At 68.2% G+C, this 54,904-nt stretch carries 60 protein-coding genes, 2 tRNA genes and 1 pseudogene (1 of these 63 cut by a window edge); 34 read left to right on the forward strand and 29 right to left on the reverse strand.

The features are described 5' to 3' along the window. Positions 1 to 30 precede the first annotated feature (30 nt). Positions 31 to 372, reverse strand: coding sequence for a winged helix-turn-helix domain-containing protein (locus AB0I38_RS38000; RefSeq protein WP_358494113.1), 342 nt, complete (start codon positions 370 to 372; stop codon positions 31 to 33). Positions 373 to 558: 186 nt separating this feature from the next. Then, positions 559 to 1,086 carry an SMI1/KNR4 family protein gene (locus tag AB0I38_RS38005; RefSeq protein WP_358494119.1) on the reverse strand — a complete coding sequence of 176 codons (528 nt, stop codon included), beginning with the start codon at positions 1,084 to 1,086 and terminating at the stop codon, positions 559 to 561. 102 nt (positions 1,087 to 1,188) lie between these two features. On the opposite strand from AB0I38_RS38005, the gene AB0I38_RS38010 reads away from it, so the two are divergent. The 3 genes from AB0I38_RS38010 to AB0I38_RS38020 are packed head-to-tail and all read left to right on the forward strand — an operon-like array spanning position 1,189 to position 2,149. Further along, complete coding sequence (locus AB0I38_RS38010; protein ID WP_358494122.1) at positions 1,189 to 1,533, forward strand: hypothetical protein; 345 nt, start codon at positions 1,189 to 1,191, stop codon at positions 1,531 to 1,533. Beyond that, a complete protein-coding gene (locus tag AB0I38_RS38015; protein ID WP_358494126.1) occupies positions 1,511 to 1,966 on the forward strand; it encodes an acyl-CoA thioesterase in 456 nt (151 codons plus the stop codon). The genes AB0I38_RS38010 and AB0I38_RS38015 overlap by 23 nt, the downstream gene beginning before the upstream one ends. Before the next feature lie 60 nt (positions 1,967 to 2,026). Continuing rightward, a complete protein-coding gene (locus AB0I38_RS38020; RefSeq protein WP_358494130.1) occupies positions 2,027 to 2,149 on the forward strand; it encodes a hypothetical protein in 123 nt (40 codons plus the stop codon). A gap of 7 nt (positions 2,150 to 2,156) precedes the next feature. Here AB0I38_RS38020 and AB0I38_RS38025 read toward each other — a convergent pair whose 3' ends face one another. Beyond that, positions 2,157 to 2,729, reverse strand: coding sequence for a dihydrofolate reductase family protein (locus AB0I38_RS38025; protein ID WP_358494135.1), 573 nt, complete (start codon positions 2,727 to 2,729; stop codon positions 2,157 to 2,159). Between the two features lie 318 nt (positions 2,730 to 3,047). Between AB0I38_RS38025 and AB0I38_RS38030 the strand changes: the two genes are divergently transcribed. Further along, positions 3,048 to 4,073, forward strand: coding sequence for an ATP-binding cassette domain-containing protein (locus AB0I38_RS38030; RefSeq protein ID WP_358494143.1), 1,026 nt, complete (start codon positions 3,048 to 3,050; stop codon positions 4,071 to 4,073). Then, a complete protein-coding gene (locus tag AB0I38_RS38035; RefSeq protein ID WP_358494152.1) occupies positions 4,070 to 4,906 on the forward strand; it encodes an ABC transporter permease in 837 nt (278 codons plus the stop codon). Before AB0I38_RS38030 ends, AB0I38_RS38035 begins: the two co-directional genes overlap by 4 nt. Before the next feature lie 1,689 nt (positions 4,907 to 6,595). On the opposite strand, the pseudogene AB0I38_RS38040 reads toward AB0I38_RS38035, so the two are convergent. After that, positions 6,596 to 7,966: pseudogene (locus AB0I38_RS38040) on the reverse strand (ATP-binding protein); the annotation flags it as partial. 485 nt (positions 7,967 to 8,451) lie between these two features. Between AB0I38_RS38040 and AB0I38_RS38045 the strand changes: the two are divergent. Then, positions 8,452 to 9,852 carry a S1 family peptidase gene (locus AB0I38_RS38045; RefSeq protein WP_358494156.1) on the forward strand — a complete coding sequence of 467 codons (1,401 nt, stop codon included), beginning with the start codon at positions 8,452 to 8,454 and terminating at the stop codon, positions 9,850 to 9,852. Between the two features lie 5 nt (positions 9,853 to 9,857). Here the strand turns inward: AB0I38_RS38045 and AB0I38_RS38050 are convergent, their stop codons facing one another. After that, the gene (locus AB0I38_RS38050; protein WP_358494397.1) at positions 9,858 to 10,205 is read right to left on the reverse strand and encodes a group II intron maturase-specific domain-containing protein; all 348 of its coding nucleotides are present in this window, start codon (positions 10,203 to 10,205) and stop codon (positions 9,858 to 9,860) included. Between the two features lie 196 nt (positions 10,206 to 10,401). Here AB0I38_RS38050 and AB0I38_RS38055 point away from each other — a divergent pair, with 196 nt between their 5' ends. Then, a complete protein-coding gene (locus tag AB0I38_RS38055; protein WP_358494160.1) occupies positions 10,402 to 10,740 on the forward strand; it encodes a hypothetical protein in 339 nt (112 codons plus the stop codon). 50 nt (positions 10,741 to 10,790) lie between these two features. Here AB0I38_RS38055 and AB0I38_RS38060 read toward each other — a convergent pair whose 3' ends face one another. Both AB0I38_RS38060 and AB0I38_RS38065 read right to left on the reverse strand, forming a co-directional pair. Beyond that, positions 10,791 to 11,420: a maleylpyruvate isomerase family mycothiol-dependent enzyme gene (locus AB0I38_RS38060; RefSeq protein ID WP_358494164.1), complete on the reverse strand. Its 630-nt coding sequence runs from the start codon at positions 11,418 to 11,420 to the stop codon at positions 10,791 to 10,793. Positions 11,421 to 11,576: 156 nt separating this feature from the next. Beyond that, entirely contained in the window at positions 11,577 to 12,230 is a 654-nt protein-coding gene (locus AB0I38_RS38065; RefSeq protein WP_358494170.1) for a class I SAM-dependent DNA methyltransferase, read from the reverse strand. 113 nt (positions 12,231 to 12,343) lie between these two features. On the opposite strand from AB0I38_RS38065, the gene AB0I38_RS38070 reads away from it, so the two are divergent. After that, positions 12,344 to 13,111: a hypothetical protein gene (locus AB0I38_RS38070; protein WP_358494175.1), complete on the forward strand. Its 768-nt coding sequence runs from the start codon at positions 12,344 to 12,346 to the stop codon at positions 13,109 to 13,111. A 75-nt stretch (positions 13,112 to 13,186) separates the two neighbouring features. Here the strand turns inward: AB0I38_RS38070 and AB0I38_RS38075 are convergent, their stop codons facing one another. The 3 genes from AB0I38_RS38075 to AB0I38_RS38085 all read right to left on the reverse strand — a co-directional run bounded on the left by AB0I38_RS38075 (position 13,187) and on the right by AB0I38_RS38085 (position 15,465). Then, positions 13,187 to 13,588 (reverse strand): hypothetical protein, encoded by a 402-nt coding sequence (locus tag AB0I38_RS38075; RefSeq protein WP_358494180.1) that lies wholly within the window; start codon positions 13,586 to 13,588, stop codon positions 13,187 to 13,189. Between the two features lie 64 nt (positions 13,589 to 13,652). Continuing rightward, a complete protein-coding gene (locus AB0I38_RS38080; protein WP_358494186.1) occupies positions 13,653 to 14,402 on the reverse strand; it encodes an SDR family oxidoreductase in 750 nt (249 codons plus the stop codon). A gap of 157 nt (positions 14,403 to 14,559) precedes the next feature. After that, on the reverse strand, positions 14,560 to 15,465 hold the full coding sequence (locus AB0I38_RS38085) for an AraC family transcriptional regulator (RefSeq protein ID WP_358494191.1): 906 nt from the start codon (positions 15,463 to 15,465) through the stop codon (positions 14,560 to 14,562). 143 nt (positions 15,466 to 15,608) lie between these two features. Between AB0I38_RS38085 and AB0I38_RS38090 the strand changes: the two genes are divergently transcribed. From AB0I38_RS38090 to AB0I38_RS38115, 6 genes are all read left to right on the forward strand, one after another. Next, positions 15,609 to 15,926, forward strand: coding sequence for a putative quinol monooxygenase (locus tag AB0I38_RS38090; protein ID WP_358494197.1), 318 nt, complete (start codon positions 15,609 to 15,611; stop codon positions 15,924 to 15,926). Between the two features lie 82 nt (positions 15,927 to 16,008). Beyond that, positions 16,009 to 16,968, forward strand: coding sequence for an alpha/beta hydrolase (locus AB0I38_RS38095; RefSeq protein ID WP_358494202.1), 960 nt, complete (start codon positions 16,009 to 16,011; stop codon positions 16,966 to 16,968). Positions 16,969 to 17,978: 1,010 nt separating this feature from the next. Beyond that, the gene (locus AB0I38_RS38100) at positions 17,979 to 18,434 is read left to right on the forward strand and encodes a hypothetical protein (RefSeq protein WP_358494207.1); all 456 of its coding nucleotides are present in this window, start codon (positions 17,979 to 17,981) and stop codon (positions 18,432 to 18,434) included. A 230-nt stretch (positions 18,435 to 18,664) separates the two neighbouring features. After that, entirely contained in the window at positions 18,665 to 19,708 is a 1,044-nt protein-coding gene (locus AB0I38_RS38105) for a hypothetical protein (protein ID WP_358494209.1), read from the forward strand. 73 nt (positions 19,709 to 19,781) lie between these two features. Then, complete coding sequence (locus AB0I38_RS38110; RefSeq protein WP_358494212.1) at positions 19,782 to 20,210, forward strand: hypothetical protein; 429 nt, start codon at positions 19,782 to 19,784, stop codon at positions 20,208 to 20,210. Positions 20,211 to 20,657: 447 nt separating this feature from the next. Continuing rightward, on the forward strand, positions 20,658 to 21,185 hold the full coding sequence (locus AB0I38_RS38115) for a MauE/DoxX family redox-associated membrane protein (protein WP_358494216.1): 528 nt from the start codon (positions 20,658 to 20,660) through the stop codon (positions 21,183 to 21,185). Here the strand turns inward: AB0I38_RS38115 and AB0I38_RS38120 are convergent. From AB0I38_RS38120 to AB0I38_RS38135, 4 genes are all read right to left on the reverse strand, one after another. After that, the gene (locus AB0I38_RS38120; protein ID WP_358494220.1) at positions 21,175 to 21,633 is read right to left on the reverse strand and encodes a S26 family signal peptidase; all 459 of its coding nucleotides are present in this window, start codon (positions 21,631 to 21,633) and stop codon (positions 21,175 to 21,177) included. The genes AB0I38_RS38115 and AB0I38_RS38120 overlap by 11 nt on opposite strands. Further along, positions 21,630 to 23,489, reverse strand: coding sequence for an ABC transporter ATP-binding protein (locus tag AB0I38_RS38125; RefSeq protein WP_358494224.1), 1,860 nt, complete (start codon positions 23,487 to 23,489; stop codon positions 21,630 to 21,632). Before AB0I38_RS38125 ends, AB0I38_RS38120 begins: the two co-directional genes overlap by 4 nt. Then, complete coding sequence (locus AB0I38_RS38130) at positions 23,486 to 24,022, reverse strand: TlpA family protein disulfide reductase (RefSeq protein ID WP_358494227.1); 537 nt, start codon at positions 24,020 to 24,022, stop codon at positions 23,486 to 23,488. Before AB0I38_RS38130 ends, AB0I38_RS38125 begins: the two co-directional genes overlap by 4 nt. Positions 24,023 to 24,484: 462 nt before the next feature. Further along, the gene (locus tag AB0I38_RS38135; protein ID WP_358494230.1) at positions 24,485 to 27,298 is read right to left on the reverse strand and encodes an AfsR/SARP family transcriptional regulator; all 2,814 of its coding nucleotides are present in this window, start codon (positions 27,296 to 27,298) and stop codon (positions 24,485 to 24,487) included. A gap of 309 nt (positions 27,299 to 27,607) precedes the next feature. On the opposite strand from AB0I38_RS38135, the gene AB0I38_RS38140 reads away from it, so the two are divergent. Further along, positions 27,608 to 27,826, forward strand: coding sequence for a hypothetical protein (locus AB0I38_RS38140; protein WP_358494234.1), 219 nt, complete (start codon positions 27,608 to 27,610; stop codon positions 27,824 to 27,826). 531 nt (positions 27,827 to 28,357) lie between these two features. Here AB0I38_RS38140 and AB0I38_RS38145 read toward each other — a convergent pair. From AB0I38_RS38145 to AB0I38_RS38155, 3 genes are all read right to left on the reverse strand, one after another. After that, the gene (locus AB0I38_RS38145) at positions 28,358 to 28,978 is read right to left on the reverse strand and encodes a DUF6461 domain-containing protein (protein ID WP_358494237.1); all 621 of its coding nucleotides are present in this window, start codon (positions 28,976 to 28,978) and stop codon (positions 28,358 to 28,360) included. A 213-nt stretch (positions 28,979 to 29,191) separates the two neighbouring features. Continuing rightward, positions 29,192 to 29,264, reverse strand: a tRNA-Arg gene (locus AB0I38_RS38150). 56 nt (positions 29,265 to 29,320) lie between these two features. Further along, positions 29,321 to 29,866: a hypothetical protein gene (locus tag AB0I38_RS38155; protein WP_358494240.1), complete on the reverse strand. Its 546-nt coding sequence runs from the start codon at positions 29,864 to 29,866 to the stop codon at positions 29,321 to 29,323. A 134-nt stretch (positions 29,867 to 30,000) separates the two neighbouring features. On the opposite strand from AB0I38_RS38155, the gene AB0I38_RS38160 reads away from it, so the two are divergent. The 6 genes from AB0I38_RS38160 to AB0I38_RS38185 all read left to right on the forward strand — a co-directional run bounded on the left by AB0I38_RS38160 (position 30,001) and on the right by AB0I38_RS38185 (position 34,974). Then, positions 30,001 to 31,146 (forward strand): sensor histidine kinase, encoded by a 1,146-nt coding sequence (locus tag AB0I38_RS38160; RefSeq protein ID WP_358494244.1) that lies wholly within the window; start codon positions 30,001 to 30,003, stop codon positions 31,144 to 31,146. Continuing rightward, positions 31,143 to 31,769, forward strand: a complete 627-nt coding sequence (locus AB0I38_RS38165; protein ID WP_358494249.1) for a response regulator transcription factor — start codon at positions 31,143 to 31,145, stop codon at positions 31,767 to 31,769. The genes AB0I38_RS38160 and AB0I38_RS38165 overlap by 4 nt, the downstream gene beginning before the upstream one ends. A 197-nt stretch (positions 31,770 to 31,966) precedes the next feature. Further along, positions 31,967 to 32,449 carry a hypothetical protein gene (locus tag AB0I38_RS38170; protein ID WP_358494253.1) on the forward strand — a complete coding sequence of 161 codons (483 nt, stop codon included), beginning with the start codon at positions 31,967 to 31,969 and terminating at the stop codon, positions 32,447 to 32,449. 1 nt (position 32,450) lies between these two features. Next, positions 32,451 to 33,182, forward strand: a complete 732-nt coding sequence (locus AB0I38_RS38175; RefSeq protein ID WP_358494258.1) for a prolipoprotein diacylglyceryl transferase — start codon at positions 32,451 to 32,453, stop codon at positions 33,180 to 33,182. Continuing rightward, positions 33,179 to 34,732, forward strand: a complete 1,554-nt coding sequence (locus AB0I38_RS38180) for a radical SAM protein (RefSeq protein WP_358494263.1) — start codon at positions 33,179 to 33,181, stop codon at positions 34,730 to 34,732. Before AB0I38_RS38175 ends, AB0I38_RS38180 begins: the two co-directional genes overlap by 4 nt. Then, positions 34,729 to 34,974 (forward strand): hypothetical protein, encoded by a 246-nt coding sequence (locus tag AB0I38_RS38185; protein ID WP_189127431.1) that lies wholly within the window; start codon positions 34,729 to 34,731, stop codon positions 34,972 to 34,974. Before AB0I38_RS38180 ends, AB0I38_RS38185 begins: the two co-directional genes overlap by 4 nt. On the opposite strand, the gene AB0I38_RS38190 is transcribed toward AB0I38_RS38185, so the two are convergent. From AB0I38_RS38190 to AB0I38_RS38210, 5 genes are read right to left on the reverse strand one after another with little or no spacing between them, the layout of a single operon-like run. After that, the gene (locus tag AB0I38_RS38190; protein WP_358494269.1) at positions 34,955 to 36,319 is read right to left on the reverse strand and encodes a hypothetical protein; all 1,365 of its coding nucleotides are present in this window, start codon (positions 36,317 to 36,319) and stop codon (positions 34,955 to 34,957) included. The two genes, AB0I38_RS38185 and AB0I38_RS38190, sit on opposite strands and share 20 nt — an antisense overlap. Next, positions 36,316 to 36,792, reverse strand: coding sequence for a SigE family RNA polymerase sigma factor (locus AB0I38_RS38195; protein ID WP_189127429.1), 477 nt, complete (start codon positions 36,790 to 36,792; stop codon positions 36,316 to 36,318). Before AB0I38_RS38195 ends, AB0I38_RS38190 begins: the two co-directional genes overlap by 4 nt. Positions 36,793 to 36,846: 54 nt before the next feature. After that, a complete protein-coding gene (locus AB0I38_RS38200; protein ID WP_358494275.1) occupies positions 36,847 to 37,305 on the reverse strand; it encodes a MaoC family dehydratase in 459 nt (152 codons plus the stop codon). An 11-nt stretch (positions 37,306 to 37,316) separates the two neighbouring features. Next, on the reverse strand, positions 37,317 to 38,579 hold the full coding sequence (locus AB0I38_RS38205) for a hypothetical protein (protein WP_358494278.1): 1,263 nt from the start codon (positions 38,577 to 38,579) through the stop codon (positions 37,317 to 37,319). After that, positions 38,576 to 39,046, reverse strand: a complete 471-nt coding sequence (locus AB0I38_RS38210) for a SigE family RNA polymerase sigma factor (protein WP_358494283.1) — start codon at positions 39,044 to 39,046, stop codon at positions 38,576 to 38,578. The genes AB0I38_RS38205 and AB0I38_RS38210 overlap by 4 nt, the downstream gene beginning before the upstream one ends. Positions 39,047 to 39,279: 233 nt before the next feature. On the opposite strand from AB0I38_RS38210, the gene AB0I38_RS38215 reads away from it, so the two are divergent. Next, positions 39,280 to 40,461 carry an ATP-binding protein gene (locus tag AB0I38_RS38215; RefSeq protein ID WP_189127427.1) on the forward strand — a complete coding sequence of 394 codons (1,182 nt, stop codon included), beginning with the start codon at positions 39,280 to 39,282 and terminating at the stop codon, positions 40,459 to 40,461. Between the two features lie 103 nt (positions 40,462 to 40,564). On the opposite strand, the gene AB0I38_RS38220 is transcribed toward AB0I38_RS38215, so the two are convergent. Next, positions 40,565 to 41,359: a MauE/DoxX family redox-associated membrane protein gene (locus AB0I38_RS38220; protein WP_358494292.1), complete on the reverse strand. Its 795-nt coding sequence runs from the start codon at positions 41,357 to 41,359 to the stop codon at positions 40,565 to 40,567. 5 nt (positions 41,360 to 41,364) lie between these two features. Then, a complete protein-coding gene (locus AB0I38_RS38225; RefSeq protein ID WP_358494295.1) occupies positions 41,365 to 42,312 on the reverse strand; it encodes a hypothetical protein in 948 nt (315 codons plus the stop codon). A 214-nt stretch (positions 42,313 to 42,526) separates the two neighbouring features. Here AB0I38_RS38225 and AB0I38_RS38230 point away from each other — a divergent pair, with 214 nt between their 5' ends. Then, a complete protein-coding gene (locus AB0I38_RS38230) occupies positions 42,527 to 43,075 on the forward strand; it encodes a SigE family RNA polymerase sigma factor (protein WP_358494299.1) in 549 nt (182 codons plus the stop codon). On the opposite strand, the gene AB0I38_RS38235 is transcribed toward AB0I38_RS38230, so the two are convergent. Further along, positions 42,990 to 43,445, reverse strand: coding sequence for a MarR family winged helix-turn-helix transcriptional regulator (locus tag AB0I38_RS38235; protein ID WP_358494304.1), 456 nt, complete (start codon positions 43,443 to 43,445; stop codon positions 42,990 to 42,992). The genes AB0I38_RS38230 and AB0I38_RS38235 overlap by 86 nt on opposite strands. Before the next feature lie 175 nt (positions 43,446 to 43,620). Here AB0I38_RS38235 and AB0I38_RS38240 point away from each other — a divergent pair, with 175 nt between their 5' ends. Together AB0I38_RS38240 and AB0I38_RS38245 are read left to right on the forward strand one after the other, a co-directional pair. After that, the gene (locus tag AB0I38_RS38240; RefSeq protein ID WP_358494311.1) at positions 43,621 to 44,184 is read left to right on the forward strand and encodes a YceI family protein; all 564 of its coding nucleotides are present in this window, start codon (positions 43,621 to 43,623) and stop codon (positions 44,182 to 44,184) included. 147 nt (positions 44,185 to 44,331) lie between these two features. Continuing rightward, a tRNA-Ser gene (locus AB0I38_RS38245) sits at positions 44,332 to 44,420 on the forward strand. Between the two features lie 22 nt (positions 44,421 to 44,442). On the opposite strand, the gene AB0I38_RS38250 is transcribed toward AB0I38_RS38245, so the two are convergent. Further along, positions 44,443 to 44,736 carry a hypothetical protein gene (locus tag AB0I38_RS38250; RefSeq protein WP_358494315.1) on the reverse strand — a complete coding sequence of 98 codons (294 nt, stop codon included), beginning with the start codon at positions 44,734 to 44,736 and terminating at the stop codon, positions 44,443 to 44,445. 512 nt (positions 44,737 to 45,248) lie between these two features. Here AB0I38_RS38250 and AB0I38_RS38255 point away from each other — a divergent pair. The 3 genes from AB0I38_RS38255 to AB0I38_RS38265 all read left to right on the forward strand — a co-directional run bounded on the left by AB0I38_RS38255 (position 45,249) and on the right by AB0I38_RS38265 (position 47,191). Continuing rightward, positions 45,249 to 45,887: a DUF6461 domain-containing protein gene (locus tag AB0I38_RS38255; protein WP_358494319.1), complete on the forward strand. Its 639-nt coding sequence runs from the start codon at positions 45,249 to 45,251 to the stop codon at positions 45,885 to 45,887. Between the two features lie 325 nt (positions 45,888 to 46,212). Beyond that, on the forward strand, positions 46,213 to 46,602 hold the full coding sequence (locus AB0I38_RS38260; RefSeq protein ID WP_358494324.1) for a DUF6461 domain-containing protein: 390 nt from the start codon (positions 46,213 to 46,215) through the stop codon (positions 46,600 to 46,602). 274 nt (positions 46,603 to 46,876) lie between these two features. Continuing rightward, complete coding sequence (locus AB0I38_RS38265) at positions 46,877 to 47,191, forward strand: hypothetical protein (RefSeq protein WP_358494327.1); 315 nt, start codon at positions 46,877 to 46,879, stop codon at positions 47,189 to 47,191. A gap of 338 nt (positions 47,192 to 47,529) precedes the next feature. On the opposite strand, the gene AB0I38_RS38270 is transcribed toward AB0I38_RS38265, so the two are convergent. Beyond that, positions 47,530 to 48,213, reverse strand: coding sequence for a DUF4097 family beta strand repeat-containing protein (locus AB0I38_RS38270; RefSeq protein WP_358494332.1), 684 nt, complete (start codon positions 48,211 to 48,213; stop codon positions 47,530 to 47,532). Positions 48,214 to 49,046: 833 nt separating this feature from the next. Here AB0I38_RS38270 and AB0I38_RS38275 point away from each other — a divergent pair. The 6 genes from AB0I38_RS38275 to AB0I38_RS38300 all read left to right on the forward strand — a co-directional run bounded on the left by AB0I38_RS38275 (position 49,047) and on the right by AB0I38_RS38300 (position 53,436). After that, on the forward strand, positions 49,047 to 49,808 hold the full coding sequence (locus AB0I38_RS38275; protein WP_358494335.1) for an AfsR/SARP family transcriptional regulator: 762 nt from the start codon (positions 49,047 to 49,049) through the stop codon (positions 49,806 to 49,808). Continuing rightward, a complete protein-coding gene (locus AB0I38_RS38280; RefSeq protein ID WP_358494340.1) occupies positions 49,805 to 50,323 on the forward strand; it encodes a S26 family signal peptidase in 519 nt (172 codons plus the stop codon). The genes AB0I38_RS38275 and AB0I38_RS38280 overlap by 4 nt, the downstream gene beginning before the upstream one ends. Before the next feature lie 111 nt (positions 50,324 to 50,434). Further along, a complete protein-coding gene (locus AB0I38_RS38285) occupies positions 50,435 to 50,650 on the forward strand; it encodes a hypothetical protein (protein WP_358494342.1) in 216 nt (71 codons plus the stop codon). 102 nt (positions 50,651 to 50,752) lie between these two features. Next, a complete protein-coding gene (locus AB0I38_RS38290; RefSeq protein WP_358494345.1) occupies positions 50,753 to 50,989 on the forward strand; it encodes a hypothetical protein in 237 nt (78 codons plus the stop codon). Between the two features lie 12 nt (positions 50,990 to 51,001). Beyond that, a complete protein-coding gene (locus AB0I38_RS38295) occupies positions 51,002 to 51,541 on the forward strand; it encodes a TlpA family protein disulfide reductase (protein ID WP_358494348.1) in 540 nt (179 codons plus the stop codon). After that, entirely contained in the window at positions 51,538 to 53,436 is a 1,899-nt protein-coding gene (locus tag AB0I38_RS38300; protein WP_358494354.1) for an ABC transporter ATP-binding protein, read from the forward strand. Before AB0I38_RS38295 ends, AB0I38_RS38300 begins: the two co-directional genes overlap by 4 nt. A gap of 25 nt (positions 53,437 to 53,461) precedes the next feature. Here AB0I38_RS38300 and AB0I38_RS38305 read toward each other — a convergent pair whose 3' ends face one another. Together AB0I38_RS38305 and AB0I38_RS38310 are read right to left on the reverse strand one after the other, a co-directional pair. Next, complete coding sequence (locus AB0I38_RS38305; RefSeq protein ID WP_358494357.1) at positions 53,462 to 54,547, reverse strand: serine hydrolase domain-containing protein; 1,086 nt, start codon at positions 54,545 to 54,547, stop codon at positions 53,462 to 53,464. Positions 54,548 to 54,630: 83 nt separating this feature from the next. Continuing rightward, positions 54,631 to 54,904, reverse strand: the 3' portion of a protein-coding gene (locus tag AB0I38_RS38310) for a sensor histidine kinase (RefSeq protein WP_358494360.1). Its footprint extends 1,133 nt past the window's final position; the window shows 274 of its 1,407 coding nt (coding positions 1,134-1,407); its start codon lies beyond the right edge, outside the window — the gene reads right to left on this strand; the stop codon is at positions 54,631 to 54,633.

The raw sequence follows: 54,904 nt of genomic DNA on the forward strand, positions 1-54,904 counted from the left end.
CGTGTCACTCGCCGGAGATGAACCGGACGATCAGGCGGAAATCTCCATCAGTCGAAACTGATCAGGAGGGACGACCACCTCGTGAGTCATCGAGGCCAGGCGACCCGCGACCCGGACTCCGTGCAGCCCGACCGAAACTCCGAGTGCGACGCCGGTGGTCTGTTCGAGCTCGATCGGCCGGTTGGTGTTCTTGACGATGCGGTCGGCTCGCATTTCCTGCACCGCTGAGGAAATGGTGGCGGGTGAGAGCCCGGTCCGTCGTACCAGCTCGCTCTGCGAACCCGGGCGACACATGATGGCCCTGATGATTTTGGTGCGATTTTCTTTTCGCGTGCCGTCTGAGTCGCTCAAGAGTTTTCGCGCGTCGAGCACGGCTCCCTCGCAGGCAAAATCAGAATTCTGAGATGCGAGACCTCGATGGTGACACAGTTCGTTCGATTCGAAAAGTTGCCCGCCGTGCCTCATTGGCTTTCGTATGATCCGAGTGTTCGGGCGGGGCCGCGCGGCGATTTCACGGCGCAGGATCGGCCACGACTCGTTCGAGACCCCTGTCGGGGCTCATCGGCAGAGTTTCATGATGGTGTCGTCGAAGCCGGGGAACTCCCGAGTGGCCAGCTCGATCACGCTAGTGGCCGATCGGCGCCGGCCCGGTGCGAATCGTTCCGCGATGGCCGTCAGCTCCTGGTCGGGGCGAGGGACCCGGTCGCGCGCGTAGGGGGTGGCTGCTTCCCAGGGGCCGACGCCGTCGGCCAGCAGCCACAAGAAGTCGCCCAGGTCGCGCGCGACAACGCCGGTCTCCCCCTCGGAGCCGAGGAAGACAACAGGCTGATCGGCCGGTTCCCGGTTCGGGCGGATCAGCCAGAACGCGGCGTAGCCGCCGGTGCCGTCCTGGCCGAATACGCGGAAGTCGTCGCCGCGCAACTCTCCGTCGCCGGTCCAGGCCCGGAGCCAATCGGTGGTCTCCTCAGCGGACAGAAAAGCCGCGAAGGGCTCGAAGTCGATCCCCTCACCGCCGTCATAGTCGAACGAAACCGCCATCGCGGCGGCGAGCGCGACGGGGAACTGTCGATCACCGGTGAGTGTCACGCGAGCAGACTAGCAACCGGTCAAACTTTCAACGGCAAGCGGTGAAGCCACCGGCGCGAAGGTCATTGCTTAGCAATCGATACCGATTGCTATGCTGTGGCCATGGAACCGCGGTCCTCGTCACAGCTGCATCAGGTAGCCGCGGCGCTACGCCAGATCAGTGCGGGATTCGCGGCGCTGGCCGACGCCATCTCCACCGACGATGCCGAACCCCCGGCAGAGACCCGCCATCGCGCCCTCATCTCCGAATGGGGTCGCCGGGGCCTGACGAGAGCCGAGGCCAGTGCCTTGTTCCGCAAGCACGGCTTCTCGCCCCAGGCGGCGGGTGGCTGGGTCCGTGGCGACTGGCTGGAAGTCCGTGACGACGGCCGCCGCTACCTGACTGATCGTTCACTGCGCTGGCCGGCCGAGCAGGGAGACCCCGATGACCCACGACTTCGCGACTGAGCCGTTCAGCGTCCGTCTGGAGGTCCGCAGCTACGAGATCGACCCGCAACTCCATCTCAACGGAGGCTTCTACGTCCAGTACGGCGATCATGCTCGCTTCGCCTGCGTCCAAGCCGCGGGAGTCTCCATCGAGGACCTTCTCGGCAGCGGCATCGGCCCGGTCAACCTGGAGACCGTCATCAAGTATCACCGCGAGCTGCGTGGCGGCGACCAGGTCGACGTCTCCTGCGCCTGGGAGTGGGGTAGCGGCAAAACCTACCGGGTGCACCATCAGTTGCGGCAGCTGAACGGCACCGTGGCGGCCGAAGTCAGCCACGTGAGCGGACTGCTCGACATCAAGACCCGCCGCCTGATCGCCGACCCCGGCCACGAATGGCGAATCCGAGCGGACCGGCCCGAACTTCTCGGCCTGGAGCCCACCAGTCCAACGTAGAAACGGGTGGTTCGGCGCCGCCGTAGGATCAAGGACTTCCTCCCCGATCGTCGGCCGCATGTGGGCACCAAGGAAGTCGGAGAGGTCGGTTCGGCGGCCGCCGCCACCAACGCGGTCTGCCACGCTGCGAAACTGCCGATGCCGGTAGCGAGCTGGACCGGTTACCCGGCCAAGGTGGCGTGACGGGCCACTAGCGGCGGACTCGATAGAGCAGGTGCAGCACCCGGTCGCCCTGGATCACCGTGTGCGGGTCCTCGAGCAGATACTGGGCGTCCACCGACCCGAAGTACCGCTTGCCTGAGCCGAAGACCACGGGCACGACGTCCATGGCCACCTCGTCCACCAGGCCGAGGGCGAATGCCTGACCTCCGACGTCGCCCGCCGCCACGGCGACGGTACGCTCCCCCGCGAGCTCCTTGGCCTTCGCGATCGCCTGTGCCACGTCATCGACGAAGTGGTACGACGCCTCCGGGTGCCACCCGTCGGGCTTGGGCCGGTGCGACACCACGACCACGTGTTCGCCCGCCGGCGGTGAGCCCTCCCAGCCGTTGGTGATGTCGAACAGGTGCCGCCCGATCACCGTCGATCCGATGCTCGCCCACATCGGCTTGACGTACTCGGCCGAGGCCCGCGAGATCCCGCCCACCGCGCCGAGCTCGACGTCGCCGTTGGAGTACCAGTCGAACAGAGGACCGACCTGATCCTTCGCGTCGGCGATGAAGCCGTCCACCGACACGACGTTGTGCATCACCACGGTGCTCATCACATCTCCTATGTGTTCCGAGGACTTGACCTTGCTCATTCATGTCATGCTCGTTCGCCGTCGCGAGCCCGTCGACCGGCTCGCCAGGTGGGACCGGGCTGTCCGGGCCACTCACCTGTCGTCTCACCAACGCGTCGATCGCGCGCCACCGAAATCGACACGGCCCGCGAAACTTTCTTGAAGGGCGCAGACCTTCCCGCATCGCCTTCGCGGCGGCTGCGTGCCGTGCACGAGGAACGAACGAATCCGCGGAACGCCCGGCAACCGGTGAAACCTGGTCGAGGGTGCCGTGAAACCGGCGCCGCCGAGAGTGAAGCCATGAGCATCACAGAACTCGAACACACCGGGGGCGGCCAGGCCCTCGACGGGGGCATCGACCTGGCCGTACATGCGGAAGGGCTGGTGAAGACGTTCGGCGAGCACCGTGCCGTCGACGGGATCGACCTCGACGTACGCGCCGGTGAGATCTACGGCGTCCTCGGCCCGAACGGCGCCGGTAAGACCACCACGATACGCATGCTGGCCACCTTGTTGAAGATCGACGCGGGCCGGGCCGAGATCTTCGGGGTCGACGTGGCCGGCAACCCGCACGTGATCCGCCAGTTGGTCGGCGTCACCGGACAGTACGCGTCGGTCGACGAGAACCTGACCGCCCGCGAGAACCTCTGGCTCTTCAGCCGCCTGCAGGGCATCGCCGCGCCGCGCGCCCGGCGCGTCGCCACCGAGCTGCTGGGCCAGTTCGGACTGGAGGAGGCCGCCGACAAACCGATCGCGCAGTTCTCCGGCGGCATGCGCCGGCGCCTCGACCTGGCGGCCAGTTTGATCACCAGGCCCCCGCTGATCTTCCTCGACGAGCCGACCACCGGTCTCGATCCGCGCACGCGGGGCCAGATGTGGGACACCATCCGCGGTCTGGTCGCCGACGGCTGCACGGTGCTGCTGACCACGCAGTATCTGGACGAGGCCGACCAGCTCGCCGATCGCGTCGCCGTCATCGACCAAGGCCGCAAAGTCGCCGAGGGCACCCCCGACGAGTTGAAGTCCGCGGTCGGCAACTCGGCCCTCCAGCTGCTGCTCGCCGAGCCGGACGAGATGCCCGCCGCCGTGGAGGTCGTGCGGCGCGTCCTCGGCTCCGAACCGGTCCTAGGCCCGGAGCAGGGCCGCCTCAACGTCGCCCTCGACCAGGCCGACCTGGCCGCGGAGGTCCTGATCGCGCTGCGTACCGCCGGGGTGTCGATCTCCTCGGTGAGCGTGGCCAAGCCCAGCCTGGACGAGGTGTTCCTCGCCCTCACCGGCCATGGGACGGACGGGGACGACGAGACCGGCACGGAGGAGAAGCGATGACCACCATGATCACGCACACCCGTGAACAGGTCCGGGCCGCCGACCGTGTGGCGGCCGCCCGGCGACGCGTCTCCATGAGGGAGACGCTCGGCCAGACCCTGGCGATGGCGTGGCGGGCGTTCAAGAAGATGCTCCGCAATCCGGAACAGTTCTTCGACGTGGCGCTGCAGCCCCTCCTGTTCACCGCGATGTTCGCCTTCATCTTCGGCGGCGCCATCACCGGCGACGTGGAGAGCTACCTCCCCCTGCTGATCCCCGGCATCGTCGCCCAGACCGTGCTGACGACGTGCATGGCCACGGGCACGCAACTTCGCGAGGACATGGAGAAGGGCGTCTTCGATCGGTTCAAGTCGTTGCCGATCGCCCGGATCGCGCCGCTCGCCGGTCCGATGGTGGCCGATCTGCTGCGCTATACGATCGCGGCCACTCTGACCTTCGCCATGGGCCTGTTGATGGGCTACCGCCCGGGCGGCGGGGCGGGCGGCGTGCTCGCCGCGATCCTGCTGGCGATCGTCACGGGCTGGTCGATGGCGTGGATCTTCACCTGGGTGGGCACGATCGCCCGGAGCGCCCAGGCCGTACAGGGCATCTCTATGATGATCTTGTTCCCGCTGACGTTCCTGTCGAACGCGTTCGTCCCCGTGGAGACCCTGCCCGGCTGGCTGGCCGCGTTCGTACGGATCAACCCGGTCTCACACCTGGTCACGGCCGGCCGCGACCTCGCCAACAACGCGCTCATCAGCGGAGAGGTGGCCTGGACGCTCCTGGCGTGTCTGATCGTCATCGCGATCTTCGCGCCGCTGTCGGTCCGCAGCTACAAACGGCACATGTGATCTCCGCCCGCCACGGCCGGAGACCCGCTCGATGTGGCTCCGCGCCTCGTTGAGCAGGTCGGAGCCGCGTCGACCGCTGTACTCGGCCCGTACGGCGGCGATCATCCCCGGCGCGGCCCGCTCCGCGTACGGTTCGATCCGCTCGAAGAGCATGCTCGGCATGGCGCTGTTGTACGCGAACCGCTCGGCCAGCACCAGCAACCCGATCGCGTCGCGGGAGGCCATGGCTCCCCGCAGCAGCCCCCAGGCGCCGAGCGCGAAGAGCGTCGAGCCGCACAGCGGGTAGTCGAGAACGGGGTTCTTCCAGGCCAGCAGGTCGTAGCCCCGGACGGTGGCGAACAGCTCCTCGCCGTACCGGACGTCTTCCGGCGGGGCGTGGTACGCGTACGCCGTCAGGGTGACCGCCTCCGCGATGATCCTCCACGGCGTGAGCTCCGTGTGCGGCACCCCGGGCAGGCGCAGGTCGCGGGCCCGCTGGACGGCCAGGCGGTATTCCGCGAGCGCGGCGGCCGTCTCGCCGCGAGCGAGGGCGAGCTCGGCCGCGCACAACGAGCTGATCGCCACCCCGCCGAGCACTGTCTCGTTGCCGTTGATCCGGGTGATCCCGGCCAGCTCGGCCTCCGCGGCGTCGAGGTCGCCGTCGGCGATCGCGGAGGTCAGCAGCACCGCGCGGAGCTGGGTCTCGTCGTCGGTGGCGCCGAGCCGGCTCAGCACCGGGATGGCGGTTCGGGCGTGACCGACCGCCCGCCGGCGGTCGCCGAGCTGCATGACCAGGTGGGCCAGCACGGCGTGCATGATCGCGCCGAACCACGGCCCCTCGTCCTCGCGGAGCAGCGTCAGGGTCCGCTCGGCGGCCTCGATCGCCCCGCTCACTTCTCCCGCGTTCTCCAAGACGTGGACGCTCGCCTGCGTCGCCGCCAGAACCACGTCACGGTCGGCGCTCCGGGACAACTCCGCCAGCCGTCGGCGCACATCGGCGCCGTCGGTCGTGTCGCACGCGAGCACCACCGTGGCCATCGCCGCCACACGGGGATCCGTCACGTCACTGGTGGGCAGCGTACGGAGGAGGTCGAAGAGCGGATCGCCGTGGCGATCAATGATGATCATGTTGTTCATGAGCATGATCATCATGGTGGACCTGGTCGCCTCGACGAGGTGCGGCGGAGGCACCCATCCGGTGATCGCCTGGCTGATCGCGTCCCGATGCGCGAGGATCCGGGAGTGCTCGCCGCGGATGGACCACAGCGCGCCGACGCCGACCAGCAACTGGACCGTCGTGACGGGATCGGGCTCGCCGAGAGCCTGCCGGAGCAGATCGGCGAGGTTGCTCTCCTCGGCTCGCAACGCGTCGACCGCCGCGAACTGCGCCCGGCCGAACAGCGCGGAGGCGTGTTCGAGGGCGTACGCCGTCGCCCAGGCCCGCTGCGCCGCCCGAGCGGGCGCCTCCTCCCCTGCCTCCTTCAGTCGCATCCGCCCGAACTCCCTGACGGTCTCCAGCATCCGATAGCGGAGGCCGTACGTCGTCTCGCGGACGCTCAGCATCGACTGCTCGGTCAGCGCGTCCACCGCGCGCAGGGCGTCCGGGCCGAGTACGTGCTCGGCCGCGGCCAGCGTGAACCCGTCGCCGAACAGCGACAACCACCGCAACGCCCGCCGTTCGGGCTCGTCCAGCAGATTCCACGACCAGTCGATGACCGCGAGCAGCGTCTGATGCCGGTCGGGAGCCGTACGGTTCCCGCCGCGCAGCAGGGCGAACCGGTCCGCCAGGCGCCGCGCGATCTCCTCCACCGACATCACCCGCACCTTGGCCGCGGCCAGCTCGATCGCGAGCGGCAGCCCGTCGAGGCGGGCGACGACCTCCTCGACCACTCCCCCGTCGATCCGCACACCTGGGCGGGCGGCCGTGGCACGCTGGCGGAACAACTCCACCGCGTCGCCCGTGGGCAGCTCGCCGAGCAGGTAGACGCGTTCGGCGGGGATCGACAAGGGGGCGCGCGAGGTGATGAGCACCCGCAGGTCGCGGGTCGTCACGGTCAGAAACGCCACCAGGTCGGCGACGGCCTCGATCACATGCTCGCAGTTGTCCAGGATGAGCAGTGCCGGAACCTGGTCGAGTTGCTGGGCGATCCGGGCGCGAACGTCGGAGCGCTGCTCGGCGGTCAGGACACGACGCCCGCTGACCGAATCCCGAACCCCGAGCGCCGAGCCCACCTCGCCCACCACGCCCTCCGGCGCGGAGACGCCGACGAGCTCGACGAAGTGGGCGATGGGCTGCGCGGCGTTCCTGCCGACGACATGAGCCAGCCGCGTCTTGCCCAGCCCGCCAGGGCCGACGATGGAGACCACCCGATTGGTCGGCAACAGGGCGTGCACCGCACGAATGTCGCCTTCGCGGCCGAGCAGCGAGGAACCGTCGAACAGGATGCCCGCACGCACCGGCCGATCCGCGGCGAGGAGTTCGGCGTACACGCGGGCGAGTTCAGGCCCTGGTTCGGTGCCGAGCCGCGCGGCCAGGCCCGCGCGATACCGCTCGTAGCGCTCCAGAGCGGCGGCGGCCCCTCGTCCGGCGGCCTCGCTGCGCAGCAGGCAGGCGAGCAGTTCCTCGTCGTGCGGCTGATCGGCCGCGGCCTCCTCCAGCAGCGGTAGCGCGCCCTCGTGAGCGCCGCTCCGGCCCCACGCGATCGCCGCCACTCGTCGAGCTTCGGCCACCCACTTCGCCGCAGCACCCCTCAGCTCAGCGAGTGCGCCCGTGGCGCCATCCGAGCCGCCGGCCACGAGACTCATGGCCTCTTCGGCGCGGCGCCGGGCGAGCGCCATGTCGCCCGCGCCCAGTGCGGCGCGTGCCTGCTCCACCAGCGTGCCGAGCAGCAGCGCGTCCACCTGGCCTGTGGACAGCCCGAGCCGGTAACCACGCGGGATCCGCACCACGACGTCGGCACCGGTCGCCGCCCTGGTCCGCGAGACGACCACCTGCAGCGCCTTCGTCGGATTGGCCGGCATCTCGTCGGGCCACAGCTCCTCGACCAGACGCTCGTTACTGACCCCTGCACGCCCTTGCATGGCGAGCACGGCCAGCAAGGTACGCGCACGATCGCCCACCACGCGCGCACCCCGCCAGCGGACGCCGTCAAGCAGGACCAGTGCGGGGGACACATCCTCAGCTTACGGACGATTCACTCGCGGCGGACTCGATAGAGCAGGTGCAGCACCCCGGTCGCCCCCGGATCACCGTGTGCGGGTCCTCGATCGGATGCCGGGGCGACGCCTCCGCCACCGGGACCCACCCGGGACATTCCCTCCGCGTGGCGCGCGTGTTTCGCGGCCTTGGTCGGCAACGGCTGGATTAAGGTGGCGCTGCCGATATCGCATGATCACTCTGTGATACGAGGCGATTCCCCCCTCATGCCTGCAAAGCCGAGGTTGAGGAGAGACCCATGCCCCGCCAACGTGCCGTTAGTACGGGATGCGCCCTAGCGATCGCCACCCTTACCCTGTCCACCATTCCGGCCGCCGCCGAAGGCCGGACAGCAAGCATCCCCGCCGCCATGACCACCGCACCCACGTTCAAGCCGCCGCCGGGCATGCTGGAGGCGCTCGCACGCGACCTGAAGATCAGCAGTACGCAGGCGCAGGCCCGCCTGCTGAATGAGGCCCGCCTGACCCCGATCGCGGCGCAGCTGAGCAGGAGGCTCGGCAGCCGCTTCGCCGGCACCTGGCTCCGGGGAGGCAGCGCGCACACCCTCGTGGTGGCCACCACCAGCGCCGCCGACATTCCCCAGATCCTCGACGCCGGCGCCCAGGCCGAGGTCGTCACCAGGCCACTGGCGGAACTGGCCGCGATCAAGACGAAGCTCGACCATGCTCTGCCCGTGAAGCCACTGCTGTCGAGCGCGCGCTACGTCGACGTCAAGCGCAACAAAGTGGTCATCCTGGCCCCGAGACCCGACCAGACCCAGACCGTCGTTGAGAGCGCCGGCGTGGACAGCCAGGCGGTGATCGTGCTGCCCTCCACCGAAGTCCCCCAGCCCTTGTATGACCTGGTGGGCGGCGACGCCTACTACATCGGCACCACCAGCCGCTGCTCGATCGGCTTCCCCGTGGTCAAGGGCGCCGTGAACGGTTTCGTCAGCGCCGGCCACTGCGGTGCGGCCGGCACCACCACCACCGGCTTCAACCGCGTCGCCCAAGGCGTCATCCAGGGATCGACCTTCCCCGGCAGCGACTACTCCTGGGTCGCGGTGAACTCCAACTGGACACCCCAGCCCGCGGTGGACAACGGCCAAGGCGGCACCGTGCCCGTCGCCGGCGCCAGGGTCGCCATCGAGGGCTCGTCGGTCTGCCGGTCCGGCTCTACCACCGACTGGCACTGCGGCGTCATCCAGCAGCGCGACGCCAGCGTCACCTACCCCCAAGGCACCGTCTTCCAGCTGACCCGCACCAACGTCTGCGCCGAACCCGGCGACTCGGGCGGCTCCTTCATCTCCATCGACCAGGCCCAAGGGGTGACCTCCGGCGGTTCGGGCGACTGCAGTTCGGGCGGCACCACCTACTTCCAGCCGATCGGCGAAATCCTCACCACCTACGGCCTGTCACTGAGGACCACCGCAGGCAATCCCCCGCCGCCGACCACGGGCACCTGCACCGGCTTCCCGAGCACCGTCACCGGCTCCCTGGCCAACGGCCAGTACGCCTACCAGCCGCCCGGCTCGTACTACTGGTCGAACACCTCAGGCGTCCATTCAGCCTGCCTGGACGGCCCGAACGGCGCGGATTTCGACCTGCACCTGCAGAAGTGGAACGGCCAGACCTGGCGCACCGTCGCAACCTCCGACGGCCCGGGGCCCGACGAAAGGATCACCTACACCGGGACGGCCGGCTACTACAGCTACCTGGTGAACTCCGCCAGTGGTTCCGGTCCCTACTCCCTGGGCTACCGAAAGCCGTAACTCACTCAAACGACATCGGCAGGGAACGTTTTCCACCTCCTGGACGCGTGCCCTGAGCACAACATGATCGCGACGCTGGTGATCGGCCGGTGACGCAAAGGTCGGGTCGCCCGGAGGAATCGCGCCTCCGGGCACCCGCACCTCCCGGCGTGACAGCCTTTGCAGGCCCTCCGCCGTGTGTTTTTCATCCTCGTCCAGCGCACCAGATAGACGTTGATACGCCTGAGTAGCGGATACAACTCCGACCGATAGAACCGGCCATAGCAGTTCATCCACCCCGAAACGACCGAATTGCGCCACCGTGCCAAGTCTCGCTCGGAGAAGGTGCTGCGGCGGCGAGTTGCCCAAAAGATCGCGTTTAGGGGATCTAATCACGATGCTCCGATATGATCTTCCGCGAGCTCTCCCACCGAGGTGAAGAGCTTCGCACATCGATCACCAGACCATAGCCGCCTGTGTCCGCCTGACAAGCGATCCCACATGCTCGGCATATGAGTGTTTGGTGGTCATGTATTCCTTGCCGTTAACTTTCTACCAGGAGGTTTAGTTATGCGTCTTTCGAGGATCGTTCGTGGGGCCGCACTAACCGCCACAGCACTGATACTGGCCTCGGGCGTCTCCGCCTGCGGTGGCGGCGACGATGCCGCGACGGGTGGCGGAGGCGGAGGCGTCGACAAGGCGGCCCTGATCAGCAAGCTAAAGGCCGAACCGGACTACAAGGACGTCCCGGACACCGGCTTAGATTGTCTGGCCGGCGTCTTCCTGAAGTACGGCGACGAGGCCGGGCTCAAGGCTTACGTCGAAGGCAAGGACAAGCTGAACGATCTTCAAGCTTTTGGCGCGTCCGAAGCGCAGGCCAAGATCGAAGCCGTGAAGTGCGCGACATAGCCTCCATGACTCACCGGGCAGTCGTCTTCGCTGAAGGGAACTGCGTCACCTCACTTCGACGACCTCGTCAGCGTGGCGACTCCCGGCCCATCAAGCTCGTTCAGTGCCACCCGTCGCCCGGAGACGGCCAGAAGCAATGAAAGCGCGGTTCCGCTCACTTCCGGCCCGTCTCCGATCGACAGGTCGGCGTCCGTTGCCGTCAGCTGGATACGGGACATCAACTCCTTGGCTCCACCGAAAGACACGGGAGTGCGTGCCTGCAGGCGGAGCGATCTGACAACGGCATCCTGCGGGTAGGAGCGGGTGAGGCCAAGGGGCCGGCGGATGTCCTCACCGTGGACGACCTCCTCGACGAGCCGGCTGTCGAGGGGCGCCGGAGGAGTCGACCTCCGCGGCGCCACCTGACGAAGCCGCTTCAACGTCTCCTGCGGTGAGGCACCGCGTTCGCGCTCCACACCGCGCGCGTTCTGACGGTCGAAGTCGAACCCCGCCCGGACGAGACCGGCCACGAAACCGAGGCGCGTCGTCCGAGCGGTGTCGACCAGATGGGCGGCCACGTCATGCACGGTCCACCCTGCACAAAGTGACGGCTCTCCCCACTGCTCGCCATCGAGGTGCATGAGATCATCGATCAGCGCCGCACGCTCCGCATGCACCATCGACCAGACATCGTCCTTCACGGCTTCTCCTTCGCGCTCGACCGCAGGGTCCGCCAGATGAGACTCGTGGCACGGCGGGAACTCATCGCTCGGTGAGCGGATCCCCCGGGACGAGCCGGTCGTCCGCCCATGGACCACCCCGGGAGGTTTCATGCGCCGGAGCCTATGGTGCGCGCATCAGCACGTGGCGGCGGCTTGTCTGCGCATCAGCAAGTGGCCGCGACGGAATCGTTCATCCTCCAAAGGCTCGCGCAACATCCGCGCCACCTCGACGAACTCTTCCTCGCGGGCCAGGTCGGCCAGGTCGTCGATCGGCCACCGGTAGGCCGGCGTGACCCTATGGTCGAACTGCAGCACCGGACCGCCCTCGGATTCGAAGAAACCCAGCAGGAGGTAACCACCCGGGGCCAGCACCCGGCGGAACTCGGCAAAGTACGGCGGCAGCTCCGGTGGTGGGATGTGGATGACGGAGTACCAGGAGAGCAGACCGCCCAGCTCGCCGTCGGCCACGTCGAAGGTGCCCATCGAACCGACCTCGAAACGCAGGTCAGGATGGTCCTTGCGGGCGATGTCGATCAGTGCGGGAGACAGGTCGATGCCGAAGGCGTCCAGTCCGAGGTCACGCAGGTGTGCCGTCATGTGCCCGGGACCGCAGCCGGCCTCGGCGACGGATCGGGGTCCGGCGGCCCGTACGAGTTCGGCGAACACGGCGAGTATCGCGCGATCCAGTGGCAGGCGGTCGAGCGAGTCTCGGACGAAGTCGGCGTAGAGGTCGGCGACGGCGTCGTAGGCGTCCGCCGTCACGGTCAGGTAGGGGGAGGATTCGGCCACGGCGGACGACTATAGTTCATCGGTCGGCGAAGATCGTCGATCATCGTCCGGTCGGCGCCTCGTCCGGTAATGCTGATCGCCATACCGGTGCGTGATGGCCGACACTCTGCACTGTGGATAACGAGGCGGCAGAGCACGCCCGGCGTTGGCTGGCAGAAGAAGGCGTCACCCAGGTCCGTAAGGGCGTATGGGCGAGCGACGAAACAGCGGTGGAAGAACCGCTCACGGCCAACTACGTGGCCCACACGTGGACAAGCGTGGCGCTGGAAGACCCTGACCTCGATGCGACCGGCCGGCTACGGCTCGCCCTCGGCCTCCTGGACGTTCTCGACGACTACTGGGTGACGTGCGAGATTCGCTTCGCCGTAGTCGCTGCGCAAGATCTGAAAGCTGAGCTCCTGTGGGACGCCTACCGTCGGCGATTGGAGGCTCCGGAGTCGCCCGAGCCGGTCACCTATTCGCTGTGGGTTGACTGGTTCGAGGACCGCAGCACAGTGGAAGTCGCCTTCGCCGAAGTGCTGGGCAACGACATCGAGGAGTTGCGGACCGAAGATCGGCTTCACGCGTTAGCTCAAGATCCACTATTACGACGTGCTCAACGAGTTCTGGAGATCTCCGGCCCCGTACCCTGGCCGCTCAAACACCCCGCCTACCAGGCAGTCGTGGAAGTACCGGCCCTCCATCCCGCCCTGTTCCAAGGCCTGCTCAGCAGCTACCACGACTTCTGTGGCGATCTTGAGCCCCATGCAGCCCATGCTCTCTTGCAGCAACTGGACCTCCCCCCGGGCATCAAGTGGCTCGCCCACTTACGCGCGGTCCTTCAAGCAGGGCACCGCAACCACTACCGCGCCCCAGACGCCTGGCCGGCAGCCGACTGGTAGACCTCCTGATCCGTAGCCGGTTCGAGAACGTACACCGACGTCCATAGATGTCAGAAAGCCCTGCTCAGAGCCATCTCACAGTTGATCGTCTTCTGTGGATGTCCACTCGCGTCCAGGGACGGTGTCAGCACCTCCGTTAGCAAGGCCACGCGCAGCGGAAAGGCCATGTCGGACCCGATCGCCACTCTCCCCGAGATCATCCCCATCAGCTACGAACCCGATCACCACACCGACACCATCGGCCACTGGGAGGACGGGCAGTTCCTCGGCTCCGTCGTCGCCGCCTTCCCGGAGGGTTACCCGCACACCGACGACGACCACCGGGCCGCCGTCGACGCAGCGCAGGAGCGGCTGAAGCAATGGCTCAATGCCCTCCCCGGCCTCCGCTTCGGCGACATCGCCATCCGGCCCTTCCGCCACGAAGTCGACGACGTGCTCTTCGGCCTCGTCATCGAGACCTTCGAAGGCATCGAACACGCCGAGCTCGTACGCGCGGGATCGGCTCGTGGCATCAGCGCGGCGTCCCTTACCTGCTGGTTCATCACTTCGCCTGGGCGAGCCGGACCGCGTCGGGACCGGCTGGGAATCGCAGCTGGCCGGTCGTGTCATGCACGGCTCGCCACACCGTCTCGGCGACGTCGCTCTCCTTGGTGTACAGGTCCTGGCCCGTGAAGTCGTCCATGGTCTTCTTCGCCCACGGTACGTAGGGCGCCGGGACCAGCTCCTCCAGCGACCCGCCGTTCGTCGCCTTGGCTGCGAAGTTCGTCGTCAGGCAGGCGCCCGGCTCGACCGTCTTCGCCCGCACACCGAAGGGCGCGAGCTCGAGCGCGAGGGATGCGGTGAACCCCTCGATGGCCATCTTGCTCGCCTTGTAGACGGCTGAGAGCGGCATGTGGCCCAGCACCACGCTGGAGGTCACGTTGACCACCACGCCGGAGCCGCGCTCGCGGAACCGGGGAAGCACCGCCTGCGTCGTCGCCATAACGCCGAACGTGTTGGTCTCGAAAACCTCCCGGACCCGGGCCATGGGGGTGCCCTCGAACACGCTCATCGACGGGACGCCCGCGTTGTTGACCAGGACGTCGATGGGCCCCACCGCCTCGAACACGCCGGTGATGCTTTCGGGCGTGGTCACGTCGAGCTCGACGATGCGGAGCCGGTCCGACTCAGGCAGGACGCCCGCACGCGGCGTCCGCATCGTCGCGATGACGTTCCACCCCTGCGCGTAGAAGTAGCGGGCGGTCTCCCGCCCATATCCGGACGAGGTACCAGTGATCAGAACCGTCTTCATGCTGCACCCCTTGCGATGTGGTGGGATCTGCGGATAGACAGGCATTTTCCTGCTCAGCGGGAGAAGCAGTGACCCCATTGAATCGCCCTGAACTGCAGAAACAGTAGAACTATCCTCGCGTCCTCTTGCACGATCCTCCTTTGCGGTCCAGCCCCGCTCAGGGCAGGACACCCTCAGGGGTACGTACGGTGTTCCGCAGGCGGACCGCGTCCCGGCTCGGGGGGACGCCGAACTGGCGGCGGTACTCGCGGCTGAACTGCGACGGGTTGTCGTAGCCGACGCGATGGCAGACCCCGGTGACGTCGCCCGGGTGGGTGGCGAGCAGCAGCCGGGCCTCCTGGAGCCGGATCTGTTTCTGGAACTGGATCGGGCTCATCGCGGTCACCGCCTGGAAGTTGCGGTAGAAGGCGGAGACGCCCATGCCGGACAGGCGTGCCACGTCTTCGACCCGGAAGGGTTCCGCGTAGTGCTCCCGGATCCAGCGCACGGCCCGGGAGACATGGCTGAGACTGCTGTCGGCGAGGCCGAGCTGGCGCACCGCCGCACTCTGCTCGCCGGTGATCAGGCGCCACAGGATCTCGCGTTTGACCAGCGGGGCCAGTACGGCGCGGTCGCGGGGTTCGTCGAGCAGGCGCAGCAGCCGGACCGCCGCGTCGAGCAGAGCGGGCGGGGCGTCGCTGACGGCGATCCCCGACGGCGCGCCCCCGTCGGCGCGGGGGATGTCTCCGGGACCGGCCTGCAGCAGCAGTTCGGCGACGGCGGACGGTTTCAGCGTGAGACCGAAGCCGAGGGCTGGCTGCTCGGGTTCGGCCTGGGTGAACTGTCCGGTGACGGGCAGGTCGACGGATGCGATCAGGTACTGCCCGGGGCCGTATTCGTAGACCCGGTCGCCCAGCGCGAGGCGTTTGGCGCCCTGGGCGATGACTGCGAGCACCGTACCGGTCATGGAGGGCGCCGGTGGATCCGGTCGGTCCACCTTCGAGATCAGGACGCCGTCGATGGCAGTGGTCCAGTCAGGGCGGGCGTGCCGGGCCAGGAGGGTGCGGAGCTCTTCGAGGTACATGTGTCCATTTCAGCACCACTCCGCACTGCAGCTCCCATGGCCGCGAGGATCATGCAAGTACGAGCGAGTAATGTTCTAGCGTTTACCCAGGTCATCTCGGTTGGATGGAATCACCTCACTCCATCACCGAGAAGAAGGCATCCATGATTGTCAACTACGGCTTCAACGCCACCCTGACCGCCAAGCCCGGAATGGGCGACCGGCTGGTTGCCCTGCTGCTGACCGGACTGAACGAGGGCAGTCCCGGCGCGAGCGAACACTGCATCGTCTACCTCGTCTCCCGTTCCATGTCCGACCCTGACGTCGTCCACGTCATCGAGGGGTGGACCAGCGAGGAGGACCACCACCGGATCTTCGCCGGCGAGGCCGCCCAGGCCATCGTGGCGCAGATCGGCGGACTTCTGGCCAAGGAATCCGAGTACACCGACTACGTCCCGGTCCGCGGCAAGGCCACCTTCTGACCCCGGGATCGATCCCCCAGCCTGCCGAGGAGGCCCCTGTCCTCGTCCGGCCGTCGGCACCACCCCACGAAAGGCAACGAACATGACCACGGCACGACCCGATCTGGACCCCGAACTGCGTGAGCTGCTGGCCAACATGCCGCTGATGTCCCAGCTCAGCCCGGAAGTACTCGCGCAACTGCGGCGGCTCCCCTCGACGCCTGTCGAGTCCCTGCTCGCACACCGGCAGATCGACCGGCGCGAGATCACCGTGCCCGCCAAGGACGGTGCCCCGATTCCCCTGTCGGTCTTCAGCCCCGCGGGCACCGATCGCATCAGCGCCGCCCCCTGCGTTTACTGGATGCACGGCGGCGGGATGGTCATGGGCGACCGCTTCTCGCAGATCGACATCCCGCTGGAGTGGCTCGACGAGTTCGGCACGGTCGTGGTCTCGGTGGACTACCGGCTCGCACCCGAGGTCACCGGCACCACCCTCGTCGAGGACTGCTACCAGGGACTGCTCTGGATCGCCGAACACTCCGAAGAACTGGGCATCGACCCCGCTCGGATCGTCGTCGCGGGCGCCAGCGCCGGCGGTGGCCTCGCCGCCGGCGTCACCCTGCTGGCCCGCGACCTCGGCACCCCGGCGATCGCCGCGCAGATGCTGATCTGCCCCATGCTCGACCACCGCAACACCAGCACTTCCAGCCGCCAGTACTCCGGCGGGCCCGGCGTCTGGACCCGTGAGATGAACGAGTTCGGATGGCGTGCCGTCCTCGGTGACCTCACCGACGACGAGGTGTCCGAGTACGTCTCGCCCGCGCTGGCCGACGACCTTTCGGGCCTGCCGACCACCTACATCGACACCGGCTCCGCCGAAGTCTTCCGCGACGAGGACACCGACTACGCCACCCGTATCTGGGCAGCCGGCGGCCAGGCCGAACTCCACGTCTGGGCGGGCGGCTTCCACGGGTTCGACGCCCTGTACCCGCAGGCACATATCTCGGCCACAGCCCGCAGAACCCGCACCGACTGGCTCGCCCGGCTCCTGCCCCCGAACTAACGCCGTCTCCCGCCCGTGGGCGACTGGCGTCCACACTCTGCCGGTCTCGCTGACACCTGACGGACTGGTCTTCGTGGGGACAAGGGCGCCCGGCTCCGGCGGAGCAGCTTCACGAAGGTCTGGGCCAGGCACACCTTCGACGCCGCCGGCCACCACCTCGACTCCCGCGTCGAGTACACCGGCGCCGAAGACGACCATCGGGCAGTTGTCGACCTCGCCCACGGGCGACTGAAGCACTGGCTCGACGCGCTTCCGGACCTTCGCTTCGACGACATCATCCTTGAGGTTGAGCGGCTTGCCGACCAACTCGCAATCCTCGGGAGGGATGCGGTCCACGCCGGTAGAGGCCCGTTGCATGGAGCAGGTCTTCGGACGCTCGATCTGTTCGGCGGCCGCGGGTTCCTCAACTTCATCGTCGCGGAGCCTCTGCGCCTTGTGCTGATCGTTCGCGTTACCTGGATAGATTGACGCGACCCCCACTACACCTCAGGAGATTTTGAGAAGGCGCCCTCAGCAAGCTCCTGAGGGCCTTTTGCAGAGTGCGGCCGAGACGGACCCTAACCTTCCACGTCGTCGCGGCCCGGCTCGGCCACGCCGACCCCTCGATCACCCTCCGGGTCTACGCCCACGTGATCCACGCGGCGGAAGCTTCAGCGGCCGACGTCTTCGCTCGGGCGATCAGCGAGTAAGAGCACCGTGTTTAGCAGAGGTGTTAGCGAGATCCCGAGCTTGTCCAGACAAACGCAAAGGCCCGTTCCAGGTTTTCCCTGGTAACGGGCCTTGCTGCTGTGTGCGGCCGGAGGTACTCGAAACCCCAACCTTCTGATCCGTAGCAAGGTCAGAGACGTCCACCGCCGTCCACCACTGACAGAATCGCCTGGTCATCAGGGGTTCTTCGCCACGGAGATTCCAACGCCGTCCAGGACCGTTCAGAGGTGTTGTTAGCACCAGCGTTAGCAAGATCGCGACAATCCCAAGTTGTTGTCGTACTTGATGGCTACTCTCCGGCCATGACAGCCCCCGAGATTATTCCCATCATGTACGAACCCGATTATCACACCGACACGATCGGACACTGGGCAGGCGGGCAGTTCTTCGGCTCCGTCACCGCTGCCTTCCGCGAGGGCTATACCCGCACCGACGATTGGAGATCACACAAACGCTGGTACGCCGTCCTGCACATCTTCGACGCCGCCGGCCATCACCTCGAATCCCGCGTCGAGCACACCGGCACCGATGACGACCACCGGGCGGCCGTCGACATCGCGCAAGAGCGATTGAAGCGCTGGCTCGACACGCTTCCCGGCCTTCGCTTCGGCGACATCGCCATCCGGACCTTCCGGCACACGCAGGACGGAGTGCTGTTCGGCCTCATCATCGAGACCTTCGAAGGCGAAGAACACGCCGAGTTCTACCCCAACAACATCGGCTTCTACGAACCCTGGGACGGCTCATACGACACCTGACCACCTGATCCGTAGGTAAACGAGCACCTCGTCAGTGGTCTCCCATCCTGCGGTGGATACGGGTCGGTGCCGCGCGGTCGCGTAGGACGGTTTTGCTGTATGTCGTTGCTGCACAGCACTCCTCATCCTCGTGAGCTGCCCCGTGGCCTCTCGCTGAATCGGCGTCGAGCGATGCCCTCAAGATTGGCTCTGAGCCAAGATGATCTAAGCCCCGTGACGCAGGAGGGCACGTGATCGTGTTCACATGTGCGGACTGTGGCGCCTTGCTGACCTCACCGGTGTCGCAGGTCGCGCTCCCCGCCCACGCCCATCAGAAGTACGGCCATGAACCACTTCCCGCGCTTCTGGAGCCCGGGACCTACGCGGTGAATCCAGAACCCTCCGGGCCGCCGTGGCGGCAGTGGGAGGAGATCGGTGCGGATGAAGCAGAAGCCCGCGGCGTGTACGCGCCGACCTACGCCCTGTCGTACGGGCCGCCGGGAGCGGTCGCGGTCGCACTGGGTGACGTCCGCGGGACCGTTCTGATCCCCGAGCGATGCGACGGCTACTGCTGCGGTCTGGATGGCAGGGACGGCCCGAACCTGGCGTGCGCGCGATGCGGGGACGCCGTGGCCACCCTCATCGACGACTGCTCGTACTGGCAGGTGGTGTGGCTGGACTCGCGCGCGGTACGTCTCCTCGACGTCGATGCGCCCTCCTACCCGGTACTCAGTTGGGAGGAGCAGCCGGAGACACCGCCGGTTGAGCCGATTGGGGCGTGGAGTCCGGTGTGGGAGGCGGCGGTCGCAGTGGCGCTGGCCCACCTGCTGGCCGCGTCGGGCGGTACGCGGGTGGTGGTTCCCGATGGCCCTGCCGCCGATGCGTTCCGTCCGGCGCTCGATGCCCTGCTCCCACCCGGGTCGCCGACGAAGAGCCTGGCCCCGGCCGGGCCGGGCTTGCCCGCCAGGGCCGCGGAAATCGCTTTGGTTCCGCGGCATCCGCAGACCGGGGAGACATGGTCGTCCGGCGCGGGGGTGCCGGTGCTGCTGGCGGCCGATGTGTGGATGTATCTGGCCTTCAACCGCAATCGGCGGCTCCGTCCCGCGTCGGGCGGGCTACCCGACGGCGTCTACCGCGATGATCCTCCACCGCTGCTGCCGTTCTTCCCGTTCCGGCCCGACCGGGAGGTGTTCCTCCACACGTTGGCACGGCTGCCGGAGGTTCGTCAGCCATGGCTGCGTGCGATTTACGACCGCGTGGAGGACCGCCGATCCAGTTTCCCGTTCTGGTGGTAGAGACGTTGCTGTCGGCACTGTCCCACCACTCGGGGTCTGCCGAGGTCGTTTCCGTCTGTAGGACCATGTGCTCATGTCAGTGACGGAGTTCGCCGGCGTGACGGAAGACAAAGATCGTGGCGTCACCCCCAGGGCAGGGCTGTACGAGTTCTGGACCGCGGAGGGCGCCCACGTCTACCTCCATGACACCGACTTCAGCCACCTGGCCTATCAGCCCGGCAGGCCACCGGTGCTGGAGTTGGGGTTCGTCTACGACCCGCTGTGGACCCCGCCCAAGCTTTCGCAGACACCTATCGTGATCTTCCGGTTCGAGGATGTCCGGATCATCGAGTGGTGCGAGGACCAGGAAGGCCATGACTGCATGACCGCCCAGCCCGACGCTCCACCAGGACAGGTCGACTGCTTCGACTGGGACGGCAACGACCTGTTCGTACTGGACACTTTCACGTTGCGTCTGGCCTTTCAGGCGCCGCGAGCAGCAGTGACAGTACGCGCAAAATAGAACGAGAAGCCCGGCACAACCTTCCTGCTCAGACCACAGACCCCTTCATTACGAGTGAGAACACGATCGTCCAGGGCCGTCCAGATGAGGCGACGATGCCTGCTCAAGGCCACCTTGACGTCGTCCAGAACCGTTGTTAGGGCGTGTCCCGTGATCATGGCTTTGGTGTGAGTGACGGGCGAGGCGTGTTTGTGCGCGGGCGATGCATCTGCCACGGTGCTCGGATGGCTGGGCTTTTGGGCGACAAGATGTACGGCCGCGCCGGGTTCGCCCTCCTTCGCCACCGCATCCTGCTCGGCCGGCCACGTTCCGTCACCACCAAAAGTGGGCCAGAGCCTCTGGAGTGATACCCCCCACGAGAGAGTGATCTGTTCTGTTCCGAGGCGCTCGTTCGATAATAAGGGCCGGGATGATCGCCGTTGATACGGAGTTGTCGTGATGGGCTATGTGGTTGTTTGGGGTCGGTTGCTGGTGTTGGGGATCTTCCTGGTCTCCCTGGCCGGCAAGGTACGCAGCCGTCAGGCGTTCCGGGAGTTCGTCACGGCGACCGGCACGCTGCTGGCCGTGGGCCCGGGGCGGGCACGATGGCTCGGACTGCTCGCGGTGGTGGCGGAGGTGGCGATCGTGGTGCTGGTCGCCGTACCGGTCACCGCGTCCGTGGGGTTCGCCCTGGCGGTGGTCACGCTCGGTGGGTTCGGTTACGCGCTGGTCCGTGCCCTGAGGCGGGAGAAGGCGGCACCCTGTCACTGTTTCGGCGCGTCGGAGACGCCCGTCGGGAGGCGTCACGTCATCCGCAACCTGGTGTTGATCGTGGCGGCTCTGGCGGCGCTGGGTGCGACGTTCGCCGGGACGCCGGGCGGCGCCGAGGTCCCGGGGGTGGTGATCGCCGCAGCGGCGGCGTCGGTTTGCATGCTGGTCGTCGTGCGCCTCGACGACATCGCCGAGCTCTTCCGTCCCGTCGCCGTCAGGCGTTGACGGGTCCGCCCGACGTTCCCGGCGACATGCCGCGGTGCACCACGCCGAGCAGGTGCTCGGCGGTGATGTACCCCCAGTGCCGGGAGTCGGCGCTCCGCGCCCGGTTGTCGCCCAGCACCACCAGACATCCATGAGGTACGCGGTCGTCGCGCGCGTCGACGGCCGCCCGTACCTCCGCGGGCACCGGATCCCCTCCCACCGCGACCACCCGCTTGACCAGCCAGGGCCCGGCGTCCCCCGGCCGGCCGGGTCGGGACGGTCTGCGTGCCACCATCACCTGCCCGGTGCGGACCTCCGGCAGCGGCACCCGGCGCACCAGCACCCTGTCCCCGTCCCGTAGGGCCGGCTCCATGCTGGGCCCCTCGACCGTGACCACGACCAGCCGCCGGCGTACCCAGAGCCAGAGCGCGGCCAGCGCGCCGCAGGCCGCCAGCACGACCGCGGTCATCCCGGCGCCGCCGCGGGCGACTCGTCGGCGTATCCCCGGGCCTGCAGGGAGAACAGCCGGGCGTAGCCGCCCCGCCGTTCCATGAGCTCGGCGTGCGTCCCCGTCTCGGTCACCACGCCGTCCCCGAGTACGACGAGGCGATCGACGTCGCGCAGCGTCCCCAGGCGGTGGGACACCAGCAGGCTGGTACGGTCTCCGCGGTACGCGCCGATGCTCGCGTGTATCCGTGCCTCGGCCTCGGCGTCCAGGCCCGAGCTCGGCTCGTCGAGGATGAGCAGGTCCCGGTTCTCCCGCAGGAACGCTCTGGCCAGTGCCAGCCGCTGCCATTGGCCGCCCGAGAGGGTGACGCCGCTTCCCGTGCCGCTGTTCTCCGAGCCGTCGTCGTCCGGATCCTGCGGGAACATCCTGCTGAGCATGGTGTCGTAGCCCCGGGGCAGCGACGCCACCAGGCGATCGATCCCGGCGCGGCGGGCAGCGTCCTCGATCCTGGACTGGTCGTGCAGCACGTTCAGGTCGCCGAGGCCGATGTTCTCCCGCACGGTGAGGTCGTAGGCCATGTAGTCCTGGAAGACCGCGCCGACCCGCTCTCGCAAGGTCGCCGGCGCCACCTGGCGCAGGTCCACCCCGTCCCACAGGATGACGCCCCGTGTCGGGTCGTACAGCCGGCACAGCAGCTTGACGAGCGTGCTCTTGCCCGCGCCGTTCATGCCCACCAGCCCGATCGACTGCCCGTGGGGGATCGTGAAACTGACGCCGCGCAGCACCCAGTCGTGCTCGTCGGAGTAGCGGAACCACACGTCCCGGAGCTCGATGCCCCGGCGCAGGTCGGGGAGCCGGGCCGGCGGATCGGCGATCGGCAGGTCCGGCGCCGCGCGTACCACCCGCAGGTAGTGGTCGAAGATCAGGAGCTCCTGGTGCACGCGGGCCAGCTGCTGGATCAGGCCGGTCAGCGCCGCCTGTACGCCGGCCACCGCCGCCACGAACATCACGATGTCGCCTGCCGTCAGGGCGCCCCGGCCGGCCGCCAGCACAGCCCAGACCAGTCCGGCGCCGGCCACCACGGCACCCAGCAGCCCCAGCCCGCTCTGGACCGCGGCCTCGCGGCGGTCCGTCCCGCGCTGCGCGGCGTGCGCGGTACGCAGTTGCCCGAGCATCCGGTCACGGAGGAAGTCGCCCAGGCCGAACAGGCGCACCTCCTTGGCCGCCCGGGGGTCGCACAGCAGGGCGGAGTAGAACAGCCGCCGCCGTTCGACGGGCCCGATCCGCCACATCATCGTGGCCCGGCGCCGGGACAGTGCGAGCTCCGCCAGCAGCGCGGGCACCGCGGCCGCGACCACCAGCAGTGCCATGACGGGACTGAGCAGGTACAACGAGGCGAGGAAGCCGAGCCCGGTGGCCAGTGCCTGGGCCAGCCCAGAGGCGCCCAGCACCAGCGCGGCAGGGGCGCCGTCGGCCGCCTGCTCGGCGAGCCTGAGCCGGTCCAGGAAGCGCGGCTCCTCGAATCGGCTCAGGCCGGGAAAGGTGTTGACCGCCGTATAGAGCCGGTCCTGCGTGAGCAGCCCCACCCGCCGCCGCAGCTCGCTACGGACGTACTGGGTGATCTGGGGCAACGCCGCTGCCGCCGCGCCGACGAGAGCCAAACCGAGGGCGAGGTGCCCCAGGGACGGGGCCGGTCCGGCTGCCACCACCTGCTCCAGCACCAGCTTGGTGAGCCAGGCCGCCGCCACCGGCAGAGCGGCGCCGGCCACCGTCGTCACGAGTTCGAGCGCGAGATGGCCGGGCGCCGCCCGCAGCGCCAGCGCCACCGCCGGGGCCAGTCCCGCCAGGTGCGCCCGATGAGCAGGGGCGGCCGTCATGCGGGAATCTCGGCGGTCAGGTCCTCAAGCGTGGTCCCGCCGGCCACGGTCGTGCCCTCGTCGACCACCGCGAGGGTGGGGAACGCCGTGACCGCGAAGGCGGTGGCGATCGGCCCCTCGTACCGCTCCACCACGACTCGCGCCACGGATCGCGCCTGGCCGACGAAGTCCTGCGCCTCCTCCGGTTGCCGGGTGACCACGACGACGAGCACCTGGTCACGGCCGCCGGAAAAGGCACGGGCGTAGTCCACGAACTCGGGAAGGCGTTCCAGGCACGGAGCACAGGTCGTGGAGAAGAATCCCACCGCGGTCCGGCCCGTGAGATGAGCGCGGGTCAGCGGGTCGCCGTCCACGGTCACCGCGGTGAAATCCCCGACGGCGCCGCCGATGGGGAGGATCTGGTCCGAGGCCGGACGCACCGCCAGTGCTTTCTCGTGCTCCCGCAGCCGCCGGATGACGCCGAAGATGAGGATCAGGTTGAGGGCTCCGATCAGCCCGACAAGAACCACGCCCGCGAGCAGATACGGCGTCATGGATGTCTTTCATCCTTCTCGAAGCGATGGAATGGAGAGTGAGGGACGGCGACCATGGTCTGATCGCCGTCCCGGAATTCGGTCAGTGATATCTCTTCTCACAGGTACGGACCCAGTGGCAGCCGTTGCAGCGCCACTTGTAGTACCACCCTCCGGTGTCGCAGGCCCCGGCCCAGTACCAGCCCGATCCGCTACAGGAGCACAGATCGGCCTTCGCTGTGACGGCCGGCGCGAATACGCTGAGGAGACGATCGGCCACCTTTTCGGCAATTCTGGTCATGACCTGTCGAGCCTTTCTCTGCTGTTCATTCGACGAACCGCGACAGCATGGTCGCGCGTCGTCGGACGGATGCCACGGCCACGGAAAAGACGGAATCTCCCGCAGTGCGTTGGCCACCGAGATCGTGGCATCGGCGGGGATAGTCGTCGTATATATCCCGTATATGTGGAGGACCGCATCCCCTACCGGGGAGACTCACCGGGCGTGCGTGCGCTGAGCCGGTCGAGGTGATCGCGGACCACTCCGGCCTCGTCGTGCCCGAGCTCCTCGTAAACGGCCAGCGCGGCTTCGAGGTGGGCCACCGCCTCCTTGGTGCGCTCCCGCACGCCGTGGGCGAGACCGAGCGCCTCGTGCGCTCCCGCGCGCAGCAGGGTGTCACCTGTTCGGACGGCGAGCGCCAGAGCGCGCTCGCCACATGACACCGAACTCTCGTACGCGCCCATGTCGCGGTGGAGCGCGCTCATGCTGACCAGGATCTGGGCGATGTCCCGGTGGCCACAGCCCGTCTCGCTGATCTCCAGCGACGTCCGATAGTGGCTCATCGCCTGGTCGAGCCGTCCGACGAGGTGGTGCGCCTCGCCCAGGTTGCTGTGCAGCAGGGCGTGGAAGTGGTGGGCGTCCTTCAGGGGCACACCCAGGGTGGCCGCCTCCTCAAGCCACCGGATGGCCTCCTCCGGGCGGCGGGCGTTGACGTACACGGCGGCGAGATTGAGCAGGGCCGTGGCCGCGCCCAAGGTGTCTCCGAGCCCGAGCCGGAGCCGGTGCGCTCGGCGGCAGGCCGTCACGGCACGTTCGGTGTGGCCTAGCAGGCTGTGGGTGACGGCGAGCCGACCCATGATCATCGCCTCGCCCCCGGGGTCCGCGGCCCTCACGGCCGCCTCCGCCGCGACGGTGTACAGGTCGGCCCACTGCCTCGTGTGGTGGCGCCGCTGCAGCCAGCCGTACATGGCCGCCGCGATCTGCCAGGCCAGCGCCGGATGTGAGCGCGCCGCGCTCTGTACGGCGGCGTTCAGGTTCGCGGCGTCGGCATCGAACCAGGCCAGGGCCGCGTTGTCGTCGGCAAAGTCCATGGGCCGGGTCGGGAAGGTGAAGTTGGGCCGTTCCTTCGGCCGGAGCACCCGGTCGGCCGCGTTCGCGGCGTCGCGGTACCAGGTCAGCATGGCGGTCATGGCCTGGTCCCGCTGGTCCGCGCTCTCCTCGGCCAGGCATCGCTCGTGGGCGTAGATCCGTACCAGTTCGTGCATCACGTAGTGGTCGCCGGACACCGGCTGGAGCAGGTGGGCGGAGACGAGCTGTCCAAGGAGTTCCCGTGTCTCGCCGGCCGTCCCGCCCACCAGGGCGGCGGCGGCGGCCAGGGACGGCTTGGGGCCGGGGTGGAGTCCGAGGAGCCGGAACATCCTGCGGGCGGACTCGCCCAGCGGGCGGAGCGAGGCGCGCAGAACCGCGCGTACCGAGATCTCGTCCTCGTCGACGGCCAGCCTGTCCAGGCGTACGCGCTCGTCGGCCATCTCCGCCACCAGCTCAGCGACGGCCGAATCGTAGGTCGACATCTCCAGACGAGAGGCGGCGATCCGCAGGGCCAGGGGGATCCGGTCGCACAGCTCGGCCAGCTTCTCCGCACCCGTGACCCTCCCGTGCTGGGGGAGCCGTTCCCGGATGAGGGTGACGGCGTCGGCCATCGGCAGCGGCCCGAGCGAGATCCGCGGCACGCCGTGCGTGGTGGCGAGACCATCCAGGCGGAGCCTGCTGGTGACCAGGGTCAGGCTCCGCGCGGCCCCCGGGAGCAGCGCGCGCGCCTGGCCGGCCGAGGCGGCGTTGTCCAGCACGACCAGCATCCGCCGGTCGGCCATCAGCGACCGGAACACGGCGGCCCGCTCCTCCGTTTCGGCGGGGATCCGCCAGGGCGGAACGTCCAGGGCCCGCAGGAAGCGCTCCAGCACCAGCCCCGGATGCAGCGGTGTCTCGGGCCCGAACCCCCTCAGGTCCGCGAAGAGCTGCCCGTCGGCGAACAGGTGGCGGGTGAGCTGAGCCCACCGGACCGCCAGGGCCGTCTTCCCCACACCCCCGGGCCCCACCACGGCGACCACCCCGGCGCCCGCCGTGATCTCGTCCAGACGCTTGATCTCGTCGTCGCGTCCCACGAATCCGAGCGGACTGCCCGGTAACTGGGCAGGCACCGGTGGCCGGGCCGGGAGCTCCGGGGTGTCCGTCCGTCGCGACCGGTTGAGCTCCGGGCCGTCCGTCCGTCGCGACCGGTTGAGCTCCGGCTCGGAGATGAGGATGGCCCTTTCCAGGGAACGCAGCTCCGGGCCCGGCTCCAGGCCCAGCTCGTCGATGAGGACGCCACGCGCCCGTCGATAGGTCTCCAGAGCGTCCGCCCGCCGGCCGGACCGGTAGAGAGCGAGCATCAGGTGTGACCACAGCCGCTCACGGAAGGCATGCCGGTTCACCAGGGCGGAGAGCTCGGCCACCAGAGAGGCGTCCTGCCCCAGGCGCAGGTCCGCCTCTATCCGCTGTTCCAGGGCGACCAGGTGCCATTCCTCCAGGCGGGACCGCTCCTCGCTCAGGGCGGACTCGGCGGAGAGGTCCGCGAACGGGGGTCCCTGCCACAGCTCCAGCGCCGCACCGAGCACCCGCCGAGCCCTGACGGGATCCTCCGCCGTCAATGCCTCCTGGCCGTCCCGTACCAGAGCGACGAACCGGCAGGCGTCGACCTCGGCGCAGTCGGCGTCGAGCCGGTAGCCGGCCCCACCTTCACGCAGGATCCGGTCGGCTCCCAGGATCATGCGCAGGCCACGCGTGTACAGCCGCAAGTTGGCCGCCGCGGAAGGCGGAGGCGCGGGGCCCCACAGCGCGTCGACCAGGTAGTCGGCGGAGAAGCTGCCATGCGGGTGACTAAGCAGCACCGCGAGCAGGAGCCGCTGCTTGCGCGGTCCCAGGGCCGGGACGATGTCGCCGGACCGGACGCGCAACGGACCCAGAACCTTGAACTCCACGATCACGCCCCTTTCGCGTGTCGCGTACGGCACTCGCGCGCATGACCGGAAACGCCCGCCGGGAAGAGCCCCCGCTCGGTCGACGGTCATCCGTCACCCTAGCCCGAGTGATCATCCCCGGTGCCGTATGCGGGAAACGCCGGCTCTGGGCCGAGCACGAGGCGGCGGTCCGGCGCGCCGACCGCAGAACTGTGCCGCAACCTGGGGTGGGCCGGCTGACCGTACTGCTGGAGAAGCGCTCGTCGATCATGCACCGGAGGGCAGGCGGGTGTGCCGGGGGATGCTGCCGAACTCGCCGGAGTGGAAGTCGTGGCAGACGCACGCCGCTACCGCACGCTCGCCTTCACGATCTACGCCACGACCCTGCTCCTGGCCGGCGTCCCCGCCCATATCGTCGCGGCCCGTCTCGGTCACGCCGATCCCTCGATCACACTCCAGGTGTACGCCCACGTGATCCGCGCCGCCGAAGCCTCCGCCGCTGGCACCTTCGCCGAGTCGGTCGGCGAGGAGGAAGGGGGCGCGTGTTAGCAGAGGTGTTAGCAAGATCCCGAGATTGTCCTGACAAACACAAAGGCCCGTTCCAGGTTTTCCCTGGTAACGGGCCTTGATGCTGTGTGCGGCCGGAGGTACTCGAAACCCCAACCTTCTGATCCGTAGGCAAGGCAGACGCCTTGTCAGCGGCGTTCCATCCTGCTCAGACGGTAGATGCGGGTCGGTGGCGTGTGATCGTGTAAGGCGGTGTTGCTGTACACCACTCCACTGGACGTGCCCCCAAGCCCTTGCTCCTGTTGCGACCCCTCGTAGGGGCGATGAGAACCAGCCGGTAGGCCAGCTGCGCGTCGCCCTGGTGCTGTGGCGATGCGCATCCTGCGCCACTCACAGATCTCGATGACCATGGACGTTTACACACAGATCCCGTCGCCCGAGACGCGTAAGGCACTCGATCGATTGAACGCCAGCCTCAACAGTTAACGACGATCGCAGTCAGCAAGAAGGCCCTCAAGGACTCTGAGGGCCTTCTCCCGCGCCTGCTCTGATCCCACTTGGCCCAACCTCTGCTCAATCCGATGCAGGATCTTGGGAAGTGAGATAAGGGCGCTCCTGGTCAAACCAGTCCAGGCTCAGCCTGGCTCCTGTGGTCAGCTCGATCGTCGCCAGCGCCGCCGCTCGCCACCTCTTCCCGTTCCTCCATTTGAAGTGCGGCGCCATGGCCGCCAGTTCGGGCCAGCGCGCCAGATTCGGCTCCTGCGCCCACTCCTCCGGGTACATGGCATCGACCATCAGAAGCAGCTCTCCATCAGCGGCGAAGGCGACGCGGTTGTTGGCGTTCACGTTCCAGTAGACGCTGTAGGCCCGGGCGCCGACACTGAGCCGTGAAAGCGTCGGCGGATGGACGCCGTGGTAGCCGTTGTCCTCGAACAACTCGGTCACCGGACCGGAGCGCCCCGCCAGCATCGCCCAGGCGGCCTCGTCGGAGTAGGCATCCTCGAATGACGCCTTCTCGTGGATCTCATGACTCGTGCCGCCGCTCACCCGTTCCCCGATCTCGGCGAGCGTGAGCGGTTCACCGTTGTCGGGGACAACGACGGTCCAGCAGATGGCCGTCTCCAGCCAGTGATCTTTGAGAAGACGCCGGTAGTAGCGGTACATGTCGACGCCTGCGGACCGCTCATCGCTCATGTCGTGAGACTCCGTCACTTCGGGTACGCGGAGTTCAGGATCTTCGCAGACGGGTGAGACAGAACAGGGGCTCGTCAGCGGCCTCTCAGGAACCATCTTCGACACACCGTCAGGGCCAGCGGCGGAGGCGGTAGATCCCGTTGCTGTATTTCACTGCTGTACGGACACGAAAAAGGCCCTCCGGGATGATCCCAGAGGGCCTTTGACCTGCTGTGCGGCCGGAGGTACTCGAAACCCCAACCTTCTGATCCGTAGTCAGATGCTCTATCCATTGAGCTACGGCCGCTTGCTGCTAGACAAGCATAGCGGGTCTGAGGTGGTGCCTCGAACCAGTTGTGGCCATCATGACTCGACGGACTCCGCCTTGCGTGGCCAGAGGGTGTAGCTCACCGGCCAGAGCATGGCGATCAACGGGACCTTGAGCAGGCCGTACACGAAGGTGATCAGCGGTTCGGTGCGGGCGGGGTCGTTCACGAGCCAGACCAGGGCGAACACGATGAGCCAGGCGATCCCGTACGCCAAGAGGATGCGGAGCCAGAAACCCCATTCATAGCGGGCGCGGGCCATGCCGCCGGCAGGGGGTTTCCAGGGAGGGGGGCCGCCGGCGTAGCGGTGGCGGAACTTGGCGTCGGCCCAGCGGATGGTGCTGTGGCCGAAGACGATGGAGTACGCCAGGTAGGCGGCCGCGAGGCCGTGCCTGAGGTCGGCAACGGCGCCCCCGCGCATGTCGATGACGGAGGCGACCAGCAGGACGACGTCGAGCAGCGGCACGCTGAGGAGCAGGGCGGTGCTGAGCCTACGGCGGTTCCACAGGTAGCGGGAGGCCAGCCCGAGGCCGAGCAGGAGCCAGAAGCCGACCTCGCAGCCGATCAGGATGGCGACAATCACGTGTCCCATCGTTCCGCGCCCGCGACCTGGGCACATCCTCAGCAGAAACGAACCTGTGGATACATCGAAGGGTGTATCCACAGGCTGCCCTTCAGATGAGGAAAGCACGGGCGAGCAATGGTGGGATAGGGAGCATGAAACGCGTGGCGCCGGTGGCCGGGCTGGCCTTCGTCCTGGGCGTGCTGCTCACCCTGGCCGGCGCCTATACCCCCCGCGGCGTGCCCGAATGGGTGCTGGTGGTGCCGCTGGCGTTCACCTGCATGGGGGTTCTGGTGCGGCGGCGGGCGCCGATGTGGTCGCTCGGGCTGGGGGTCGTGGGCGTCGCGATGGACCTGGTCGTAGGGCCTTCGCTGGCCACGATCCTGGTGTTCACCGACAACATCTACGCCGCCGCTCTGTACGGGCCCGCGCGGTTCTCCCGGTGGCTGCTCGGCGGAGCCAGTGTGCTGGCGGTGTTGACCGGTGCGGTGCTGGGGTTCATCACGGGTGACTGGCGGATACTGGCGGGCATGGGCATCCAGGCGGGGTTGGTGCTGGTCGTGCCGGTGACGTCAGCGATGATCGTGCGCCAGCACCGCGACCAGGCGGCCGCCGAGCGGACCCGGGCCGAGCAGGTGGCCCGGCTGGCCGAGCTCGACCGGCAGGCGGCGATCGCGGCCGAGCGCACGCGGATGGCTCGCGAGCTGCACGACATGATCGCCAATCACTTCAGTGCCATCGCCATCCAGTCCACGGCCGCGCTCTCGCGCAAGGACCTCGATCGGGCCACCATCCAGCAGATCATGGAGTCCGTACGGGAGAACAGTGTGAAGGGCCTGGCCGAGATGCGCACGATGATCGGGCTGCTGCGCCGGGAGGACGACGAGATCGAGGCGACCCGGCTGCGGCTGGCCGACGCGGAGACCCTGGTCGACCGGTCGCGGCAGGCGGGGATGGCTACCGAGATCCAGGTGGACGGCGAGCTTCGGGAGCTGCCCGCGCCGGTCGATCTGGCCGCCTACCGCATCCTGCAGGAGGCGTTGACGAACGCCCTCAAACACGGCGAGCAACCGGCCACGGTCGCCATTGCCTACGAGCCACGCCGGGTCACGGTGACGGTCGACAACCCGGTCAACGGCCGCAAGGCACGGCTGCCCGGCGCGGGAGCCGGGCTGATCGGCATGAAGGAGCGGGCCATGCTGGTCGGGGGCACGTTCGAGGCGGGTCCGCGGGAGGACGGGTGGCGGGTCCACACCATGTTGCCCACGTCCGCGGGCAGCACGTCCCTGGAGGTGGGATGACGATCAGGGTGCTGGTCGCCGACGATCACGCGGCCGTCCGGGCGGGGATCGTGCTGATCCTCGGCGGGGACGACGACATCGAGGTGGTCGGGGAGGCCGCCGACGGCGAGCAGGCGGTGGCGCTGGCGCTGGAGACGAGGCCCGACGTGGTGCTGATGGACGTTCGTATGCCCAGACTCGACGGCATCTCGGCCACGCGCGAGCTGGCCGGGGTGACCGACGTGCTGATCCTGACCACATTCGACGTCGACGAGTACGTGTTCGGCGCGCTGCGTGCGGGGGCGGCGGGGTTCCTGCTGAAGAACACCGACGCCGACACGCTCATCGAGGCGGTGCGACTCGTGGCCAGGGGCGACGGCCTCATCTCGCCCTCGGTGACCCGGCGGTTGATCTCGGCCTTCGCCGAGCAGGCGCCACGCCGGGAGCCGCCGGACATATCCGTCCTGACGCCGCGCGAGCGGGAGGTGCTGACGTGCGTCGGGCGCGGGTTGTCCAACGCCGAGATCGCCAAGGAGCTCGACATGGCCGAGGCCACCACCAAGACGCACGTCAGCCGGGTGCTCGGCAAGCTGGGGCTGAGGAGTCGGGTTCAGGCCGCGATCTACTACTCCGAAGGGGTGTGACCGCCTCTGATGTCCGTCATCCACCAGGTCGTCTCCGACGTCCGCCTCTCATGGATCTGTCTGGGAAGTGGGCCTGAGATCTGTCTCGGAAGTGGGCCTGAGATGCGCGTCCTTGCCCGGAGCCGTGCGTACACAGGTCTGTACATACAACCGCAATCGCCACCCCCTAGCCTGGCTTCGATCAGGGGGTACGAAAGATGACCACACCACCGCATGACCCACCACCGGGTCCTGACGGATGGCCACCGTCGGGACAGGGAGGGCCACCGCCCGGACAAGGGCCACCGCCGCCCGGCCAAGCCGGATGGCCGGGGCCTGGCCAAGGAGGATGGGCGGGGCCTGGTCAAGGGGGATGGGCGCCGCCGCCCGCCCAGAGTGGCTCGACTGGCACGATCGTCGGGCTGGCCTTCGCCGGGATCGCCGTCTATAGCGTCCTCAACACCGTCCTCGGCTTCGTCGTCCTCATCCTCGCCGCCAACTCCGGCCCGTCGAGCACGCTGGTGGTCGCCGTCGGCGCGGCGGTGCTGGCGCTGATCGGCCTGGGCGCGGGCGTGGGCCTGCTGTTCGTGCGCAAGCCGTGGGCCACCGGCGCGGGCCTGGGCCTGATGATCGGGTGGGCGCTCTGGTCGATCGTCTCGGCGGGCTACTGCACCGGCCTCAACCCGACCCTGTACGGCTGACGTGCCACTCCACGAGATCTTCGTCGGCCTGGGCGTGCTGGTCGCCGCGGTGGTGTTCGTCCGCGAGGCCCGCCGCCGGGGCGCGCTGAACGAGCAGTCGCTGGTCGCGGTCACGGGCGCGCTGGTCGGCGGGGCCATCGGCATGCGGCTGGCGGGCTGGCTGGAGACGCTCAACCTGTCGGACCTGTGGATGTACGGCTCGCGCAGCATCCTCGGCGGCCTGACCGGCGCGTACGTGGGCGTGCTGGTCGCGAAGCGGATCATCGGCTACCGCGAGCGCACGGGTGACCTGTTCGCTCCAGCGGTGGCGCTCGGCATGGCGGTGGGCCGGATCGGCTGCCATCTGACCGAGGCGCCGGGCCGCCCGACGGGGCTGCCGTGGGGGGTGCACGCGCCGGCGTCGACGCCCGAGTGTCCGGGCTGCCTGGCGGGGCAGGCCATGCATCCGTCGTTCGTCTACGAGATCGTCTTTCACGTGGCCGCGTTCGCCGCCCTGGTGTGGGCGCGCAAGCGGCTCGCGCGGCCGGGCGAGCTGTTCACGCTCTACCTGGCGGCCTACGCCGGGTTCCGTTTTCTGGTGGAGTTCACCCGGGCGAACGAGACCGTCTGGCTCGATCTCACCCGGCCGCAGTGGTTCCTGGTGCCCGGTGTGCTGCTGCTGGGGCTCAGGGTGGGGTACGGCTGGCGGCGCGGCTACTACGATGCCCTGTTCGGGCGGAAGGTCATGACATGAGCACAGGGATGGGGCTGCGGGGCGACCGCATCCTCAGGTATGTCAACGCGTTCTGCCCGCACTGCCACGGCCGGGATCTCGACCAGGTTGAGCGGCTGAGCGGTTATCTGGTGGTGCGCGAGGACCGGGTGTGGCTGGAGCGCGGGTGCCGCGAACACGGTCTGGTGCGCACGTTGTATGACGAGGACCCGGAGATCCTGACGTACCTGGAGGAATGGACCGCGCCCACCAAGCAGCACGTGCCCGATGTGGCGGGCAACTGGCTGCCCGTGCCGAGCGCGTACCTCCAGGGGTTGCCTGAGATGCAGACGCAGCACACCTGCATCCTGCTGGAGGACATCGCTGAGGCGTGCAACCTGCGGTGTCCCACCTGCTTCGCCGGGAGTTCGCCCGATCTGAGCGGCATCGTCCCGGTGAGCGAGGTGCTCGCGAACGTCGACCAGCGCCTCGCCCGCGAGAACGGCCGGCTCGACGTGCTCATGCTGAGCGGCGGCGAGCCGACCCTGCACCCCGAGCTGAAGACGCTCCTCGCCGAGCTCGAACAGCGACCGATCACCCGCATCCTGATCAACACCAACGGCGTGCTCATCGCCCGCGACGACTCCCTGCTCGACCTGCTGACCGCGCATCGTGAGCGGGTCGAGGTCTACCTGCAGTACGACGGGAGCTCGGCCGAGGCGTCCAAGCATCACCGGGGCGGTGACCTGCGCAGGCTCAAGGCGCAGGCCGTACAACGGCTGTCGGAGCGAGAGATCTTCACCACGCTGGTGATGACCGCGGCGCTGGGCGTCAACGACGGCGAGATCGGCGACGTCGTGCGGCTGGCGCTCGACACGCCGTTCGTCGGCGGGGTGTCGCTGCAGCCGCAGTTCGGCTCGGGCAGGTCTGAGCCGATCGACGCGATGGACCGGCTGACCCACACGGGCGTGCTCAAGCGGCTCGGCCCGCAGACCGACGGCCTGGTGACCTGGCGCGACCTCACCGCGTTGCCGTGCTCCCACCCGCACTGCTGCTCGGTGGGCTACCTGATCCGCGACGACTCCGGGCGGTGGCGCTCGCTGACGGCGCTGATCGGCCATGACCGGCTCAAGGCCAACCTGGGCCTGGTCTCCAACCGCATCGCCGACACCGAGATCCCGCGCGAGCTGCGGCTGGCCGTGCAGGAGTCGCTGCTCGGGCTGCTGTCGGAGCAGTCGTCGCTGTCGCACCCGCAGATCGGCGATCTGTGGCGCGACATCTGCGAAAACTGCGACCTCGGCGTCGCCACGCTGCTCACGCTGGCCTCCTCGGCGCTGCCGGGCAGGCGCAGGAAGCTGCGCAGGATGCTGGGCGAGCGGGTGCTGCGGATCACGATCAAGCCGTTCATGGACATCTCGACCATGATCGAGGAACGGCTCACGCAGTGCTGCGTGCACGTCGGCACGCGGGCCGAGCAGGATCAGTGCGCGCCGTTCTGCGCGGTGCAGGCGTGGCCGCAGCTGTCGGCGCAGCGACTGTCCGCTGTGGCTTCGGAGCCTCGGGTACGGCTGCCGCTCGAGGTGATCCCGTGAAGGCCGAGCCGTACGATCCGCTGCGGTTGTGCGTGTACGCCACGATCGCGCTGCTTGCCTGGTTGCTGGGGCCGTGGGCGTTGCTCGGGTTCGCGGGGCTGGGGTTCGCGGGCTACTGGAAGGCGCGGCGAGCCGGGTTGACCCGGAGCAAATGCCTGCTCAGGGACACCCGGCTCGTGCTCGCCTATCTGGGGCTGCTCGCGCTGGTGGCGGTGGCGGCGATCATCCACTCCCTGCTGTGACGGCCAGCAGGTTGAGCACGGTGAGCTCCTTGCCGCCGCCCTTCCTCCTGGTCACGCAGACCTGGCCGTCTTGGCGGCTGGTGCCCACCACGTCCGCCGTCATGGGCGGCTCGGTCGTCCCGCACGTCTCCTCCGACCTCTCGTCCTCGTCCCAGTAAACGATCGTGGTAGGCGAGGACGAGGTGCCCGTGCCGAAGCCGCCTCCGCCGTCCGGATGTACCCTGCTGATTCCGCCGGTCAGACCGGTCACCGGGTCGTAGACGACGGCCGACGCGATGTAGTGCTTCGCCGGGTCACCACCGATGGGCGCGTCGAGCCGTGCGAACCGATCACCGAGGATGTGGCCTCCGCCGAAGAAGCTCATCCCTTCCGGCAGGAGCTTGCCATCGGAGCCGTCGAGCCGTCGCACGAGCGTACGGTCGTCTCGCATGCCGAAACACCACTCGGGGCCACAGGTCAGTCCGGTGGTCCCGGTCTCCGCCTGGACCTCGGTCGCGGTGCCGGTCTCCAGGTCGACCACGCGGCTCTGGTTCTTCTGGCCACGCTCGCCTGGGGCGTATGCCACCGCCAGCGGCCAGGAGAGCAGGTGGAGGCCGTCGGTGCCGTCGAGCTGTTCGGGGGCGCCGCCGGTCAGCGGCATGCGGTAGACGCCCCCCTTACGGAGGGACCAGACGAGAAAGTCGTCCGTGACGCCGACCTTCTCGACGCGCGACAGCTCACCGGTCACCTTCCCCACGCGCCGGGCCGTGCCCCCCTCTCGCGGCATAATCCAGAAATCTGCCCACTTGTCAGGATTGTTGGGTGTTCCGCCGTACCAGACGAAGTACTTCTCCCCTGCTTCGACGTCCTGGACGAAGTAGCCCTTCACGCCATCGGGAGCGGGCATGTCGCCCACCACCCGGGTCTTCCCGGTCGAGGCGTCGAACACCTCAAGGCGTCCCGCCTTCTCGAAGGACGACTCCGCGGCCAGCAGCACCTCGGTCGCACTGAGTCCGGTCACCGGACGATACTTCCAACCGTCAGCCGCCTTGGCGGGCATCTTGAAGACCGCCCCGGGCCACACCTCGGCCGCCCGCTTGAACTGCGGTAGCGGACGCTCGTCCCTGGGCGGGCCGGTGGTCACGGTGACAGCCGGCTCCGCCCGCTCGCCCGCGCCGGTCAGCACGGAGGTCGTACCCCCCGCCACGATCACCACTGCCGCGGCGGCCAGCGCCACCTGCATGCGCTGCCTGACCCGCCGCGTCCGGCGCCGCGAGGCGACCGCGCCCGCCAACCCCGTCACGGGTTGCCCGGCCTGGTCTGCCGCCGTGCGCAGTGTCCGGATCAGGTCGTCTTCGCTTCTCATCGCGCCTCCTGCAGCACTCGCTTGATCCGGAGCTTGTCCAGGGCGCGGGCGGCCTGGCTGCGCACGGTTCCGCGAGAGACGCCGAGAATCTCCGCGATCTTCTCGTCGGAGAGGTCCTCGTAGTAACGCAGCACCAGCACGGCCCGCATCTTGCGAGGCAACTGCTGAAGCTCGGCCCACAGGTCGGCGTCGCCGTAGTGGTCGAACCTGCCGCCCTCGGGCACGGTGGCCACCAGATCCTCCCGGTGCCGCCGCCGCCACGCGGTGATGTGCAGCCGGACCATCGTCGTCCGCACGTACCCCTCGGGGTCGTCCTTCTTCCGGACGCGGGGCCAGGCGTCACCCAGACGGGCCAGCGCCTCCTGAACGAGATCGGCGGCGTCCTCCGAGTTACCGGCCAGCACGTAGCCGTACCGGAGGAGCGCATCACCCCGGGCTCGGACGAACTCGTCGAAATCAGCCGTGTTGTCCACGAACCCAAGGACCGCCGGGCGGGTGCTTCTGTTGCACGCCTGAGCGAAGTGGTCCTACTCGGCGGGCACGTACAGGCTGAGCGTCTCGGCGACGCAGGCCGGGCGCCTCTCGCCCTCGACCTCGATCGTCAGCTTCAGGTTGGAGAGATAGCCGGCCGGGGTGCCCTTGACGTCGGACAGCTCGCCCGTGGCCCGGATGCGCGCGCCGACCGGCACCGGCCTCGGGAACCGGACCTTGTTGAGGCCGTAGTTGACGCCCATGGCGATGCCCTTGACCTCGATCAGCTCCATCATGAACGAGGGCAGCATCGACAGGCTCAGGTAGCCGTGGGCGATCGTGCCACCGAACGGCCCGTCCTTGGCGCGTTCCACGTCGACGTGGATCCACTGGTGGTCGTCGGTGGCGTCGGCGAAGAGGTTGACCTGCTCCTGAGTGACCGTGCGCCACTCGGTGGGGCCGAACGTCTCACCGACGGCCGACTTGAGCTCCTGTACGTTGGCAAAGGTCCGCATGGTCCGGAACGCTATTGGGCGGGCGGCACGGCTGCCAAGTTCAGCACCCAGTACCTGTCCGGTTTGTCGGCCTTGGTGGTGCCCCAGTAGAGGATCGTGCTCGGCTCTGAGGACGTGCCGCCGCCGTACCAACTGCCCGGATTGTCGGTGGTGACCAGCTTGCCGGTTTCCAGGTCGTACACGCTCGGACCCACCGACAGGAAACGGTCGAGGATCGGGTACAGCGAATTCCCCAGGCTGGTGTCGAGCAACACGAAGCGCGGTGTGCCGGCCCCGTCGAGGCGGTAAACGAGCGTCCCCCAGGTGCCCCGTTCGCCGCGGCCGTAGCACCAGACCGCGCCGCAGCGCAGCGCTCTCATGCCCGGCGGGGCGGACAGGGAGGTGGTGTGGCCGTCGGCCAGGTTGACCACCTTGCCCTGGTTGGGCGCCAGGTCGCCAACCCTCTCCGTCGCGTCCGAGGCCCATGGCCACTCGATCAGGTGCAGCCCGTCGCTGCCCGGAATCCGCTCGGGGGTGCCGCCCGCGAGCGGCAGGCGCCAGACGCCGCCGTCGAGCTCCGACCAGACGACGTGGTCGCCGTCGAGGGAGATCGCGTCGAGGTCGGCGTCCTGGCCGGTGCGGGTGGCCAGCAGCCTCGCCTCGCCGCCCGCCAGCGGGGCCGTCCAGATGTCGCGCACCATCGTGCCGTCGGCCTGCTCACCGGACGCGAACCAGGCGATGTTGGCGGTGCCGACCGTCACGCTCTGCACGTAAGACTTCTTCAGGCCCTGCCTGAGCGGCACCTCCGTGACCACCCTGGCCCGGCGGGTGCCGGCGTCGTAGACCTCGATCCTCCCGGCCCTCTCGAACGAGGACTCCGCGCTGAGCAGCACCTCCGTGGCGCTGATGCCGGTGATCGGGCGGTAGCGCCAGCCGTCGGAGTTTCTGGCCGGCATCGTGAACAGCGCCTCGGGCCACAGCTTTCTCGCCGCGGCCTTCTCGGGCCTCGACGCGCGGGGCAACCCGGGGATCGTCGTCAGGGGGCTCGGCGTGACCACGGCCTCGGGCGGCGTGACGGTGACCGCCGCCTCCTCTCCGCCCCTGATGGAGAGGACGCTCCGGGTCACCGCCGTACCGGTGACGACGACCGCGACCGCGGCCGCCACCGCGAGCACCCTCGCGCGCCGGCGGGTCCTGCGCCGCCTGCGGGCGCTCACCCCGGCGAGCAGGTCGGGCTCCGGAGCTCTCGCCGCCGCCTGCCTGAGCGCTCCGATCAACTCGTCCTCTGTCCTCATGCCCGTCCCCTTTCGAGCAACGTGGGCCGGACCCGGAGCACGGCGAGCGCCCGGAAGGCCTGGCTGCGTACTGTCCCGCGCGAGATGCCGAGGATCTCGGCGATCTCCTGATCAGAGAGGTCCTCGTAGTAGCGCAGGACCAGCACGGTGCGCTGCCTCCTCGGCAGCGTCGCCAATTCCTTCCACAGCTCGCCGAAGGAGTGGCTGTCGGTGTAGGAGCCCTCAGGCACGTCGTCGGTGAGCTGCTCGCGGCGCCGCCTGCGCCACCAGCTGATGTGCTGGCGGGCCATGGTGGTGCGGACGTACGCCTCGGGGCTGTCCTTGTTGCGGACGCGGTCCCAGGTGTCGCTCAACCGGAGCAGCGCCTCCTGCACCAGATCGGCCGCGTCGTCGGCGTTGCCACTGAGCACGTAGCCGTATCGGAGCAGCGCGGAACCCCTGGCTCTGACGAAATCCTCGAACTCCACACCACAGAGACGCCTGGGCGAGGCGCTCTGTTGCAAAGATCTTTACTTGAAACCATCGCATACCTGTTCGAGTCCGCGCTACAGTTCTAGGCATCGAATCGAACAGAGGTTCGGCCAGGTGAGAGGGGGTGTGTCCGATGACCATGATGGCGACCGCTCCCGCCCGGACACGCCGTAGCTCTTTCTTCCCAAATCTAAGACGGCCGCTATATCCGGCAATAAAGTCCGAGAGCGTGGACCCTGTGCGCAATCCCTACGCCCCCGGTGCCGGGCAGCGTCCGCCAGAGCTGGCGGGCCGCGATCGTGAGCTCCAGCAGTTCGAGGTCGTGCTCGAACGGGTCGCCCGTGGCCGGCCCGAGCGGAGCATGGTCGTCACCGGCCTGCGCGGCGTGGGCAAGACCGTCCTGCTCAACACCTTCAAGTCCATGGCGATGCAGCGGCTGTGGGGCACGGGCAAGATCGAGGCCCGGCCCGACCAGTCGATCCGCCGTCCCGTCGCCGCCGCCCTGCACATGGCGATCCGCGAGCTGGCTCCCCGCCATCGCGCGCCCGAGCGCATCGAGGAGTTCCTCGGCGTGCTCAAGGCGTTCGCGATGCGCGATCCGGCCGCCGCCAAGGGCACCTCGCACTGGTCACCCGGCATCGAGGTGCCGGCCAGTCGCGGCCGGGCCGACTCCGGCGACCTGGAGATCGACCTCACCGAGCTGTTCGTCGACGCGGCGAGCGTGGCCACCGACCTGGGCGTCGGCATCGCGCTGTTCATCGACGAGATGCAGGACGTGCAGGCCGCCGACGTCTCCGCGCTCTGCGCCGCCTGCCACGAGCTGTCGCAGTCGGGCGGGCCGCTGATCGTGGTGGGGGCGGGGCTGCCGCACCTGCCGAGCGTCCTTTCGGCCAGCAAGAGCTATTCGGAGCGGCTCTTCCGCTACGCGCGCATCGACAAGCTCGACCGTGACGCGGCCGACCTCGCGCTGATCCTGCCGGCGCGCGAGGAGGAGGTCGAGTTCACCCAGGACGCCCTCGACGCGCTCTACGAGGCGGCCGACGGCTACCCCTACTTCGTCCAGGCCTACGGCAAGGTCGCCTGGGACCTGGCGCCGCGCAGCCCGATCACGCTCGACGACGTCAAGGTGTCGGCGCCCGAGGCGGAGGAGGAGCTCGCGGTGGGCTTCTTCGGCAGCCGCTACGAGCGGGCCACTCCGGCCGAGCGCGACTACATGCACGCCATGGCGCAGATCGGTGACGAGCCGGTTCCCACGGCCGAGGTGGCCGACGCCCTGGGCCGCAAGCCGTCGAGTCTGTCCCCTGCCCGCGACAGCCTCATCAAGAAGGGGCTCATCTACAGCGCCGAGCGCGGGCTGATCGCATTCACCGTGCCGCACTTCGGGAGGTTCCTGCGTGCCCAACCGATCTGACCGGCACCCCTAGTCCTCTATTGGGCTGTCTAGTGGGGAAGCTAGATAGCCCAATAGAGTCATATCGTCATGCCCGTCGAGGGGAATCTAAGGGTCTCTAGCTCTATGCCGATACAGGCGTATACACCGGCAGAGCGTCGCTGTCCTCTCCGCTGACCACGGCCACCCGCACCGCCGGACGACGTCCGCTGAGATAGACCGCGAAGACGACGTCGTCCCGGTCCTGGTTCCGGAAGACGAAGAAGCGCCAGCAGAGCTCACGCCAGCTGTCGTACGGTTCGGTCGTGATCAGCCGGTCGCGGTACGCCCGCCAGGCGCTGCTGGCCCGGAGCCTCGACAGCATGACGTCCTCGGCCGGTGCCGGGTGCTGCTCGCACGGCGCGCGATAACGCACCCGGTCGATCAGTTCCTCGGTCTCCGGGGACATCAGGGCGAGGGCGACCAGCCCGGCGACGATGAGCGGCCACGGCGGATCGGCCAACACCGCTAGACCGGGCACCTCGGCCCACACCGCCATTACCGCCATGCCGGTGAGCACGATCGTCCTGCCGATCGACCTCAGCCCCACGGGCGCCGCGCTGATCTCACCGAAGCACCCGCACCCCGCGTCGGGCCGCCGCCTGCGCAGCTCCACCAGCACGTACGTGGAGAGCGCGAAGAACGCGACCGTACCCCACCGGAAGATCGGATGGGCGGTGAGCAGCAGCCCCGCGGCGAGCACCGACTCCCCCAGGGCGCAGCCGAGCAGCACCGGACCCTGCATCCGCCCCGGCACCAGCACCGCCGGCCCCAGCTTGGAGAACGAGCCGGGCTCGCCGCCCGAGGACACCGTGATCACCTTGGCGACCGTCCCGAGAACGAACACCGCGATCAGAACCGGCAGCTGCGATGCCAGCACGAACGTCACCCCAATCCGATCTGCACGTTGAAGCACCCCTTGACCAGTTCGCCCCCGAGTTCGACGTAGGACGACGGCGACAGCTCGACGATCCGCCCCCGTTCGGACGTGCCGCATTCGACGCAACGATCGCAGAACCGGCCGGCCACGCAACCGCACGCCACGATCGGCAGGTTCGCCGTCCGGTCCGTACAGGAGTTCCTGACCTGGAGCAGAGACCCGAGAGCGAGGTACGGCAGGCCCGCGCACGACACCCCCGCGTCGGGACAGGCGGCGTCGGCCCGTTCCACCATGGGGTAGGCGAGGCCGCGTTCCTCCTCGTCGAAGGCGTCGGACCAGGTGGCGGTGCCGGAGATGCGCGGCTGGACACCGGCGTAGGCGGGCGGCGCGGACGGCACGGCGCGGGCGGGATAGGTGGGCTGCGAGGTCGCGGGCAGCAGGACCAGGGTCGCGCCGTCCTGCCTGATCCCGATCGCGTCGAAGAGGTAACCCGGCTCGAACTGCGGGTGGCGCACCTGCAGGCGGCCGGTGGCCCGGTAGGGGATGGTGACGGTCCGGCGGCCCCGGTGCGGCCCGCAGTCCAGCTCGACCGCCAGGTCCTTACGGCCCTCGACGGACAGGATGGTGCCGTTGACCCGCACGATGTCGGCCCAGATCCGTTCGACCACCTTGCGCTCGCGCAACGTTCGCATGATCACCCTGGTGCCCACGGACAGATCGGCGGGCGTGACCTCGGCGCCGCGCCAGACCGTGGCCCACGGCGCGATGATCAGCCGATCCGCCCGGCCGTCAGGCCGCTCGATGGTCATGAGATGCGGGCTGACGTCGAGAATCGTGCCCGTGACCGCGTGCAGTGGATCGCCGCTCCCCGGATCGGGACCGGGAACACCCGCCTCGCGGCCCAGTGCCGCCGCCGCGAGCACTCGGCGGCGTTCGATGCTCGGATATCCCATCAGCCCTCCCCTGTCGTTAACAGATTCACACGTCTCCGCTCCCCTATGTGGCGTACACCACATAGGGGAGCAAAATACGCATCCCCTGGAGAAGGAGATGACATCCGGCGTCGAACAATCCGCCACCGACCTTGACCTACTTTTATCGTCGGTAAGCCGAATCCTGGATTGCGGTTCAGCCGTTACAGAGCATTGGGCTGCGATTCTGGCCACGATGCAGACCGCCAGGGAGGAAGAGGAGTTCCGCGAGTACGTTCAGGCCCGCGGACCTGCTCTGCTGCGCGCGGCTCACCAGTTGACCGGGCACCCCCTGGACGCGGAGGATCTCCTGCAGAACGCCCTGACCAAGACCTATCTCGCGTGGGATCGCATTCAGGATCGAGGCGCGCTTGACGGTTACGTGAAGCGGGCGATGGTCAACATCAACATCTCGCAGTGGCGACGGCGCAAGGTGGAGGAGTACCCGTCCGAGGAGTTGCCGGAGGTCACCTCCGAGGGCGAGGCCCAGGGTGAGGTGCACGAGCAGCTCGACCAGGCGCTGAGCAACCTGCCCGATCGGATGCGGGCCGCGATCGTGCTGCGCTACTACGAGGACCTGAGCGAACGGGAGATCGCCAGAACCCTGGGCATCAGCGTGGGCACGGTCAAGAGCACGGTGTCTCGGGCCATGGCCAAGCTCAGGGGTGAACTGGGGACCGAGACTCACCCGGCGCCCGAGACTCACCCTGGTCCTGGGACCGAGACTCAGTCGCCCCAGCCGTAGCGCACGGCCGTACGACGTCCCTGATCCTGCGCAGGATGGCCAGGAAGGACTCGAGCTCCTCCTCGGCGAGCAGGCCGGTGAAGCAGGTGTCGATGTCGGACAGATGGAGGGGCAGCACCGTGGCGAGCCGGTCGCGCCCGGCCTCGGTGAGCGTGGCGTAGGAGGCGCGCCGGTCGGTCGGGCAGGCCACGCGGGCGATGAGGCCGTCACGTTCGAGACGGTCGACGACCCTGGTCACGCCGCTGGTGGACAGACCGGTCTGGGCCGCGAGGTCCGTCATCCGCAACCGCTCGCCGGGAGAACGACTCAGGCGGATCAACGTCTCGAAGTCGATGTCGGACAAACCGGCTGCGAGCAGTACTGGCTGCATCCTGCCAACCAGCCCTGCGTGAACCTCTGACAGCAGACCTATGGCCGTCAGGCGGGGATCGTCGATGGGGAGCACGCTCATACTGTAACCGACGTTAGTTGACGAACGGAATATTCCTCGTGTAGACATTTGTTAGTTCAACCATCTGCACAGCAAGCTTCTGAAGGAGAGCCCCATGAGCACCCGCACCTGGGAAAGCCTGACCATCCCCGCCCCCGGCACCTACGCCCTCGACGTGGCCCACACGCGCATCGGGTTCGTGGTCAAGCACATGATGGTCAGCAAGGTGCGCGGGAACTTCACCGACTTCAGCGGTTCCGTGACGATCGCCGAGAACCCGCTGGAGTCGTCCGCCGAGCTTACGATCAAAACGGCGAGCATCGACACCCACGTCCCCGACCGCGACGCCCACCTGCGCAGCGACGACTTCCTGTCGGTCGAGAAGTTCCCCGAGATCACCTTCAAGAGCACCCGCGTCGTCGAGCACTCGGGTGACGAGTTCAAGGTGGTCGGCGACCTCACGGTCCGCGACGTCACCAGGGAAGTCGAGCTCGCCGTCGAGTACGGCGGCGCCGGCACCAACCCCTGGGGCCAGGCGCTCTGGGGCTTCTCCATCAGCACCGAGCTCGACCGCGAGGACTTCGGCCTGACCTGGAACCAGACCCTGGAGACCGGCGGCGTCCTGGTGGGCAAGAAGGTCAAGATCGAGATCGAGGGCGAGGCCAACCCGGCCGCGTGACCTCCGCCTCCCGCACGCCCTCTGCCAGGAGTTGTCCACAGGTCACCGTCCACAGGCTGTGGATAACTCCTGACAGAGACGCGCGGGGCAACCACTTTGCCGCCTCGCCAGAAGGCCGGTACGCTGTCCTGAGCCGCGTGGCTACCAGGAGGATTCGCCTAGTCAGGTCTATGGCGCCGCACTGCTAATGCGGTTTGGTGGCAACACCATCCGGGGTTCAAATCCCCGATCCTCCGCAGGTGAAAGGCCCTCGCCCGTTCATCGGGTCGAGGGCCTTTCGATCTTCTGTGGCGTCATAGTTGCAGTGCTCGTTGCAACGGCTACGGATTCCCCCAGGAGCAGACCGACGAACTCACCACCCGCCTGGACGCCGCCACAACCGTCGACGACACCATGGTCATGATCCTGCGAACGGACACCAACAACCTCCGCCTCCAGGACCGCAGACTCGGCAGCATCGCCATCGCCGACAAGATGCACGCCCAGATGGCCCAGATCGAACGAGCCCACCGCCACGCCGTACGACCACGCATCCGAACCCAGCTCGCCCATCTCATTGCCGAAACAGCGCCACTGGCCGGATGGCAGGCCATCAACGCCATCGCCTCAACGACGCCTGGAACCGCAGGGACTCGGGCCAACGCCACCCGGGGCAGTCTTAACGGGCCTCACCCTCTACCCATCCGAATGCGGCCTCCGCGAACACTGAACTGATGGGTTTACAGACACCACCTCCCCAGGTCAGCCCTCCGGAACTTGGCGGCGGGCGAAGACCTACCCACACGATCTCGCCCTGCCGTACATCCTGCATGAGCCGTACCGGCTGATCGCCCCCTCCCTCCGGCGGAATCGCCGGGCTTTGCATCGTCCGGCTCGTCGTCGGCCGCCAGCACGGCCAGTCCCTCACGCGCGATGGCCAGTCGCTCCACGCGCAATGGCATCGCTGACCCCCACGACTGCAAGATCCCTTCAGAGCCTCAACGGCAGCACCGATGATCAACCAGCCCTTTGCCGTCTCTGCGAGGATTTCGAAGATCCGTTCCCGACGGGCAAAGGAGCGATGCGTGAACACCAGACAGCCGCCAACTGCCGACCCGCGCGAGCACTACCGGCAGTTCCTCTCCACCCATCTATGGCTCGACGTGGCCATGTGCTGGACCGTAGTGGTGCCGGACAGTGGACAAGCGTTCCCCCTGAACCAACTCGCCGCCCGGCTCAGCGGAGATGCGCCGCACCAGCTTCATGAGCCAGCACTGCCTGACACCCTCGGGCTCCCCTACGACACCGACTATCCCGTGTTCATCGATTGGTGCCGATCGACCGTTATGTTCGTGGAGGGCGACTACCTCGGATCAATGCCCGCCGTGCTCCGGCGGCTCAGCCAGGGAGCCCGGGCCTACAGCGCCTGGTGGAACGTCAACCTCCACAACCGGCTGAGTTTCGCGGCCGGAGGCGAGATCATCGTGGCGATCGACGCGTTCGGTCCCGGGAGACCGGAAGACCATGCCAACATCGATCAATGGCCCGAGCTGCAGGCGATGACGGACTTCTTCATCAACTTCGAGGAGCGCGACGAGGACTACGACTGGAAAGCCGCCATGCTCGCGGTCATCGACCACACCACAGGAGCAAGGCTGACCAGCGAGTGGCTGCAGCAACCTCACCCGTACATAACGGTCCGCATGCCCGACGCGGCACGCTGACCCCCTGCACGCTCAGCCGGGAAACGATCATGACCATCAGAGACACCCCGTAACCCACCATCCGCGGGGGCGCCTTGCGGAACACCCTCCTTGTCGAGAGGCAGCCAAGCAGTCACGAACCTACCTGTACGACCTTCTGGTCTCGACGATCTTCACCGAGGGACTCGATGACGACGACCCGTGGCTGCTGGGATTCAGTGCCCTATGGATCAAGGGCGCGGACCTCGACGCCCTTGCCCCGGCCTTCCACCTGGACCTCGCCACCCGCACCCCCTGCTATCTGAGCGAGATCCTCGACCACAACATCGATGACGGTTCCGACTGGGTGGCCGAGGTCAACGGCTGGATCGGCATCGTGCCGGCGCGTTCCGACGACGAATTTCTGCTGTCCATCACCGAGGGCGGCCGTCAGGCAATCAGCTTCAGCATGAACATCCACGGCAGGGAACACTTCAAGTACGCCGGCGACGGGCGCATGATCGTCTCCTTCGAGCCAACCTGGCCAGAGAAGCGGTTCGGCGACGATCCGCACGCGCTTGACCACTTGATGGACGGACTGCGCTTCCAAATCACCGATGGCGGCGGCCTCGACGATCGCGTGGAAGAGGACGAGAGCATCAGTTCCGCCTTGGCGCTGATCGGACGGATCACCGAAACCGACATCGCCGCCGACTGGTTCCAGGCACAGCACTCGCGCATCCGCCCCACCTCCTGACGGCTCACGCTCAGACCTTGAGCGCACCGGGGGCCAGGCCGTCGGCGCAACAGCTCTCTGAACCGCCCCGGCTTTGATGGAGACCGTGGAGCGATCCTGGCAAGTGCATCGGTAGCCGATCACAAGTCGCCGTATAAAGCACCTTACTTATCCTTCGGACAGGTTCACCGAAATCCCGTCGCGCAGGGCGAAAGCTCCCTTTTGGGGCGCGCTCGGCCGGGTGCACGGGATCTGGAGCGGTACCTGCACGGGTGCCGCCCACGAGAGGAGAGTCATGGGTTCGAAGGTCAAGAGGGCGCTGCAACTGGCCGCGATCGGCGGAATCATGGCCGGCACCATGGTGCTTCCCACAACGGCCGCGCACGCCCTGCCCAGCAACTGCAGCGACATCCCCTATGGCAATGGCTGGATGGCAAACTGCAACAAGGGCACTGGCACGTTCAGGGCGTGGGCCAGATGCTACAAGATCGGTAGGGACACGTACACGACCAGGTACGGCGCTTGGCGGACGCCCGTCAGTGATCTGGTGTCCATCGCCACCTGTCAGAGCAGCGAAGAGGTGGGTGGGGGCGGCAGGCAGGTCCAATAGTCCGAGCCTGACGATCATCTCGCTCCGACCGTACGCGTACGCATCACATGGGCGGCGACAGGGCACGTACCGACCGTGCCCTGTCAACGCCATCCGGGGTTCAAATCCCCGGCCCTGCGCAGTTGAGAGGCCCTCGCCCCGATCTTGAGGAGAGGGTTTTCAGGTCTCTGCAGGCCCGGTCAGCCGCACCATGCCGACAACGGTCGAGGGACACACCAGATCAGGATGCCTCTAACTCGGCGTCGCACTCGAACCACATCAGCCGGCGCTTTGGGTCATCGAACCGAGCAGGGTGGAACCGAGGGGGTGGATACATCCATTGGCCGGACGCACACAAGTCAGGGCGTCACAACCTCCATGTCCCCAGAGTCGCTGGACAGTTCGAGCGAACTCTCGGCTGAGGAGTCGCTGGCGGCAGTGATGTCCTTGTTCCCGGAATCCGTCGTGGCCACGATCTTGTACGGCCCCCGCGGCACGTGGATCACGGTCTTGCCCGAATCCGTGGAGGTCGTGACCGTGTCGGGCTGCCCGGTGAAGGCCAGGGTCATATCCCCCGAATCGGTCTTCGCGCTGACCTGCTTGCCTGTCAGCCCGATGGTCTTGATGGCCCCGGAGTCGGTCGAGGCTTCCAAGCTGCCGGACAGGCCCTTCAGCGTCAGGTCCCCCGAGTCGGAGATCACCTTGACGCGGAGTTCCTTGGGCACCTCGACCTGGTAGCTCACGTCGCAGGACGTGCCCATGGCGCCCCACCCCCACGTGATAGGACAGGCGAACGCCAGCTCCAGCGTGTCACCCTGCACCTCGTGGCTGGTCTCCGGCTTGTTCTTGTGCCAGCTCAGTCGCTCGGTCACGCGGATCCCCTGACGATCCGACTCGACCACTTCCACGGACCCGGAGTCGGCTTCGATGTGCAGCGCCGCCACCTTGTCGGTGACGTCGTACGACACGGTGTCCTGATTCGGCGAGCCGCCGACGCCGCACCCGGTCAACACCGCCGCGAGGCCGAGAAGACCCGCGATCATGGCCGTTCTCCCCATCTCCATAACGCTCAATTCTGAGTGAACCGGGCCGTACCCGGATTCGGGTGATCCCTGAAAGGGCTGTCCGGCGAGCACACCCCCGTATCCATCAGTCGGCGGCGAACTCCTTGGTCACCTGCGGCAGGGCTTCGCGTACCGACAGGTTGTGGTCGATGTCGCCCACGTCGGTGAGGCCGGCGGCACAGCGCGTTGTCAAAGGAGACGTCGGTGTCACCCTTGGCGTGGAACATGTGGACCGGCACCGTCGGCTTCCAGTCGCAAGTGGAGTCGAGCACAGTCAGCGATTTTTTGAGGTTCCCGGTCGGCTTGCGCACCTTCTGCGGGAACTCCTTCGTGCGAACCTCATAGGTAAACCTTAGAAGTGCTGGTGATCTGCGACATTGCGGCTGGCAGGCCACTTGCTGGTGGTGCCTGCCCCCTAGAGGGAAGTCGCCAAGACCGAGACGAGTGTCCGTAAAGGCTTGGTGGTCCTCTTCTCAGCGGGTGATTCGGAGCGTCCCCCTGCTCCCTCTGGGCGCGGTCGCCACAAGTCGGGTATGTGCCGATCGTCTTCTTGTGCCACACGCCGAGGTGCCGGTCAAGGTTTGCCTGGCCGTGCCAACCTGGCGCCGGGCAGGGCCCCGGGTCGGCCAAACGTCCAGAGCTGACAAACCCCGTATCGATTCCATGACAGTAGAGCCGAGATTGCGCATCGCCATTGAGGCCCCCTAGTGAGTGAAATAGGTCATAGCGCATAATTCGGGAATTAGTAGCTTATGTCGCACGAACTGCCTTTCTGTCCAGTTTACGAGTATGTGAGCTTCTACGGGGTGTATATGAAGTTTTGCCTTCTCGGTCCGCCGGAGGTGCGAGGCGACGCCTGCCGCCTGTGGTTTCGAGGGCATCGCCAGCGCGCGGTCTTCGCGTCTCTGGCACTGAACGCCAATCGGGTCGTGGAGACCGACAGGCTGGTCGACATCGTGTGGGGGGACCACCCACCCCCCACCGCACAGGCGCAGATACAGAAGACCCTCTCGGCGTTACGTCAGATGCTGGGTCGTACAACCACCGGAGGCGAGCGGATCAGCACGGTCTCCTCGGGATACCTGTTCCACGCCGACCCGGGCGAGATCGACGTGGAGGTGTTCAGAGGAGAGGTGCGGCAGGCCTCGTCCGCGATGGCGGCGGGTGACCTGCCCGCGGCGGTCACCTGCTTCCGCCGGGCCCTGGCCCGGTGGTTCGGGCGGGCGCTCGACGGCGTGCCCGGGCTCGCCGCGGAAGCCACCCACCTGGAGGAACAACGTCTGATCGCATGGGAGGAGTGCATGCACGCCGAGCTGGCGCTCGACGGGCACGCCAGGGTGGCGGCCGAGATAGAGCCGCTGATCAGCAGCCATCCGCTACGCGAGCGCTTGTACGTGTTACTGATGATCGCCCTGTACGGGTGCGGCCGCAGGGTCGAGGCCCTGCGCGCCTACCACGGCCTCCGAGGGCGGCTGCGTGAGGAGCTGGGCATCGAGCCGAGTAGCGAACTGCGCGACATCGAGCACGCCATCCTGATCGAGACACCGGCGGCCCAGATGCTGTCCGCGCCATGACGGACCGGCGGGTGAGCATGGTGATCGCCGCAGGCGTCGCCGTGGCCGTCGGCCTGCTGGCCGTACGACACCGCTATCTCGTCATCACGGTCAACGGCGCCAGCATGCGCCCGGCCTTCACCGATGGCGACCGGGTCCTGGTCCGCAGGGCTACCATCCGGCTGCCTGCTCGCGGCGACGTGGTGGTGTTGCGCACGCCGCCGTCGCGGGCGGGCTGGAACGGGTCGCCGTCATCCACGAGTCCGGCACGCAGGGGCTGGAGCATCAAGCGGGTCGTGGCCGTTCCCGGCGACCCCCTGCCGGAGGCCGCCGTCGACGCCTGCGGGCGACCGGCCGGGACGCCCGTCCCGGCCGGTCGCCTCGTGGTCTTCGGGGACGCGCTCGACAGTTACGACTCCAGGACCTGGGGTTTCCTGCCTGCTGAGCACCTGGTCGGTGTCGTGACCAGGCGTCTGACCTCCCGCGCCCCGAACCCGATCAGCCCCGCCGGTAGCGACCGGGTAGTGATCCGGTAGGGCTCCGGTAGGGCTCACTGAGAGGGTGACGGCGCACCGCGGTGTGGAGGTGACATGGGTCCCGCGCTCGCTGCAGCGGGCCTGTGCACAGTCGATGCGTAAGGGAGAAACATGATCAAAAAGGTCAACGCTCTGGGCGACAAACTGCTCGGGTTGCTGCTGCCCAGCAGCAGCGCGGACGCGGCCCCGCTGTGCCAGGGTAAGTATCTCTACACTGACGGCAATGGCTGCAACTACTACTGCTACCGCTGGCTCGACCGCTCCTCGAAGCTGAAGTGGTGCGGCAACGACCGGACCTGCAGGGCCGTCTGCTACGACTGCTGCTGAGTTGGAGTAAGTGGCACCGGCCTGCCGCCGCCTGATCGGCGCGGTGCGCAAGGTGCGTGACCGCTCCTCTCCCGAGGTGTTCGCGCGCACCTGTCCGCGCTCGTGCCGGCGATCGGATCGGCTCGGCCGCGCTATCTCGTGGTAGCCGTCGAGCTTGTCCTGGTCGTCGCGAGCGCGCTGGCCGGTGCCACCACTCCCGTCGTCGCCGGCGACGCCGCCCTGCTTCCCGGCGGGGTGGCGGTCGCCGTCGGGGCCGCCTTGGTGGTCGTCATCGGGGTCGTGTTCACCGACGATCTCGCGTCATTGTTCGCGCCGGCCTCCCCGCCGGCTCGGTCCTGAAAGGAAGACGGAGTGCCGTTTCTCGTCGCGGGAATGGTCGTCTTCGGGCTTTTGTGCCTGGTCAATCTGGTTCTCACACTGGCCGTGATCCGTCGGTTACGAGAGCACACCGAACAGCTCGTGGCGCTCAAGGCGGGAGACCCGGCCGAGGTGCTGCTGGCGACCGGGACATCGCTCCCAGTGTTCGAGGCCGAGTCCGTCGACGGTGAGACGATCGACAGCCGGGTGACCTCGCCTGAGGTTGTCGCCCTGCTCTCCACGGAGTGCTCGGTGTGCCTGGACCAACTGCCGGATCTTGTCGGCCTCATCACCGACCGGCGCGTCGACCGCCCCGCAGCGGTGGCGGTGATCATGGGAGATGACAGTGCCCAGGCCGAGCAGCTTGTCGAAAAGCTGCGGCCGATCGCGAGCGTGGTCCGCCAGCCCTGGGGAGGCCCGATCGAGAAGGCGTTCCAGGCCAGGGCCTTTCCCGCCTTCTATCTCGCCTCCGAGGGAGTGGTGCGGGCCGCCTCCATCTCCGTGATGGAGCTGGACCGGCCGGTATCCGCGTGATCCGCGCCGCACGGAACCGTGCGGACGGTTCACCCTCGGGCCTGCGGCACGCTGGGGCCGCCGGCACGCTCTGGGAGCGGGCCGGCGCCGCGTGGGTGATGGTCTGGCGATCTGGCCCGCTGTTGGCGCTCGGTTCCGTCGTCGCGTCGGTACTGTCGGGCATCTGGCCCGTCGCGGTCGCCTGGCTGACCAAGCTGCTTCTCGACGAGCTGAGCAGCCCGCGGCGTGACCAGGCGCTGCTGGCCGGACTGGCGGCCGGGCTGGCCGTCATCGGCCTGCTGTCCACCACCCTTCCCCACCTCAACCGCTATCTCGACGCGCAGTTGCGCCGGCGGCTCGACCTGCTCGCCCGCGACGAGTTGTTCGGTGCGGTGAACCGGTTCGCCGGGCTGGCGCGCTTCGAGACGCCGCAGTTCCTCGACCGGCTGCGGCTGGCCGAACAGACGGGCCAGACGGCGGCCGTCCAGATCGTCCTGCCCGCGTTCTCGGTGCTGCGGACGCTCATCTCGGTCGTCGGGTTCGTCGTCACCCTGACGTTGCTGAGCCCGGTCATGACCGCCGTGGTGCTGCTCGCCGCGGTGCCGACCGTCATCGCGGAGGTGGCCCTGAGCCGGCTCCGGGCCGGCATGCAGTGGATGATCAGTCCGCTCGGCCGCCGCAGCGCCTTCTTCGGCAGGCTGCTCACCAGCCTCGACTTCGCCAAGGAAGTCCGCCTGTTCGGACTCGGTGAGTACCTCCGGCGGCGGCTGCTGGCCGACGTCCGCGATGCCCAGGAGAGCGAGCGGGCGGTCGACGTACGCGAGTTGAAGGCGCAGACGCTGCTCAGCGCGCTCGGCGCGGTGACCGCCGGCGCCGGCCTGATCTGGGTGGTGGCGGGTACGGCGGGCGGCGCGCTGTCGATCGGCGACGTGGCCGTCTTCATCGCGGCGGTGGCCGGAGTGCAGTCGGGCCTCGCGGAGCTGGTCGGGTCGGTCGGCGGGGTGTACGAGTCGCTGCTCCTGTTCGGCCACTACCGCGAGGTGGTGCGGGCCGAACCGGACCTGCCGGTGCTGGAGGCGCCGAGGCAGGCGCCGCCGTTCCGGCATGGAATCGAGTTCCGCGACGTGTGGTTCCGCTACGACGACGCGCATCCGTGGGTGCTGAAGGGCGTGGATCTGTTCCTGCCCTACGGCAGCGCGCTGGCTCTGGTCGGCCTCAACGGGTCCGGCAAGTCGACGCTGGTCAAACTGCTCTGCCGGTTCTACGATCCGCAACGCGGCGCGGTGCTCTGGGACGGGGTGGACATCCGTGAGATGGACCCCGCGGATCTCCGCGACCGGATCGCCGCCGTCTTCCAGGACTGCGTCGCTTACGAGTTCACCGCCGCCGAGAACATCGGCGTGGGCGACATTTCTGTCATGTCAGACCGGGAGCGCATTAACCGGGCCGCCACGCTGGCCGGGATCGGCGAGACGCTCGCGAACCTCCCCCAGGGCTACGACACGATGCTGAGCCGTACGTTCAGGCATCCGGGTGAGGACGAACTGGCGGCGGGCGTCCTGCTCTCGGGCGGCCAGTGGCAGCGCGTCGCGCTCGCCCGGGTGTACCTGCGAGAGAACCGTGACCTGGTCATCCTGGACGAGCCGAGCGCGGGTCTCGACGCGGAGGCCGAGCACGACCTGCACACCGACCTGCGCCGGCATCGGGCCGGGCGCACCAGCCTGCTCATCTCCCACCGGCTCAGCGCCGTACGCGAGGCCGATCTCATCGTGGTGCTCGCCGACGGGCGGATCGTGGAGCAGGGCACCCACGGCGAGCTGGTCGGCCGCGACGGCGAGTACGCCCGGCTGTTCGCCCTGCAGGCCAGCGGATATCGCGCGGAGGTCCTCCCGGCCCGGACGGCCGGGCCGGGGTGAGGGGGTCGCGGGTGCGCTCTCCCGGCTATCGGCGGGTCTTCGCGACCTCGGCGGCCACGGCGCGGAACGCGGTCAGCGCCTCCTCCTGGTCCGGCGGCGTGGTGGAGGTGGTCGACTTGACGACGACCACGTTGTGCTCGGGCGAGACGTAGATGAACTGCCCGCCGAACCCGGCGGCCAGGAAGTCGCGCTCGCCCTCGCCGCCGAGCCACCAGTGCAGGCCGTAGCGGGGATTGACGGAGGACGACTTGGTCGACGCCTTGATCCACGAGGCCGGCACCACCTGCCGCCCGTTCGCCTTCCCCATGCGGAGGTAGAGCAGGCCGAACCGGGCGAAGTCGCGTTCGGTGGCGTAGACGCAGCAGTAGCCCAAGCTGTCGCCGTTGCCGTCGTTGGCGATCTGCGCCGTGTCCGCCATGCCCGCGGGCTGCCAGATCTTCCGCTCCAGGTAGCGGTGGTACGGCGTGCCGGTGGCCTGGCTGACGAGCCGGGCGAGCACGAAGGAGTTCATGCTCGTGTACTCGAACGCGCTCCCGGGCTCCCAGCCCTGCACCTGGCGTGCCGCGATCTTCTTGACCGGGCGTCCCTTGTTCGCGGCCACCTGCACCCGCGGCACGTCGTTTCGCTCGTCCCACTCGATGCCCGACGACATCCGCAGCAGGTTGCGGATGGACACGCCGTTGTAGCCCGACTTGCGCAGCTCGGGCAGGTATCTGGTCACCGGGTCGTCGATCGAGCGGATGTGCCCGTCGCGCAGCGCGATGCCGACCGCGGCCGAGGTGATGGACTTCGCCATCGACCAGGACTGGAACCGGGTGTCACGGCCGGCGTCGACGTAGCGCTCGGACACGATCTTCTGCCCGTCGAGCACGAGGAAGCCGTTGGTCTTCGTACGGGTCAGGAAGTCGTTCAGGGTTCGCCGCTGCCCCTCGTAGGTGTAGGTCACGGACAGCGGTCTGGGCGCGCTCTGGAGCTTGACGGGGTTCGCCGAGGGCCGCACCACGTCGGGGGTGGCCGGCTTGGCGGCTGCTGCCACCGGGAAGACGCCGGTCACCGGGACGACGCCCAGCGCGAGCATGGCGACCGCCGTGACGCGCCGAAGGTGGGTCATGCGCACGTTGCCTCCTATGAAGGGGTTCTCACGTCAGGCGGCGATGGTGACGCACGTTTCTGGCAGATCTCTGGCAAGGGGCACTACTCCAGCCAGGAGCGGCCTCCGGCCGGGCGCTCCGGCGGAGGGCCGACCGCAGGCAGGCGCACCTCCACGCACGTCCCGCCCTCGCCGGTCACGGTGGCGGTGCCGCCGTGGAGGACCGCCTGCTGCCTGACCAGGGTGAGCCCGAGTCCGGAGCCGGGACTGCCGGAACGCCGGTGGAACCGGTCGAACACCGACTCGCGGTCGCCGTCCGGGATCCCCGGGCCACGGTCCCGGACGGTGAGGACCACGTCTTCCCGGTCGGCGGTCAGG

This window comes from Nonomuraea cavernae (genome assembly GCF_040655715.1).
Classification (GTDB): domain Bacteria; phylum Actinomycetota; class Actinomycetes; order Streptosporangiales; family Streptosporangiaceae; genus Nonomuraea; species Nonomuraea cavernae_A.

Bases quoted from the DNA above. Each gene is read 5' to 3' on its own strand.
- AB0I38_RS38010 (WP_358494122.1), top strand. From the start codon at position 1,189: ATGGAACCGCGGTCCTCGTCACAGCTGCATCAGGTAGCCGCGGCGCTA.
- AB0I38_RS38015 (WP_358494126.1), top strand. From the start codon at position 1,511: ATGACCCACGACTTCGCGACTGAGCCGTTCAGCGTCCGTCTGGAGGTC.
- AB0I38_RS38025 (WP_358494135.1), bottom strand. From the start codon at position 2,729: ATGAGCACCGTGGTGATGCACAACGTCGTGTCGGTGGACGGCTTCATC.
- AB0I38_RS38030 (WP_358494143.1), top strand. From the start codon at position 3,048: ATGAGCATCACAGAACTCGAACACACCGGGGGCGGCCAGGCCCTCGAC.
- AB0I38_RS38035 (WP_358494152.1), top strand. From the start codon at position 4,070: ATGACCACCATGATCACGCACACCCGTGAACAGGTCCGGGCCGCCGAC.
- AB0I38_RS38045 (WP_358494156.1), top strand. From the start codon at position 8,452: ATGACCACCGCACCCACGTTCAAGCCGCCGCCGGGCATGCTGGAGGCG.
- AB0I38_RS38055 (WP_358494160.1), top strand. From the start codon at position 10,402: ATGCGTCTTTCGAGGATCGTTCGTGGGGCCGCACTAACCGCCACAGCA.
- AB0I38_RS38080 (WP_358494186.1), bottom strand. From the start codon at position 14,402: ATGAAGACGGTTCTGATCACTGGTACCTCGTCCGGATATGGGCGGGAG.
- AB0I38_RS38085 (WP_358494191.1), bottom strand. From the start codon at position 15,465: ATGTACCTCGAAGAGCTCCGCACCCTCCTGGCCCGGCACGCCCGCCCT.
- AB0I38_RS38090 (WP_358494197.1), top strand. From the start codon at position 15,609: ATGATTGTCAACTACGGCTTCAACGCCACCCTGACCGCCAAGCCCGGA.
- AB0I38_RS38095 (WP_358494202.1), top strand. From the start codon at position 16,009: ATGACCACGGCACGACCCGATCTGGACCCCGAACTGCGTGAGCTGCTG.
- AB0I38_RS38100 (WP_358494207.1), top strand. From the start codon at position 17,979: ATGACAGCCCCCGAGATTATTCCCATCATGTACGAACCCGATTATCAC.
- AB0I38_RS38110 (WP_358494212.1), top strand. From the start codon at position 19,782: ATGTCAGTGACGGAGTTCGCCGGCGTGACGGAAGACAAAGATCGTGGC.
- AB0I38_RS38120 (WP_358494220.1), bottom strand. From the start codon at position 21,633: ATGACCGCGGTCGTGCTGGCGGCCTGCGGCGCGCTGGCCGCGCTCTGG.
- AB0I38_RS38125 (WP_358494224.1), bottom strand. From the start codon at position 23,489: ATGACGGCCGCCCCTGCTCATCGGGCGCACCTGGCGGGACTGGCCCCG.
- AB0I38_RS38130 (WP_358494227.1), bottom strand. From the start codon at position 24,022: ATGACGCCGTATCTGCTCGCGGGCGTGGTTCTTGTCGGGCTGATCGGA.
- AB0I38_RS38145 (WP_358494237.1), bottom strand. From the start codon at position 28,978: ATGAGCGATGAGCGGTCCGCAGGCGTCGACATGTACCGCTACTACCGG.
- AB0I38_RS38160 (WP_358494244.1), top strand. From the start codon at position 30,001: ATGAAACGCGTGGCGCCGGTGGCCGGGCTGGCCTTCGTCCTGGGCGTG.
- AB0I38_RS38165 (WP_358494249.1), top strand. From the start codon at position 31,143: ATGACGATCAGGGTGCTGGTCGCCGACGATCACGCGGCCGTCCGGGCG.
- AB0I38_RS38170 (WP_358494253.1), top strand. From the start codon at position 31,967: ATGACCACACCACCGCATGACCCACCACCGGGTCCTGACGGATGGCCA.
- AB0I38_RS38180 (WP_358494263.1), top strand. From the start codon at position 33,179: ATGAGCACAGGGATGGGGCTGCGGGGCGACCGCATCCTCAGGTATGTC.
- AB0I38_RS38190 (WP_358494269.1), bottom strand. From the start codon at position 36,319: ATGAGAAGCGAAGACGACCTGATCCGGACACTGCGCACGGCGGCAGAC.
- AB0I38_RS38200 (WP_358494275.1), bottom strand. From the start codon at position 37,305: ATGCGGACCTTTGCCAACGTACAGGAGCTCAAGTCGGCCGTCGGTGAG.
- AB0I38_RS38205 (WP_358494278.1), bottom strand. From the start codon at position 38,579: ATGAGGACAGAGGACGAGTTGATCGGAGCGCTCAGGCAGGCGGCGGCG.
- AB0I38_RS38225 (WP_358494295.1), bottom strand. From the start codon at position 42,312: ATGGGATATCCGAGCATCGAACGCCGCCGAGTGCTCGCGGCGGCGGCA.
- AB0I38_RS38230 (WP_358494299.1), top strand. From the start codon at position 42,527: ATGCAGACCGCCAGGGAGGAAGAGGAGTTCCGCGAGTACGTTCAGGCC.
- AB0I38_RS38235 (WP_358494304.1), bottom strand. From the start codon at position 43,445: ATGCAGCCAGTACTGCTCGCAGCCGGTTTGTCCGACATCGACTTCGAG.
- AB0I38_RS38240 (WP_358494311.1), top strand. From the start codon at position 43,621: ATGAGCACCCGCACCTGGGAAAGCCTGACCATCCCCGCCCCCGGCACC.
- AB0I38_RS38250 (WP_358494315.1), bottom strand. From the start codon at position 44,736: ATGGGCGAGCTGGGTTCGGATGCGTGGTCGTACGGCGTGGCGGTGGGC.
- AB0I38_RS38265 (WP_358494327.1), top strand. From the start codon at position 46,877: ATGGGTTCGAAGGTCAAGAGGGCGCTGCAACTGGCCGCGATCGGCGGA.
- AB0I38_RS38270 (WP_358494332.1), bottom strand. From the start codon at position 48,213: ATGATCGCGGGTCTTCTCGGCCTCGCGGCGGTGTTGACCGGGTGCGGC.
- AB0I38_RS38275 (WP_358494335.1), top strand. From the start codon at position 49,047: ATGAAGTTTTGCCTTCTCGGTCCGCCGGAGGTGCGAGGCGACGCCTGC.
- AB0I38_RS38280 (WP_358494340.1), top strand. From the start codon at position 49,805: ATGACGGACCGGCGGGTGAGCATGGTGATCGCCGCAGGCGTCGCCGTG.
- AB0I38_RS38285 (WP_358494342.1), top strand. From the start codon at position 50,435: ATGATCAAAAAGGTCAACGCTCTGGGCGACAAACTGCTCGGGTTGCTG.
- AB0I38_RS38305 (WP_358494357.1), bottom strand. From the start codon at position 54,547: ATGACCCACCTTCGGCGCGTCACGGCGGTCGCCATGCTCGCGCTGGGC.